Raw genomic sequence first — 57,671 nt, 5'->3', positions numbered from 1 at the left:
TCTGAAACGGCGACGACACCCGCCTTGGCAGCATTATAAGACCCCATTTCCGGTGAATGGATCAGACCCGCCATAGAGGAGATATTTACCACATGTCCTGACTTCTGTTTCTTGAACAAAGGCACAAAGGTCCGACAACCGCGCACAACGCCCATCAGATTAATGTTCAATACCCAGTCCCAGTCCTCCAGGGGTGCGGTATCGATCGCACCGTGTGTGGCGACGCCAGCATTATTAATCAACACATCCAGTCCGCCCCAGGTTTCCACAATTTTCTTTTTCCAGGCCTGGATATCACGCACCTTGGTGACATCCACACGCTGATAAAATGCCCGGTCTTTCGGTAATTGCAGAGATTTGACGATACTCTCGCCGGCTTCATCCTGAATGTCGGCCAGTGCTACACGCCATCCACGGCTCAGGAACAGTCGGGTCAGTGCCAGCCCAAGGCCACTGGCGGCCCCGGTGATGGCAACACGTTTTTCTGGGAATCGTTGCATAACAGTTATCCTGTGTCGGTGCAGTCCAACCGGTAAGCTGGAAATTATTTGTTATATTTTTTCAATTCGAATTTGGCGATAAGTGCCCGGTGTACTTCGTCGGGTCCATCTGCCAGTCGCAACACTCTGGCATAAGCAAACAGGCCGGTCAGGGGAAAATCATCGGACAGGCCACCACCACCATGCATCTGAATCGCCTGGTCCACTATACGCTGGCAGACATTAGGTGCGACCACTTTAATCTGTGATATATCGCTCATGGCGGCAAACACACCATGCTTGTCGATCTTATAAGCTGCCTGCAGGGTAAGAAGTCTGGCCATCTCGATATCAATACGAGCATTGGCGATGATGTCCGGATTCCCTCCCAATTTGGCGATAGGCTTACCAAAGGCCACACGTTTTGTTGCCCGTTCACACATCAGTTGCAAAGCTCTTTCTGCAGCCCCCAGGGCTCGCATACAGTGGTGAATTCGGCCCGGACCAAGACGTCCCTGGGCAATCTCAAAGCCACGGCCGAGGCCTGCGATGATGTTGTCTTTGGGCACCCTTACGTTATTGAAGTGGACTTCACCATGTCCATAAGGCTCATCCAATTGACCGAATACCGGCAACATACGCTTGATATCAACCCCCTCAGCGTCGCGAGGTACGATCACCATAGAATGCTGCTGATGTCGGCCTTGCTCCGGGTCGGTCAAACCCATGAAAATAAAAAACCGCGTATTCGGATGCCCGGCATTGGAGGTCCACCATTTCTTACCGTTAATAATAACGTCATCACCATCCGCGACAATCGTACCTTGCATATTGGTGGCATCCGAGGAGGCAACCTCAGGTTCCGTCATGGCAAATGCAGAACGAATTTCTCCCTCCAGCAACGGCTTCAACCAACGCTCCTGCTGCTCACTGGACCCATAGCGCGCAAGAACTTCCATATTTCCGGTATCCGGCGCACTGCAATTGAAAACCTCCGGGGCAATAAACGAATACCCCATTTCCTCGGCCAACGGTGCATATTCCAGTGTTGTCAGACCAGGGCCATATTCTTCCTCAGGTAGAAAAAGATTCCACAGACCTTCCTTTTTCGCTTCAGCTTTCAGTTCCTCCATAACAGGAGGTTGAGTCCAGGTCTGACCCGGCGCGGATAGGTGCGCGTAATAGGCTTCCTCCGCAGGAACAATCCGCTCTCTCACAAACGCCCGAACACGTTTAATGTAGGACTGGGCTCGTGCCGAATGTTCAAAATCCATAATCCACCTCTTGTCCGTCAATCCGCGCCCTGCAGATCAATTCCGGATAGTTAGTCTAAAGCTGATGTAGGGTAAAAACTGTTTGTTGGGTTAAAGCTAAGCCACGGCATATAATTAAACAAATGAATAATAGAAATATATAGATATTAATATCATGCATGTCAGTCGAATCGACCTGAATCTGTTTATTGTCTTTGAAGCCATATACAGTGAGGGAAGCATTACCCGGGCAGCCGAGGTCCTCCACCTGACCCAGCCGGCCATCAGTCATGCCCTTGCCCGGTTGCGGGACGTTCTATCCGATGATTTATTTATACGAACCGCCAGAGGAATGCGGCCGACGCCTTACGCAGATCAATTGATTGGCACTGTCAGGCAATCCTTAAATCATCTACAACGAGGGCTGCAGCAAAGCGTGGAGTTTACTCCCGGACGCCTGAATACCCAGTTCAGATTAAGTATCCGGGACATGTTTGAGGCTTTGCTGTTACCCGAACTGATTCGACGTTGTCGTCATGATGCCCCAGAAGTGACCTTCAGTTGTGTGCGTGTCCCCAGGGAGCAACTGGTGCACGATCTCGCCAGCGGCAGGGTAGATGTGGCCGCGGATATATTACTCAGCCATGATGATAGTATCGTCCATGAAAAACTGTCTGAGGATCATCTCGTCTGCCTGCTGAGAAAAGGGCATCCGGCATCAGAACGGGAATGGACGCTGGGCGAAATGCTTAAGTGGCCGCACGCACTGGTATCCTCCAGAGAACACGGCCCCGGTTATGAAGATGTACAGCTCTCCCGGCATGGTTTACAACGTAAAATTGGACTGCGCACCCCCCACTTCTTTGGAGCGGCTCTGGTCGTTGCTCAGAGCGATCTTGTGCTCTGTGCCCCACAACGGTTTGCAGAAATACTGCGTCGTCGCCTGGGGCTCGAGGTCAGGCCTTTTCCCATGACGCTGGGGGCCTTGGAACTCTACCTTTACTGGCATCACTCCATGGATCAGGAGCCCGCTCATCGCTGGCTAAGAGAGCAGGTTAAACAAGCCATGGGCAACATCAGTGGACAGAACAGTCCAGACTTGGTGGTAAAAGACTAATGGATAGCGATAAAGGAATAATGGGTTGAGCGCAGAAAGCTCTCAGTGATCAAAAAATAGACTTTCGGTATTCCACTACAGCCGGATGACACTTTGTAGCGCATACTCAATATCGCCTTGATTAAGTGGTTCCGCGACCCCCTAACGGACGCTCCGAATTGCTTGATAAGCACTAAGTGCTCTCCTATGCGGGACCAGATCATTTATCTTGTCCCGTTTTTTTATACCCGCCAGAAAGCACAACCTGATTTATTCAGCAGATCATCCCCATAAGACAGCCGTCTCATCGAGCGTCAGAATTACAAAGAGATTTTATGCCAGGTTTGATAGAGAATCTGGGTATCGTTGGCTGCACGGTGGGTATCAACACCCAATTCATCGATGACAGACCGACGAACGTCAACCCAGTTATTCATTTGCTGGGGGGTCAGAATCTGGGAAATGGATTCCAGACGGAATTGGCATTCGAGTTTGGCGGCTTTATAAAGTCGGTGCAGCCAGAACGAATCAAACGCCAGTGCATCACAGTAGGTGGTCTCGGGAATCAATTCATTCAGGGCATGAGCAACGTCAATAACGTTACACCCTTCCGCATCCAATTGCTCGCGACTGATACCGTGAACTTTTTCAGCATCGGGAGACCAGTCTCTCCAGAGGGGGGCAGGCTTCAGTAACCAGCTATGAATAGTACCGTTGGGCAGGCAGATACCAACTTCGATGGGATAACTGCAAATCAGATCAAGGCTGGATGCTTCAAAATCAATGAAACAGGGTGCCTCCTTAACCAAAGGGCCACTCACCGCTTCCAGTGTCTGACTTTGCTGTTCTTTCACCACTCTCTCTTTTATTTTGAATTTTGTTTTTTAGGGCGGAAATGATACCCCCTGCACGCTGAAATGTCTGGCTTCGCCGCACAGATTGCCTAAGTGATTTCCCTTACATCCTGCTTACATTTCGCCTGTCAGAGTCACTTAGGCAACAAGGATGACTCTATTGAGCTGACGTCAGAGGGACTTCAGTATTCCGCCGCGCAAACCCTGATAACGGCGTATAAATCACCTGCTCCCCGGACAATTCCGGCCAATAGACCAACATTAACTGATGTCCCTGTTGCTGACTATAATAAATGACCGACATGACTCCGGGACGCTGAGTGATCAGATATTTAATTGTCTCTTTTTCATGATGCTTGGATAAATCCACCAGCACTGGTGATGGAAACTGATCAAATTGCTCGGACCTCACCAATTGCCGAGTCAGGTAATTCCGTAGCTTCAGAAAATCCGGATGATTGGGCGCTGATAGAATTTCCTCTGCCGTACTGGCCGCAGAAGCTGTATCAACCGCCTGGAAGGACAATTTTACAACGGCCGGAGCTGACCAACCTGCAAATGCCTGAGTGTCCTGAGGGACCGCTCCCATCATAGCTCCGAGCATCACGGAAAAACCCAACGTCAAAAAGGGCCTGCCGACTCGCTCTTTTCCAGGTTGTCCCCGGTGATGTCGCACAAGAACTCTTTTCGCTTTTGCCTGCTGCCTGTATTGCACCAGTACAACACCCGCCGCCATTAACAACACACAGGCTAGGGCTAGGACTGTGACCGAAGCAAGACCAGAAGTACTCATTTCAAAACCTCCTTCCAGACAACAGCAGGAGATACTGTGCACGGCCGACCCGGGCGTGTACCCCAGTGCGATGTCCGGCTCTTCAGCAGATCACACCAAGCAGCCGAGGAAGGACTTTAAAGTGTACTTCGCATTCGCCACCTCTAAAGGTCTGATACCAGAGAAATTCCTTCTCTCCTGAAGCATCCGGCGCGGCCACTCACGTCACTTTGGCGCTCGAAAGACAAACCATCTCTCTGGACCTAAAGAGGCTCCTGCGTCATCAGGCCCTACTTATCGATATAGCAGAAAATCTATCAACTGTCGTTTTTTGGTCAAAAATTAATCGTATCGATATGTAATATTGGAAAAGCAAAAGCAGTAAAATCGGATATAAGCGTATCAACACAGGTGTCAGGAAAATTCGATAAAGGGCGAATTTTTGTGCAAACGCCTGTATACTTTGCGCCCTTTTTTTACACGAACAGAAATTTGTATTGAGAACATGAGCAGCACACAGTCTACCCCGGAAACAATGCCTCAGCCCGGCAAAGAAAAAGTCGTTACCATTTTCAGCGGCGGAATGGATTCTTTTACCCTGTTAAATCAGTTAGTGGCTGAAGGCAAAGAAGTATATGCGCTGTCCTTCAATTATGGTCAGCGCCACAGCAAAGAACTTCAGTGTGCGGAAAAAGTGTGTGCACAGCTCGGTGTATCCCACAAAACTGTCGATATCACCAGCATCAACAGCCTGTTAGCCGGATCATCGCTGACCGACGATATTGATGTCGCAGAAGGGCACTATGCAGAGGAAAACATGAAGTCCACTGTCGTGCCGAATCGAAACATGATCCTGCTATCGCTGGCCATCGGCTATGCCGTGTCGCTGAAGGCTGAAGCCGTGTACTACGGAGCTCATGGCGGAGATCACGCGATTTACCCTGACTGTCGTCCACCATTCGTGGAAAAAATGCATGAAGTTTCATTGCTGGCAAACTACGAACCCGTGGCAGTCAAAGCGCCCTATCTGCACATGACCAAGATTGACATTCTCCGTGAAGGACTCGCTCTTGGACTCAACTATGCCGACACCTGGACCTGTTACAACGGCAGAGAAAAAGCCTGCGGTAAGTGCGGTTCCTGCGTGGAGCGTCTGGAAGCCTTCGCAGAAAACGGTGTGACAGACCCGCTTCCCTACGAATCCGATCAGGCCTGAGCCTGATCATCCGGACAGGTATGCTGTATGTATCGCGTTAAAGAAATCTTCTATACCTTGCAGGGAGAGGGAGCACAACAGGGACGTGCAGCAGTGTTCTGCCGATTCAGTAAGTGCAATCTCTGGACCGGGCGAGAGAAAGACCGGGCCAATGCAGTATGCAATTTCTGCGATACAGACTTTATCGGCACAGATGGCCAGAACGGTGGACGTTTTACAACGGCAGAGGAACTGGCGGAGCGAATAAACAGCTTCTGGCCACCGGAGTCATCCCGCAAGTTTGTGGTCTGTACTGGCGGAGAGCCTCTATTACAACTGGACTCTGCCTTGATCGATGCGCTTCACAATGTGGGGTTTGAAGTGGCTGTGGAAACTAACGGCACCCTCCCCTCACCACCAGGCATAGATTGGCTATGTGTCAGCCCCAAGGGTACAGCGCCTGTGGTTATAGAATCCTGTGACGAACTCAAACTGGTTTATCCACAATCCGCCGCAATGCCGGAGCAGTTTTCCCATATACAGGCCGATCACTATTACCTTTCTCCGATGGCTGATCCCCTGGTCAAAAGCGGTGAAGACGATATCAAGCAATCCAACACCCAGGCCGCTCTGGCGTATTGCATGAGACATCCGAAATGGAAGCTGAGCGTGCAGCTGCATAAAATTCTTGGAATAGACTAGGAAGCGACCCCGTGCCCAAACAGAATCCAGCCATGACGTAGGTGCGAAGCGGATTCACCCTAATGCGGGCTAGTGCGTATTGCCCGGCATGTGAACTTCACTCAGCATTTTAACGAAAATTCATCGCCGCAACGGCAATGCTGGTAGTTTTAAGAGAAACCCCGGATGCAGATTACCCTCGCCCTGTTACCCATATTTATTCTGATCGTGATTGGAAATGCCATGCGCAGGCTGGATTTTCCCGGCGATCAATTCTGGGCTCCTGCGGAAAAATTTCTTTACTACTTCCTGTTTCCGGCAATGTTGGTGGACAAACTGACCTACGCCAACCGCGACGGTCTGCTGTTGGATCGCCTGTTTTACGCCATTTCTTTGGCATTCATAGTTGCCACCATCCTGCTCTGGCTGATGCAACGCTGGATAAAATGGTCCGGCCCGGCATTCACCTCGATATATCAGGGGGGCATTCGGTTCAACAGCTATGTCGGACTGGCTGCTGCTCATTCTTTGATGGGCGATCAGGGATTGGCAGTGGCCGCACTCTCCATGTCAATCATGATTCCTCTGCTGAATCTGCTGTGCATCGGTAACTTCGCTTTATATGCACAACAGATCCGGCCAGGATGGAAAAGCATTCTAAAAGCGATTGTGACCAATCCCCTGATAGTGGGCAGTCTGGCCGGTTTGATCTTCAATGTTCTTGGAGTGAGATTTCCGGATACAGTGAATCAGGTGCTGGACCTCGTAGGCAATATGGCGCTGCCAATGGGCCTGCTTTGTGTCGGTGCCGCGTTGAATCTTAGAGCCCTGAGCAATCAGGGCAGCAGCATGCTCAGCGCCACTTTATTCAAATTGGCGCTTTTCCCCGTTATCTTTGTCGGTGCGGGCATGCTGGTGGGACTTCCAGACTTCACCTTGGGAGTATTTGCCATACTTGGCAGCCTGCCAACAGCAACAGCCTCCTATATTCTGGCCCGCCAGTTGGGAGGAGATGCACCTCTTATGGCCGCCATGATCAGCGGTCAGACGCTGCTGGCCATGGCCAGCATGCCCCTGGTGATCCCCTTGTTACAATGGTGGATTACTCGCTAGAACGGCTGCCCGACTATTTGCCTTACGCGTTGAGACTTTCCCTGTACTGTTTTTGCGCTTACGAACGGCTGACTTTACCTTGACCGGTACGCCGTTCAAGGCGGCATTTCCTGACAACTGGTCGATAAACTGCTCGTCGGTAAGGTCATTGAGACTGACCCCGGCATGTTCGGCAGCCGTTTTCCAGTTCACACCTTTCCGCTTATGGCCCCATCCGTGGGGGATACTGACAACTCCCTCCATGATATCGTCTGTGACTTCGACTTCTATGCGAACCTTTCCGACTCTGGAAGCTATCTCCGCTTCAATGCCATTTTGCAGACCAAGCCGGCTGGCATCGCGGGGGTGAATCATCAGGGTGCAGCGGTTTTTTCCTTTCACCAGGCGATGGCTGTTATGCAGCCAGGAATTATTCGATCGAACATGACGGCGCCCGATCAACAGGAGATTGTCACTGCCAGCTTGCTTCAGCAGTTTTCTGACTCTGGTCAGGTCCTGGAGATATAACCTTGGCGCCAAGTGAATATGCTTGTTGCGAGTATACAGACGCTGCAAAAGTATCGGTCGCAGAGGCCCCAGATCCAGTCCGTGAGGATGCTCCTCAAGTTTGGCAAGACTCAGGCCTTTGGGCAGATCCTGATATTGTTCATTCATAGCCCCAGCCTGCCACAGTTGCCGTAATGGATGCTTGATATCCAACACTTGCAATACCTTCTCAACATGTTTTCCCCAGCGATCAGAGGCCGGCAGCTCGCGTCCATAGGGCCCCAGCTGCAGATAAATATCCGCCAGACCATCCGGACCCAGTGAAGTTAGAATGCGATGTCGGATTTCCGCCTGCACTGAAGTTTTCAGATCCCGGCTGCTCAGGCGGCGCGAAAGCTCCAGGAAAATTTCCCAGTCATGAAAACTCCCCGGTTGGGCCTGAAATACCGGGGGCGAATACTTCACGGTGTTCCTCACTGCCACGGAAGTGAATACCGCATCGATATAACTGTGCTCCAGAGGTCCTGTAGGCGGGAGGATAATATCCGCATGACGGGAGGTTTCCGTCACATACATATCCAGACTGACCATAAAGTCCAACTGCTCCAGAGCTTCATCGAGCTTGCCGCCATTTGGAGAAGACAAAACCGGATTACCCGCCACGACGACCATGGCACGTATTTTTTCCGGTCCGTCTGTCAGCATTTCCTCTGCCATCGTCGCGGCGGGTAACTCTCCACCGAATTCAGGCAATCCCCGCACACTACTCTTGTACTTACCAAAATGCCCGGTCAGTCCCGCCATTCCGGTAAAGGTCACCAGATCCAGTGCCGGTAGCGTGAACATTAGCCCGCCACGACGATCCATATGCCCGGTGAGTATGTTCAGGCAATAGATCAACCAGGTGGAGACCGCTCCAAATTCCTGTACGCTGGTCCCCATACGTCCATATAAAAGTGCCTGACGAGTTCCGGCCAGTTCACGCGCTAATTCACGAATACGCTCTGCTGGTATACCGGTGGCAGAGGCAACAGTCTCCGGCGCATAGGCATCACTGGCCAACTGCAGTAGTTCAATATCATCCAGGTGTCCTTCCAGATGACCTAGATGAACAAGGTTCTCTTCGAATAGGGTGTGCAACATCGCCAGCAGCATCAACACATCGGTTCCCGGCTTGATAAAAATATGCTCATCGGCGAGGCTGGCCGTTTCTGTCCTGCGGGGATCTATCGTTATCACCCTGCCACCGCGAGAGCGAACAGCCTTCAGACGCTTATCCACACCTGCCGCCGTCATCAGACTGCCGTTGGACGCGGCAGGATTCCCGCCGACACAGATAAACAGATCTGTTCGATCAATATCGGGCACAGGGAATAATCCCTGATGACCAAACATTTTAAGGTTGGCCAACATATGCGGCAGCTGGTCCAGGGAGGTGGCGGAGAATCGTTTCCGTGTCGCCAGTGAACGCAGGAAGGGCACCATCATCAGCATTTTGCCATGATCGTGCACATTGGGATTGCCAAGATAAACCCCCACAGCATTTTTACCGAATTCCTCCCGGACCTGAATAAGGCGTTGCGCGGTATAGTCAAGCGCTTCCTGCCAGGAAATTTCCTCCCAGCCGTCTGTGGTACGACGTATCGGTTGGCGCAATCGATCAGGATCATTCTGGATGTCCTGCAGCGCTACCGCTTTCGGACAAATAAACCCTTTACTGAAGGGATCCTCCGCATCACCCTTGATACTGATAATCTCTTCACCGCGGGTTTCAACTCTGATTCCGCACATTGCCTCACATAGCGTACAGTTACGAAAATGCACCTCAGGTGCAGCCTGCGTGGTTTGATCCATGACCCTATCCTCTTAATTATTATTGAACAGGCACGCCTCCGGGGATATCTGTCAGTGCTTGAGGCGTTGCTCCATTGTCCGCCGCCAATTGAGATGGCTTATCTGCGCTGTGACTTTCGTCATTAATTGGAGATGCCCACTCTGCCTTGGAGACACTGCCGAGTCATCTTGGCACTCAAAATTGTCATGACAGTCTATATGAAAAACCGGGGCACCAGCGGATGTTAAGACATCGTAGAAACTGATCGCACCGGATGCCAAGAGGCGAACGTGCCAGTTTCTGGGGTAAACAGGCCGGAGGAGCATCCCTTATCCTCCGATCATCGTCAGGACTGGCTCTAAATTCTATCCACCACACTTTGATGCCGGGACAGCAGACTTTCCAGACGGGTAAGTTGTGCCTCTTGCTCTGACCCAGCACGAATGCCCGAAAATTCAACACCACAACGGCACAGACTTCCAAGAAATTTTACGTGTTTTACTTCGCCCTGGACCTTTTCCAGTTTAATCTCGCCAATCTCCATCTTCAGATAGAAAGAGAGTGTGATGATCTGACCGACATTGAGAGGACGATCGCTGTCAATACAGACTCCAGAGTGAGTAAAGTCCATCGCTCGAACTTCTGACCAGGTTTCACCAAATAGCCCTTTTTTCTCACGGATATTGGTTTGCAGCTCGATGGCAGGTATGCGCCGCACCCGGCGTCTTTCCATTTGTGTAGCAGTTGAGGGAGTCACCTTATTCTCCTTTAAATGGTGTCACGACATAGAATATTGACGGTGTTGATTTGATCCCGGTTCAGGAGGTGAAATTGTCGGGGTTGCAGCATCCTGAGGGAATGACTTTTAAACTCCTTAATGCACCTGCAGTTGTCTATTCGACTTCCAAAAGCACAAAGACAGACTGACGTACCAAAATGGCAAATTAGATAAGCTGTCTTATAAAATTTATAGTTGTCGATAGTGGATGCATCCACTTGATATCAGGGTTAATTTTCAGTTTTGTTAATTGGCTCATTTCTTAACACCGTAAATAAAACGACAACAACGATGCTGATGACACCAGACCCAGGCTATTTAGGCACAGAAGAAATACTCAAACATCTGGACACACTTGCCTCTCTCTTGGGAGAAAGTTCTCTTCCATCTGAAGACACTGCCTGTAATCGGCGCAACTGGAATCTTTTGGCTGCGGAAATGACCATTCGTGACAAATTGCCACGCCCCTTCATCAAGGACTGGCTGGAACTTCCACTATCCACGAGACTCTCGTCTGGCGGGTTACAGCCTCCATTATCTGAGTCTGCTCGAATTCCTCGACCGACTTCAGGCCACCAGCTCTGGGCTCAGTACAAGTATTCAGTTATGGCCAGAAGTAATGCTCTCTATCGCAGGATCGGGCCGGACCTGGCCAGCGAGAAGCTGGATTTCGAGGCACTTCGAGAGCTCCTGGAATCAACCAGAAGACAGCCTCCGGAGTTAGGCGGACTACGCAATGCGGTCTACCATATGTGGGGTTACGTCAAATCGGCCAGCCAGTTAAAACCAGATGAAACACCATTACCAGTGTTGTTCCGTGAGATTCAGTCGCTGGCGGTCAGGCATCACAGTCAATATCTGTTACACTCCACCGCATTAGGGGAATTTGCCTATTGGTGCTGGCGCCTTGATCCTGATAATGGGGCGCTCCCTTCCACTCATTCAACGGATACTGCATGCTGAAACTCAATCATCGCATTCTGGGGAATGGCCCTCCCATGGTCATGCTCCATGGGTTGTTCGGTTCCATGGAGAATCTAGGGGGCATTGCCCGTTTGCTGACAGATCACTTTGAACTGCATATGCTTGATCTGAGAAATCACGGCCGCTCCCCTCATCACCCACAAATGAACTACGCCTGCATGGCAGAAGACGTGCATCACTATCTGCAATCTGCCGGCATTCAGCGTGCGCATGTTCTGGGGCACTCGATGGGCGGGAAAGCGGCCATGCAGCTGGCTTTGACTTATCCGGAGCAAATAGACCATGTTATTGTGGCAGACATCGCCCCGGTGCAATACCCACCTCATCATGATGGCATACTGAAAGGCCTTGCCCAGATTGACCCAGTCACATTGCAGTCCAGACTACAGGCAGATGAGATATTAAAGGCCTATGTTTCTGAAGTTCCTGTACGGCAGTTTCTTTTGAAAAACCTGGTCAAACAAGGAGCAGGTGGATTCCAGTGGCGCATGAACCTGGATGTGATCAATAGCCAATATCAGCAAATTATGGCTGGCCAAAGCAGCAGCAAGCCATTTACCGGGCCGCTATTGTTTATCAAGGGCGGAAATTCTGACTATATCCAACCACATCATCGGGAGCACACCGCGAACCTGTTTCCCCATGCCGAAGTCAAGATTATCCCCAATACCGGTCATTGGCTACATGCCGAAAAACCTGAGCTATTTGCCCGCGTGGTGAAGCGCTTTATGCAAGTGGAGGACTGAACCATGCATAAGAATATATTGATCATCTACACCGGCGGCACTATCGGCATGGTAAGGTCCCCCATGGGATATATTCCCGTCGGCGGGCTACAAAAACTTATTGATCTCAAGATTCCACCCCGCATCGCGGTAGACATGCCAGGTTATGACCTTTACGAATACCCGGATCCCATTGACAGCAGCAATATACAGCCAAAGGACTGGTTGCGAATCGCCAAAGACATCAGCGATCGCTACGATGATTATGACGGGTTTGTGGTCTTGCATGGCACTGACACCATGGCCTATACAGCCTCGGCACTCTCCTTTCTGCTACAGGGTCTGACCAAACCGGTGATTGTGACCGGGTCGCAGATTCCACTCAGCGAACTGCGTAACGACGCCCAAAGTAACCTGGTAACCTCCATTGAACTGGCTAGCAGTTATGTTATTCCGGAGGTGTGCCTTTACTTCAATGGGCACCTGCTCAGAGGTAACCGCAGCAGTAAACTGAAAGCAACAGGCTTTGAAGCATTTGAAAGCCCCAATTATCCAGAACTGGCAAACGTGGGCATTTATATCGAGCTAAATCACTCCGCGCTTCTCCCCGTGCCTGACACTACCCGGTTCCAGCTTCCTAACTATGATCTGAATCAGGTCAGAGTGCTTTCCCTGTACCCTGGATTTGAAGCAGAGGTCATCGATCTTCTGGCTCAAGCTCCGTGCCGGGCACTGATATTAAAAACCTACGGTGTCGGCAATGGTCCGAGTATGAACAAAGCCCTGATGAAAGCACTTGAAAATGCCCACAGCCGGGGAATTACTCTGGTCAACCTGACTCAGTGCACAACCGGCAGGGTCAAATCCGACAGCTATGCAGCAGGCTCTGCACTGGCTCGAACAGGATTGATTGCCGCTGCCGATATGACAGTAGAGGCGGCTTATACGAAATTACATCATCTGTGCGCAATGCAGCTTAGCGCGGAGGAAATACGCCAGCAGGTTGCAAGCCCACTGGCAGGTGAATTAACGCTCAAATCTGAATAACTGGCACCGTATCCCTGCCTTAACACGCCTCTGAAAAACAATATCAATTTATTGATACAAAAAGCATTTTCAGAGGCTTTCATCGCAATGACAAATGCCCCCGGTTGATCTGCATCAACAGGCTTCACAAAAGGGTTGCAGTCTTCATCATTTTGCCACATCCTTGATCCACAATTTGATCAACAAAACAGCATCGAATGATGTTCGTATACACAAAAAAATAATAATTAAATCAAGCACTAATGGTGTTATCATGGCAATCAATGAAAGCAAGAGTTGCTTACCTATTGTTATTGATGTTGAAGCGTCCGGATTCGGTCAGGGAAGCTATCCCATTGAGGTGGGATTTATCGGTAGTGACGGCGCTTCTTTCTGCAGTCTCATCAGGCCCCAGCAACATTGGACCGCATGGGACACGGAAGCCGCAAAAGTACATGGCCTGAACCGGGACGTACTCTCTGAAAGAGGCCGTGAAGTCAGGGATGTGGCCAACATGCTCAATCATCACCTGGCCGGCGAAACTGTCTATTCAGACGCCTGGGGTCAGGATTATGCATGGCTGTCCCTGCTGTTCGAGGAGGCTGGCGTCAGTATGGAGTTCAAGCTCGAACCTTTGAGTTCCGTGATGACGGAATCCCAGAAGAATGTCTGGCATCAAACCCGTAAAAGGGTCGAACAAATGCTGGGATTAAGACGGCACAGAGCCAGTTCCGATGCCCGCATTATTCAGATGACTTATCACTGGTCTGATGGTTCAGAGCTCTGCAAGTCACAACATGCCGCACTGGGTCCAACCAGCGGCTCATCCGGCCACAGAGCTGCCTGATCAACCGGTTCAATTTGCCAGCCCTCGCAATCAGGCAAGGCTGGCTATAACAGCCGCAATGGTAACGGATTGCCACGGCACTTCCGTTGCCTTCTTGTGAAGGCGTTACCGACCAGTCTTATTCCACACCCATTGCCCGGCCCGTTATACTATGATGCTTACCTTTATCGAATAAACAATATCACTTAATGAATTTGCTACCAGCCTCCTCCTTTCTTTCATCACTGATCTCCACTACTCAACGCGCACTATCAACCGGAGCACTGATTTCCATTCCAACAAGGGACGAGTACGTCAGAGACCAGAATCTGACTTTCTTACTGAGAGTCCTTGCACAGAGTCGGGAGCGTGAAGCGGCTGCGACACTTACCGATGACGGCTCAGCACCAGCGGGTAAAACCAATCCTTTCCTACCCTATGAACCCGATCTGTATGTTGGCCATTTCAACGACAGTTATGTTTGCCTGCTGAACAAATTCAATGTCCTGCCAAACCACTTCCTCGTGGTCACTTCGACATTTCAGGAGCAAGACAGTCAATTAACACTGCAGGATTTTGAGGTGGCACTGGAAGTATTGGCGCGGCAATCCGCTCTGGTGTTTTTTAATGGCGGAAAACTCGCAGGGGCAAGCCAGAGGCATAAGCATTTGCAGGCAATTCCGTACTCCGACGATTCCGAATCAGGCACTTACGGACTGGCGAACATCAATAAAGTCTGCCCACTTTATGAAATGCTTTGTCAATCCGGAGACGAAGATGGCCTGCCACAACGGTTCTCATTTCTGCACCGGTTAAACAATCATTACCCGACATCAGCCGGATATTTACACCAGATCTACAGGCAATGGATTCGTGAGTTAAAGCTGGCTGAAAACGACAGTGACAAACCCTCAGCCTATAATTTGCTGATGACACGGGAGTGGATAATGATAGTGCCGAGAAAGCAGGAGCACTTTGCAGGCATGTCAGTCAACGCTCTAGGATTTGCAGGTACTCTCTTAGCCAAAACGCCGAAACAGTTAATGCAAATCAGGGATACAAGCCCAATGAATCTCTTAAAAGCTGTGACCCTCCCTTCCGAATATATTTACTAGGAGGCCACCACTTGCCCCCGGTACATACGTACCTTACCACTACTACCTTCCCCGCTGGTGCGACGTGGTTTATCCTCCACCAGGATTTTCTGACCGCGATAGGTCCGATAGGCTGACTTTTCGTCCTGGTCTTCAAGAGAGTGTGATTCAGGAGGGTCAAGATCATGGCGAGAAAGCGACAAGTCTGCCAATTGGATTGCAGCGTAAGCCAGATCTTTGGTGATGTGACATGTGGATAACGTTGCCATAGTGACCATATCATCCAACACATTCGGATTACTTAGCTGTAAAATCCCTAGTTGTTCTTCTTTAAACCGCTTTCGGAGCAGTTGCAGAAGATCGATCATTTCTTTATTGAAGACCATTAGTGCTACCTTGCCTCACCTCAGATGTGCCATTACCTGATAACGATGTCCTTACCAGGCGAGGAATTTATTGGGTTGTTCACCTTAATGCACTATCCAGCAACCGCTATGCCAACTAATTGACTTATAACCCAGACCCGACTGACAATCTCTTGACAAGCGGCGTCGCATCTAGGCTTATAGGATTTTTTATTTAGTCCATTTGAAATAGGGAGAAACCCTAGGTCATTCATTTATCAATTACCCGCACCATTAGAACTCACCGGCCGCACCAACAAGGTGCGTGAGCGACTTATCTACCGGATAAACAACCAGCGTGAACCTTTTGGAGCATGGCACCCTTCAGGCCCGCGGGTTACACTTCTGAGGTTTTGATGTGCACGAGGATTTCATGAGCCGGATACTCAGGTTTCTGCAACCACAGACAGTCTGGCAGTTGGTTGTTATGGCGCTGATGGTAGTGGTCACTCCACTGGCCTGGTTGCTTTACTCAACAGCGATTTCCTTGCAGACACTGACAATTGACAGTAGAGAAGTGACCCAGGAATCCGTCACGCTCGCAGAAAGTGGCCGAAGTGCACGAGCGGCGTTAATAGATATGGAACGGATCGCCCGACAATTTGTGGTGCTGGAGGACAAAGCACTGCTGGACCTCTACCACACTTCTGCCGAGTCTCTGTTGACACCATTGCACACGATTGAAGACCTGCTGCGCAGTCACCGCGCCGGTCAATTGATAAAGGATATTGAGAAAGCGGAAGCCACTCTCTCCCGGTCCCTCCAGAACGATAGCCCCAAAAGTAAAACTCTGGCAGAGAACCTTGCCAACCTGGGTACGATCCAAAACAAGCTTGACCAGTTAATTACCCTGACCCGACAGCATACAGAGTCCCTGCTCGGGGCTCTCGGCACAAAAGCTTCCGATGTGCGCCAGAATGTTTTCCAATCAGCGCTGTTTCTGGTTCCTATTACTTTGCTGTTAATTGCCTTGTTTACTGTTTTGATTGTCCGCCCGATCAGGCATTTGCGCCTGGCCATACGCCGGCTCGGCACTGGTCAACAAAGGCAAATCCAATTATTCGGTCCCAGCGAACTCGTACAACTGGCCGAAGAACTTAATTCGCTTCAACAGCGCCTGACTCAGGTTGAGGAGCAGAAGCAGCAGTTTTTGCGCCATGTGTCCCATGAGCTCAAGACCCCGCTGGCCAGCATCCGGGAGGGTACATCTTTACTTCAGGATGAACTGGTAGGCGAATTATCCTTACAGCAAAAAGAAGTGATCAGACTGGTAGACGAAAATGGTAAATACCTACAGAAATTGATCGAAAACCTGTTACAATTCAATCGTTTGAATTTTGATACCCAAAACCGGCAAAAATCTCCTGCAAACCAGGATGAAAACAGCCTTCCTGCAGATTTGCCGGCCTTTGATCTGAACGATCTGGTGACTCATACCACACAACAGCACTGGCTTGCGCTATCTCAAAGCGGACAGAAAATCTGTATTGGCGGACCACAGGTATCGCCAAACTGCCACAGGGAAAAACTACATGCCGCTCTGGATAATTTAATCTCCAATGCCATTGCTTACGGACGCCGACGTGGCAAGATATGGGTGGTCTGGTCAATAAATAATGACCACCTGGTGATAGACGTACGTAACGAAGGATCACCAATACCGCCCTCAGAAGCGGAATATATTTTCGAGCCGTTTTTTCAGGGATCTGCTAAAAGGTCAGGGGCTGTAAAAGGGTCAGGGATAGGATTATCCGTGGCCAGGGAAAGTATCCAATCACTGGATGGGGAATTACGGTTAGCTGAGAACAAGCTGGATAGTATATGCTTCAGTATCTGCCTGCCCGGTTTAACCAAGGACGTGAATTTCGCCAATCGAACATCAGTTAAAGGAATTTCATGATATGTTGGCAACTCTGATATGAACCAACGAGCATTAATAAGATTTATCCTGTCACTCGGCTTTATCCATATACTGTCAGGCTGTGCCGGTATGCAGGATTTCCTGATGCTGGAAAAACCAAAACTGACAGGTGCTACTTCTCAGGAAAAGTCGCTTGAAGATCTTCCGCCACCGTCGGCCATTCCAGCAGAACACATGCCGTCACTTTCCTGGATGGATAAATACGGTATCGCCGCGTCATTTACCCCACAGGAACGCCAGGCACGACTGGTCACAATCAACGCCTTGATGCAGGAAGCGTCCACAACGCAGGATCATCTAAACCTGACCATGGAACAGGCCACCATTCTCAGTGTTAATGAAAAAGATCACAAACAATGGCTTAAAGCACTGGAGATCCTGGAAAATGTCGGCAGCGACAGCATGACGCCAGAGCTTAGCCGCTATAAATCCTGGCTGACGACAGAATTAGACAGACGGCTGGAAAATTTCAAAACGCTGGCCCAATTAAATAAACGACTACACAAAATAGAAAACTCCAACAAGGTGCTGGAAACAGAAGTCTCTCAGTTAAAAGAGCAGATTGACGCGCTAACCAATATCGAACAGAACCTGACTGAGAAAAAAGCGACCCAAACGGAACCTTGATAGATGTCTTCAAGCCCCCCTCATATTCTTCTCGTTGATGATGACACCAGCCTGCTGAGGCTGCTGACTATTCGCCTCGAATCGGCCAATTACCGGGTTTCCACAGCAACTTCCGGCACTGCCGCTCTGAAGCAGCTGCAAGGAGAACCGGTTCATCTATTAATCTCTGACCTGCGAATGGATGGCATGGACGGCATGGCTTTGTTCGCTGAAGTACAACAGAGATATCCTGGCCTGCCCGTCATCATTATGAGTGCCCACGGCACTATTCCCGAAGCCGTGTCTGCAGCTCAGCAGGGAGTATTCGGGTTTCTCACCAAGCCCATCGAAAAACACCAACTGATTGACTCCATCGAAAATGCACTGACACATTCCCACCACCATCTCTCTGACAGTTGGCGGGCAGATATCATCACGAACAGCAAGTCCATGGAACAGTTGCTGGATCAGGCAAAAATGGCTGCTCAGTCAGACGTCAACATTCTGATCACCGGCCCCAGTGGAACAGGTAAAGAAGTACTGGCCAGAGCCGTGCATCGAGCCAGCCCCCGGTCGGACAAACCTTTTGTGGCAATTAATTGTGGCGCATTACCGGAACAACTTCTGGAGTCAGAACTCTTCGGCCATATCAAAGGAGCCTTTACCGGCGCTGTAAAAAACCATACCGGTTTATTCCGTTCTGCTGAGGGTGGCACTCTGTTTTTGGATGAAATCGGTGATATGCCCCTGGCATTACAGGTCAAACTGTTACGGGCATTGCAGGAACGTCAGGTACGCGCCCTCGGCTCCCTCGAATCGGTCCCCATCAATGTTCGCATTATCTCTGCAACCCACAGAGATCTTGATGAAGCCATGGAGTCTGGAGACTTTCGGGAGGATCTTTACTACCGGTTGAACGTCGTCAACTTCAGCCTTCCTCCCCTTGATGAGCGAAGTGAAGATATTCCAGCTCTGGTACAGCACATTCTGGCAAGCAAACGAGATCAAAGAAATGGATTCGTGAAAGGTATTGCACCTGAAGCACTCGCCCTACTTTGTGAAGCTCACTGGCCGGGAAATATTCGTCAACTCGTCAACGTCGTGGAACAGACTATTGCTCTGACCACCACACCAATCATTGGCGTAGCGCTGGTCAAACAAGCACTGGCAAATCGGGCACCGGAGTTCCCATCATTTAACGAGGCGAGGGCACATTTTGAGTCAGGCTATCTGCAGAAGGTGCTTGCCATTACCAATGGCAGCGTCAGTCAGGCCGCTAAACTGGCACAGCGCAACCGTACAGACTTTTACAAATTACTGGCAAAATATGAAATAGATCCGGCCATCTTCAAGAAGCAATAATCCACCGAACTGGAATTACTGCTGAAGAGGCCGGCAACTCAAGAAAAGAGTTCAATAAACGACATCAACAGGGCTAGAAAGACAAGTCTTTCCAAGACGCTAAATCGGTTGGTACTGAAGCTTAATCAACACCAACCAAGAACTGATTACTATCAGTTCCCTGCAGCGGTAGCGTCACCGCTATACAGTACAAATTCCTGTTTGCTGATCTGACCATCCTGGTCGGCATCGGCAGAAGCAAAGGCTTCAGCCAAAGCGCTGTCGGCAGCAGCCTCGTCTTGAGACAACGTACCGCTCTTATCAGCATCCAGAGAAACAAATTTGGCTTCAGATTCCAGCATTTGAGCTTCCATGGAATCATCTGCAAGTGCGTTACCTGCACCAGCAGTCAGTGCAACAAAAGAAAATACGGCAACATTTTTAATTAAAGAGTTCTTCATCGAACTAACCTCATCTCGAAAATTTCAGACGGCGACCGGAAGTCCCAGAGCCGCCACCTCCATTTATTGGCGATGTAAAAAGGGTCCCCTTGGAATACTCACTGGCTAATCGCTGCGGTAGACTTTATGCACTGGCCACAATCCGAAGAATGAGATTTCACAATCCCTGCGAAATCTTGTCCGATTCCCTATGGACACCAGCTTACCAGTGGGCACCTCATCGGCTTCCCTTATGCCAGATACATATCAATATGGATGCCAATATTTATTTTTTATTTAAAATCAATAAGATAGAATTATATCGATACTGATTACTGCTGAGGACACCCGGAAAACTGTCGCAAATCTGCGACAACTTCAAGATAGCAATAAATTTCGCTTTATTTTTCAATAGGTTACATGTCGCAAAAATGCGACAGAGTGCTATATAGGATACAAATCGAGCAAGATAGTAAGTCAGCAGACCCTATTCTGGAAGCACTCTCCAGAGCTGGGCGTCATTGCCATCGGTAAGAACGTATAACGCGCCGTCGGCCCCTACATCGACATCACGGATGCGTTCATTACGGCTGCCCAGATAACGCTCTTCACCCAACGCTATGTCTCCCGACATCTGTACCCGGGTAACCAATTGATATTTGAGCGCCCCCACGATCAGATCCCCCTCCCAATCAGAGAACAGGTTGCCGCGATAAATGGTCAATCCAGAAGGTGCTATAGAAGGATCCCAATAAAATACGGGGGACTCCACTCCTGGCATTTCCGTTTTATCAGTAATGGAAAATCCGGAATATTCCCTGCCATATGTCACCACCGGCCAGCCATAGTTGGCACCGGATTTCAGCAGGTTGAGCTCATCACCACCTCTGGGGCCATGTTCATGCAGCCACATACGACCACTCCTCTCATCAAATACCAGCCCCTGAGGATTTCGATGTCCATAGGTGTATATTTCCTGCAGGGCATCCAATCGCCCCACGTAAGGATTATCTTCAGGAATGCGGCCATCATCATGAAAACGAAGCACCTTACCGTTATGGTGCAGTAAATCCTGGGCAAACTCTCTTTCCCCCCGATCGCCGACAGTCATATAAAGATATCCCTGATTGTCGAATGCCAACCTGGAGCCAAAGTGGCGTCCGCCAGTATTCACCGCATTGGCCGTAAACAGCACCACCACTTTATCCAGACTGTTGCTCTTGAGCACCCCCCGCGCAAGCGCGGTGGTATATCCGCCAGAAACCTTGCGGGTAAAGGTGAGGTAGATCCAGTGATTGGTTTCAAAGTTTGGATGTAACGCAACATCAAGCATGCCTCCCTGCCCCTTCACCGATGAATCAGGCAAACCCTCGATCCAACGGGGGTTCTTGTTCTGCAGATCTGTTCTCAGCAACGCCCCCTCTTTCATCGTAATCAAGACTTCGCCATCAGGCAGAAACGCCATGCCCCATGGAGAATCAAGTGATCGCAGCAACGGTTGAACCTTCAGGTCTGCATAAGAAACACTGGCCGTCTGCAGGGCAAAGCACAAGAAAATGGCAACAAAGTACCGAATACTGGTTTGATTCATAAAGACATCTCCGAGAAATTCACAGCAAGTGAAGCTTTCGGTTGATACGTCAGTCAATGGCGTTTGACTCAGTTCTGCTTGCAGCTCATCCGCAGGATGCTAACTTTTATATACCCCTATGAATATCGAGCGATGCCCGGTCTGTCCGCCAAAGAGGTCACCAGCGCTAATGTCAGAGCCCAGCATTCATCAGCTTTCACTTCCGTCTCCGAGAGTAATGTTATTCGACTGGCATGGTACGCTTGTGGACACTCTGGATGCCATGTACAAGACAATGGAGGAGATGCTTCCCCAGCTTGAGGAACTGGATCTGGTGGGGGAGCTGATACCAGAGGAGTTCTGTAAATCACCAGACGATATCAAACTGGTTCGCTACATTCGCATATTCCGGAAATTACACCCGAAGATACTTGCGGAAAGAAGGGTTTCCAGAACCGAAATATTCAACGCCGTCTTCGGCAACAATACAGAAGCCAAACGTCGGGCACATAACGCCTACAACCAGTGCTATCGCCGACACTATGGTGACGTTAAACCTTTCCAGGAAGGGATTTACGAGTATCTCTCCACACTCCACCAAATGGGGATCAAGTTGGCGATTGCCACCAATCGTAGCCGTGAGTTTCTGGATCACGAACTGAGCCTGGTGGAAGGGGGGCGCTGGAAACCGTTATTTGATACCAGTGTCTGTGCCGACGATGTTACAGAGTACAAACCTGCTCCGGATGTCATTCATCAGGCACTGAGTAACCTTGGCGAACCCATATCTCCCCATGTCTGGTATGTCGGCGATAGCCATACAGACATGCAAACCGCTTACATAGCGGGCATTACACCGGTGTTTTATAACGGCGCTCATTGGGAAGAAAGATGGATCGACAGGATCATAGATAACATAGAGCAGAATCCCGAAGCACCACGACTGGTGATTGACAGTTTCGAACAACTGATGGATGCACTGGAGTTCCTGCAGGAACAAAAGCTGGCGTCTTTTGACATACGCCTTCATGATCACCGCCCCCCGGCGTGGCCGCCAAGGCCTCCACCACCACCAAGAATTGAACCGGACTGGCATCCCAACGCCTATCGCTTGACCCCACCCTCCCTGGTCTTGTTCGACTGGCACGCCACACTGGTAGATACCCTGGACGCTATGTACCACGCCGTAGACGACATGCTTCCCTTACTCGAAGAACTGAAACTGATCGACCGGCTGATTAAACCAGAGCAGAGCAAAACACCAGAGGATGCCAAGCTGGTGGAACATGTTCGCCATTACCAGCAACTACACCCCAAAGTAAAAGCCGACCGCAAGATATCACGGACAGATATTTTCGAGGTGCTATTCGGTGAAGATCAGGAAGCCAAGCTTATTGCACACCAGGCATTTAACCAGCATTACCGTAATCACTACGGTACCGTTTTGCCTTTCGAACCGCAGGTACAAATGATGCTGGAAGGCCTGAGAAGCATCCACCTGAAAGTGGGCGTGATCACCAACAGGGACAGGGAATTTTTCGTTCACGAACTGGCGGCTGTTGAGGGTAACGGTTGGGCTCACCTGTTTGACGTAGAAGTTTGCGGTGATGACGCCCCCAGAAGAAAGCCTCATCCGGATCAAATCTACCTGGCAGCCAAAAAGCTGGAGTGTAAATTAGATAAGTCGATCTGGTATGTCGGAGAAAGTACAACCGACACAATCTCCGCCAATATAGCGGGAATTACGAGTGTCTTTTTTAATGGAGCGCAATGGGATCTGAATTGGCTGCAGAAGATATTTCCCGGCTCAGAACGTTTTCCTCATAAACCGGATGTCGTGGTCAACGATTTTTCGGAGTTCTGGGCCCTGATACTGGCATGCTACAGGGCCTGAACTTTACTACACGGGTTGCGCACGAGTCTGGGTAGCCAGCAGCACACCCATACTGACGAACAGACCGCCAGTTACCCGTTTGAACCAGCGCAGCCGAATTGGCTCAAATAACCACTTCTGGGCCTTACTGCCAATCAGGGCATATCCACTCAACACGGTAAAGGATATTCCCATAAATATCGCCGTAAGCACCACCAATTGGGATACAACGGCGATTTCGGTATTCACGAATTGAGGAAACAAGGCGGTAAAAAACAGAATTGCTTTGGGGTTGGTTACCGCAATCAGGAAAGCTCTGCGAAACAAATCCAGACCTTTGACCTGATCATTAATCGCCTGCCCACTATCATCAACTCTAAGGAAGTTTTTGTCCTTCCAGGACTTAATTCCCAGGTAGATCAGATATGCCGCACCGACGAACTTCAATACCATAAATGCCATCCCTGATGCAGCCAGTACAGCCCCAAGCCCTATCGCCGAAAGTAAGGACACGAGAGCAAGACCCACAACATTTCCAGCAATGGCAAACCAGGTTTTTCTGAGGCCTACCTGTGTACCGAGCGTAATCGCCAGGAGTACCGCCGGCCCTGGAGATAGCACTGCCCCAAATGCAACCAGGGTATAAAGGGATAATGTAGCAACATCCATTGGCCGATTCCTTAAAAAGTTAGGATACGGATAGATTTATCAGGTCAGAACAAGATTGGCAATCAGCATTTATTCCAGAGTATAGGCAGTTTTTTCCAACGTACCGGAAAGGCTTTCGATGAACTTGAACTGGTTCCATGCAATACGAACAATATCGTTGTTATTCAGACGTCGACGACTGTTAACCGGCTCATCGTTGATGAAGGTTCCGTTAGTACTTCCAAGGTCACTGATAAAAACATCAAACACACCATCCAGATACTTGTTCACTTCCACTTCAATCAGGGCGTGATTTCCACTAACGGCGATATCGTTAATCTGGATATCAGAATCCGGATGACGACCGACCTTGAGCTCCCCGGGTTCAAGGTTGAACTTATTGACCACCACATCGTCGACCAGTTGAGCTAATACAGGCATGAAACATCCTCCGCGAAAAAGATAAAAAAGTTATCAGGCGACCTCGCGACCGAAGTCGCTGACCAATGCTTCACGAATCGCTGCGGCCATTTCTCCAGCGTTTTGAAAACGTTTGGAGGGCTCTTTCTGCAATCCTTTATTGATAATCCGGACAGCACTGGCTGGAAGGTCCTCACGCAACTCCCGCACACTTTTGTGCTTTTTATTGAGAATCTGAATGGAAAGCTCCGGCAAGGTATCCGCTTTGAAAGGTGTGGCTCCCGTCAGCAGCTGATAAAAGGTCACCGACAAACTGTACAGGTCGGCTGTGGCCTTGATGGCCTTCCCCTTCAACTGCTCAGGAGACATGTAAAGAGGGCTGCCTAACATCAGCCCTGTTCGGGTTTTTGAATCATCCGATATTCTGGCAATGCCAAAATCAGATACTTTCACCTGGCCGGTTTCAGGGTTATACAACAGATTGGAAGGCTTGATATCCCGGTGAATGACGTTGCGCTCATGAGCATACTGCAAGGCATCGGCGACCTGAGCCATCAGCTCATAGACTTTTGCCACCGGCAATAATTCATCCGCACGGCAGTATCGATCCAGCGCACAGCCCTGTACATAATCCATGGCAATATAGGCCAGATCGACTTCTTCACCCACATCATAAACGGCCACAATATTCGGATGACTCAAACGTCCGGCGGCCTCAGCCTCCCGGAAAAAACGTTCGCGCAGTTCATCCAGCTCCTGACTATCGAACTGCTGATAGTTCAACGTTTTTATTGCGACAAGCCTGGCAATCTTGGGATCCTTGCCCAGGTAAACAATGCCCATTGCACCGCGGCCAAGCTCCTGCTGAATCTCATAACGTCCCAATACAGGCTTAACCGAGGCTTCAGGTATCGCCAGTGTACTGGCCATTTCCAAACCTGTGGCGTGCTGTGTCAGAACACTGTTGGCCGCTCTCAGGCTTTGCAGCCTTTCTTTGACATCTCGAAATGACCCGGTTTGTTCGAGGATTGCCTCATAGGTATTGATGGCGGCGGTATACTGACGCTTTTTCTCCTGCTCAATGGCAATGCTGTAACAAAGTTCAAGAGCCTCATCAGTGGCATAACAGAACTCCAATGCCTCCATGGCCTGGTCCAGCCGCTGCTGCTGATAAAACTGACCAGCCAGCTTCAGGCCCAAATCATGCTGGTTCGTCTGCAACACCTGGATCTCCTGGTGAGGACGCAACCAGAACAGCATCAGAAGATAACCCACTGCCAAAAACTGAATCGCACTACCCAGAGGCCACCATTTCCCCTGTAAGGCCAGCATTCCCAGTTCCGTCGTTGTGATGCCGGCAAGTATCAGAAACGTCAGCCAAAAGCCGGCGGCCAACCCCATACGGGAAAGTCCCAGCAGCAAATAAACAGCCATCAGTAGAATAGCGACTCGTTCTGCCAGGGGAAGCCAGTAAGGTACCGAAAGATCCTGCGGAATCGCTTCAGTTCCCGACCGATAACCCTCGATGACACCGGTCCACCATGGGGATTGATCGGGGGAAATATGTTTGGAGGTACGAACCGCGGCTATCGGAGTAAGAGACTGGGCTGTCTCAAATAATTGTATGTCCAATGCTTGCAGAGAGGGTGGTCTGGTTGGCAGAAATACCAACAAACAGGCGCACAAAAGTACCAGCGTACGGATGCTATACCAACGCCAAAGTCTGCCCAACAGGACAGATAGTCCCGTTTTCCTACTATCAGCCAAGGAGTAACCCTATGAATTTCATACAGATCTGCCCTCTAACTTTAGTACTAGTCCTTATCGGCGAACAGAATGCTTTTGCAGCTTTGTGTTACGAAGTGTGTCAGGCCAGGATACTCTTTCCACTTCAGAGCAATCAATAAGGTTTTTTTGAGAGATCTGGCGACAGTGTGGCTATTAGTGGTACGAAGGGGTGAGGCACCTGTAATCTGAACTAAGAAGCCAGGAGGGTATGGATTGCGATCAAGTGAGCCTCATTCCGACGATCCAGTAGGATGGAGAGTCCAGCAGGACTCTCCACAACGTGACTCTAATCCCGATTGAGGTTTTGCTTTCCAGCCAGGATTTTCCAGGAATCAGTAACTTCCCTAAAGTCGTCAATTGAGTCTATGCGGGTATCTCCAATCTGACTCTTCCAACCCCAGCTCAAGGAATGGGAATCTCCTTCAATCAGGATCGATAACAGTCGACTTTTCCCTGGAAGCGCCCTTTGAATGTACCAATCGAAAAAAGCATCCTTATCCAAGTTCTCCAGAGAGTTGACAATTTCCTCTCTGACAGTGAAGTTATAACCCGCATTATTCATTGCATCCCACACCCGGTCGGCCTGCTCTTCCTGGTCATCTGCCTCTGACTTCAATTCCGTTACAGTCGCACTGACATAGGATTGAAATTCCTCTGGAGGTAACGCTTTAAGGTTGGAGGCAAACTTCTCAACAAATTCCAGGATACTGTCTTCCAAGACATTTGCTGCCGCGACGGGTGAAAGTACAGAAAAGGTGATTCCCGGGTAACCAACGAAACTTTCATACCGGGAATCAACGACATATCCCAATTGCTCTTCAGTTCTGAGATCTGAATAAAATCGAGAGGCCAACAACCGCTCTAGAAGCAGGAACTTAGCCCTCTCTTCTGGTCCGGTCGATTCACCCTGAAGATACACCAGTACCGCAGAGTCAGAAAACGCGGTCTCATCCAGAAGCCTGTTGATACCATAGGGAAGCTTCATCACAGCCTCAACCACTTCGACCTTTCCTTCCTTTTTGATCAACGAATTCGCGATCTTCTTATTCCAATCGATTGCCTGAGTTTCACTGACATTTCCATATACCAGAGAAGTAACCCACATGGCGCTTTTCCAGTCTTCCATGAGGTTTACCAGTCTTGCCCAAGAACTGCCACGCATCCCGGCAGCAATATCATCGTCACTGAAATCCGGGGCATACAGTAACTTTGTCTGCAACAGATTAGCGATGCTAAGGGGGGGCTGCTCGTCTCTTCGTTTTAGGTACCCCATCCAGCCGTATCGATAGCCGGCAAAGGTATCCTCATCAACCTTTAGATTTCTTAATTGCTTGAGAACCTCATCCAGCAAAAGCTCTATACTGTCCCGATATCCAACAAAGTACAGACCGATACCGTTGGCCTCTCGTGTGATATCCAGATAGGTATCCACATCTGTTGCGGCAGAAATCGATTCCTGAAGATTTTCCTCAAGAAAGCTTTTCATCAGATAAACCAGTGCTGCATTCTGCGAATTACTGTCTGCTACCGGAGACCGAAGCAAAACATAGAACATACTTGTAGGACTGTTAAAGCTTCGATCATTGCCGTACCACGCATCAACATTAGGGTGAATATCAAGTGCTTTAGGGCTTTTCTGGTCCACCAAGCTGGATTTGGTCAGATGCTTGGGAATAAAAGGATTCTTTTTAGGTAGCGTTAACGAATAATCCTCTACTTTTTCCACCATTTTCTTCGAATGAGGATTACGAGTGGTTTCTCTCACTTTTCGCTCGACCTTGGGCATGTAGTGCACAAGGTTATTTTCTTCGATTGGCTCATAATCGAATGCTGTGCCAAACCATCGCGAGTACTGACTCGTCATAAAATCCGGGTTGCTGACTAATACCAGCATATTGTCCACTCTGATAAAGCTCAGGAGTTTTTTAACAGTCTCGGGGTCATAGCTCTCAGCAGCATATCCTTTCGAAATCGAATACTTGAAGCCATAACGCTGAAAGTTGTATGCCATCTCACTGGCATCCCAGTTGGTTGAGTAGCACCATTGCATTGCTTTAATTTGCAAAAACTCATCAAATCGCCATTCCTCCAGCGTCGAACTTTGCAACAGATCTACATAGGCCATCAAGCGCCGAATGACCTCCCAATATTGCTGGGAACCGTCATAGTAAATATCTATATACATCTCGATTCTGGGGGAGTTCGGATCATCCAGATTAAACTCAACACTGACTCCGTCACCTAATTCATCTACCAGCAGACGATTTGCGAAAGTGCCCTCCACCTGCTGCTCCAGTAAAAAGCTAACGAACTCTTCCGCTGCATACTGGTGAATATCAGATAAATCTCCCGTTAAAGGAAAATGAAGCACCATATACCGCTTTGCTTTACCCAAATCCAACTTGGCGACACCGGGAAGGTTCTGATATTCCAGCGGTGTTGGAAAACGAATATACGAATCGTCAGACTTTTTAATTTCCGAAAAATACTTGTTTGCTATATCAATTAACTCGGACATTGGCTGCGAGGAGCGAATGACAAGAGCCATTTTGTCCGCGCTGTATTGATTTTCCCACCAGGCCCGAACCCTTTTGGTCAAATTACCAGCAGACACCCGGTTTAACGTACTGCTATTCCCCATGCCAAACCTAGCCCGCGGATGGCGTGCTCCATACACTTCATTAGCAACATCTCTCATACGCCAATAAAGTCTATTTTTCCTGTATTCATACTCCGCGTTCACCGCATTACTCTCCCGTTCAATGTAATACGGATCCAGTGTCGGACTGACAAACTGGTCAGCAAATATGGCGAGCGCTCCCTCCAGGTACTCTGTATTTATCTGGAAGTAATAGTTTGTGTTTGCATAATCAGTCGTCGCGTTGGCATATCCACCGTGTTGCTCAATATAACGGCTATAGACATCGGCATCGGAATACTTTTCAGATCCCAGGAAAAGCATATGCTCCAGAAAATGAGCCATCCCCGGCATATCACTGGGATCATCCTTAGTTCCGACCGCCACATCCATAGAGACTCCGGCCTGCGTTTCCTCCGGGTCTGAAATCAGGAGTACCTTTAACCCGTTTTCGAGTGAGAGTTGATGGTAGTCATAATCAAATGAACAATGCTTCGGCATCAACGGCACATCTGACTGCGCCAGAGCCAATCCCGAAAAACACACACAAAACGACAACAGAAATCGAACTAACAAGAAAATCTCCGAAAATATGAGCTATATCTGATGGGTTAATAGAGAGGGTTACATCCGTGCTATGGCTAAATCCATTACCAGAGGAATTCCCAAGAACAAAAAAAGGAAGATAGTGTCACTTTTAATCAATCTTAAATATCTCTTACCCGTGAAAAACGGTTAAATACAGAGAAGGAAGACAGCTTTTCTTCCCAATAAAACGGAGGGGATCACTAGTCCGACTTTCGGTACTCACCAATCACTTCAATTTCCCCCACAATGTTATCGTTGAGACTTTCCAGCTCCTCAGCAGGAACCCACCATTCTGCATGGTGAGCCGCCCCTACTTGCTCAATCTTATATTTGGGCATGAATGAGGCCTTCACGAAAAACCGAGTAACATAACCCACGCCACTGTCTTTGATATTCCATTGAGTCGCGATTTCCCGCGCATACTGTTCATTCGTAACCGGATAAAAGATTGGTTGTTCGGGCAAACGAGGCGGCCAACACTTATAACCAGATGCTTTTACTAGTTCTAACTCATTAGGGCCTGTAGGCCGAAACATCTCAACTAATTCGTCAGTCATGAATACTCCTCTCTCCTTTACAATTAGCAAGTCATCGATTCATTTACCTGATCACACAACAGGTATCAGCGCATTTTCCCCGCTGCATTGGCAGATTCAAGGATAGACAACTAACACCCGGGATTAACCACCGAACCGGGAGGTAAATGTATTCAACTCTTCCGCCAAATGCGACAATTTTTCAGCGCTTGCGGCAATCTGAGTGGCGCTATCAGAAGACTGGTGCGATAACTCATTGATGGACGCAATATTCTGGTTAATTTCCTCCACTACCTGATGCTGTTCACGGGCTGCTGAGGCAATTTGAGCGTTCATTTCATTAGCAGTATTGACAGCATTGAATACTTCTTCCATTGATTGAGAAGTCTTTTGCGAAAAATCAACGGACTGCGCGGTTTTATCAGAGGCTTTTTCAATCACTGACACCATTGCCTGAGTACCTGAGTGCAGTTTCTCAATCATTTGGTGGATTTCCTCGGTTGACGCTTGTGTTTTCTGGGCAAGACTGCGAACTTCATCCGCGACCACCGCAAAACCTCGGCCCTGCTCACCCGCTCTGGCGGCTTCAATCGCCGCATTCAGAGCCAAAAGATTTGTTTGTTCTGCAATTCCTCGAATAACATCCAATACCGCCCCTATCCCTCGACTGTCTTCAGAAAGCTGATCGACGACATCTTTTGCATCCTGCATACTTTCAGACACCTGACCAATCGCAGCCGCAGCGGAGCGGGTGACATTCTGGCTTTCCTTTGAGGCGACATCAGCCCGTGAAGAAGCTTGAGAAGCCTGGCTGGCACTTTCAGCTACACCATCCACTGTGGCAGTCATCTCATTAACCGAAGTCGCCGTTGATTCGGTCTTGGCCTGCTGTAGCTGGATATCCTGACTGGTCTGTTCAGTTATCAGGGACAGAGATTTGGATGACTGTGCAACCTCTCTGGAAAGTCCGGCAATCTGACTGAAGGTCGTACTTAATTCCTCAACGAATCGATTAAAGGCCATTGCAATCCGACTGACCTCATCTTCCCCATCAACTTCCAGACGGTGAGACAGATCTCCACCTTCACCAGATATCCCTTCCAGTGCCAGAGCAACACGATGCACCCTGCGATGGACCAATACTCTGTACAGACCAATAATGACCAAAAGAACAGCAACCAGAACAAGGATCATGACCGCAACAACTTTAATTCCCAAGGTCTGGCCATTCGCGATGAGTTCGTCAATATTGATATCAACTTCCAGGACACCCCGGACATCTCCCAGTTTCCAATCATTTTTAGGAGTGTCCGGACGAGAGTTGTGGCATGCAACACAGCCTGCAGCGACCATTCTATCGGCGACAGCGACTCTCACAATAGAGTTGCCGCCGGGCGTCTTCTCCACCATTGAAAATGTTTTATCCGGCTCTCTGTTGAGACTCTTCCATGCCTCCTGACCAAATCCATCCAATTTTCGCCCGGCTCTGTTGGGAAAAGGAAAAGCACTGTATAGCTTAAGTGTCATTCCCTCCTGAGAAAACTCCGAACTAAGGTCATGAATCATCGTGGCTGGTAAAGGAATGGCATTCACGTTTTGACGATGATCAAAGGATGCCTTCATTGAGGAGTTACCCAGAACCTTCTGAACCACATTTTTCGTGTAGTAGCCACGCAATGTTTTGAACTGCTGAACCATTTGTTCCGCCGAAACTGTTGCCTCTTTTACGGCATTAGTTTCCATTGCGCTCGGAACGTAAAAATAGATGGCAATAACAGACAAGAGGAATACAGCAACAACAGGCAGGGTGATCTTCCAGATCAGAGAGTGTGTTTTCATGACGATCACTCCTGATTTTCTAGGGGGTATACTTAAGTGTAGCGTCTATGGCTGAGAAGAAGATAAATAATCGCTATAGGTTTATGACAAATCACTACAACATGCAGTATCTTTGCGGAAATATGGCCCGGCTTATATGTCATCGCCACGCCGTTAATCATCAGGACCTGACGTCCTGTTAAGCGCCTGCGGCTGAACTTTCTGAGGTTTTATTTGACCGGAAAGCCACTATTTCCCATTAGGGCAGGCAAATAAAATCTCAGAAAGTTCGTCTTTAAAAAACTTAAGAGCTTCTAAAAAACTGAAGATGAAAGAATATTCCAAGCTTTGGGGAAATTCACGTATTGACGGCATTGAGTTGCTGTCAGCGTCGTTCAAAAACTTTGCATTTACCAGGCATTGGCATGATCAATTAGCCATCGGGATCATCCAGCAGGGTGCCGAAGGACTGGATTACCAGGGCAGCAAAATCGTTGTACCTCAAGGGAAAATCGTTGCGATCAATCCGTCGGAGACTCATACCGGATTTTCTGCCAGCAATGGAGGCTGGCGGTATCGCATGTTTTATTTTGAGGAGTCTTTACTGAAAAGAACTTTGGAGGACAACTTTAGCAATGTCGAGGTATTCATCCGAGGCCCCATCATTGATGACCCCGCATTGTTCAACCTGCTGTTGGAGCTACATCTGGCAATGGAAGTTGAAAGTTTCTTGCTAGCGCAGGATTCCCTGCTGGAAACCATGCTCTATCAGTTATTTCTCAGACACAGTTATCAGCAGCATCGACCACATAAAGAGGGGCATGATGTACCAGGAAACAAGCGAATCAGGGATTATCTTTACGAGAACTGGCAGCGCAACGTCACTCTGGATGAGCTATCAGATTTGACAGGGCAAAGCCGGTTCAAGCTTATAAGAACGTTTAAACAGCAGTATTCCCTTACACCACATCAATTTTTGATCCTGCTGAAGACTCGTCAGGCAAAGCGCATGCTGGACCGGGGCGTAGAACCGTCACTTGCGGCACTTGAGTGTGGGTTCTTCGACCAAAGCCACCTTCACCGTAACTTCAAGCGTGTATACGGTATTACTCCAGGCCGCCTGGGTAAATGCAATTTTGTACAAGAATCCCATTAACACGCTGACATAGATTTACTGACGCAACTTAACTTGAGAGGCTCTTAGCAGGGGCTCTCAACCTAATATCGTCTTCAGGAAGTAAATCAATGTCATTGAGCTTTATTCTGGCCTGGTTGGCCGTTATGTTCCCTCTGGTGTTCAGCCCTGGACCAGCAAATATTGTATTTGCCGCATGTGGTGCTCACATGGGCGTAAAACGCTCATTACCGCTGATGGTGGGTATTGACCTGATGTTTCTTATCAAGTCCCTCATTATTGGTTTCGGCCTGGGGGCCATTTTGCAGGAATATCCGCAATTCTATGCTCTGATACGAAGCGTTGGGGCCTGCTATCTTTTCTATTTGGCATTTAATTTTTTTCGCCCCTTATTCAACCCTGATTTATCTGCACCTAAGCCTTTAGGATTCAAAGATGGCCTGATAATCCAATTACTTAACGCCAAGGGCTGGATTATGGTATTTCTAATGTTTTCCCTGTTTGGAAGTCAGAGCGAGGACACTACCGGCAGAGTGTTGTGGCTGGTCGTCATGCTGGCAGTGCTGAACATCAGCACCCATATCACCTGGATCGCCGGAGGCGCACTCCTGCTGAAACGACTGACGGGGGAAATGGGACAAAAAATGCAGGCGGTCCTGTTTGGCGGAAGTCTAATAGTTGTAGCTATCTGGTTGTTATTAGGATAAGGGAAATGGCCTGAAACTCTCAGGCCATTTCCCTGGCGATGATTAAGCCTCAGCTGTCGCTGTCTGGCCAAAGAGTATTTTTTTGCCTTCTTCTGTCACAGCCGGCCTGTTAGTCCACGGCTTGGCTTTTTCATATGCGGCTTTTACAGCAGGTCGTTCTGCCATCTCATAAAACCAGCGTTTTAAATGCGGAAAATCATCCAGATCCTGCTGTTGGTTTTTATGCGGGACCACCCAGGGATAAATCGCCATATCTGCGATTGAATATTCATCCGCGACCCATTCCCGATGTGAAAGTCGTTGATCGAGCACACCGTAAAGTCGATTGGTCTCATTCACATAGCGCTCCATGGCATAGGCAATTCTTTCAGGGGCATACTGAACAAAATGATGGTTCTGCCCTGCCATGGGGCCAAGCCCACCTATTTGCCAGGTCAGCCATTCCAACACGGATTTCCGGCCTCGGATGTCTTCTGGTAAAAAGCGACGGGTTTTTTCTGCCAGATATATCAGAATAGCCCCCGATTCAAACACCGATATTGGGTCACCGCCATCAGAAGGAGCATGATCAACAATAGCCGGCATTCTATTATTGGGAGAGATTCTCAGGAACTCCGGCCTAAATTGGTCCCCTGCACTGATGTCCACAGGCGTGATCTGGTAATCAAGACCAGCCTCTTCAAGAAAGATTGTAATTTTGTGCCCGTTGGGCGTGGGCCAAAAATATAAGTCAATCATACTATTATCCATTTATTTCCTCGGGATAGTTCTGCGGGAACAAAGCTCTCATAGCTGCCTCATCCCGTTCTTTTTTGAAGTCAATGTTCTTGCCTGTTTCTTTCACTCTGGCCACCGCCGGGCGGCTATTGATCCTCTCAAACCAACGCTTTAGATTTGGGAAAGAAGCCAGAACCTCCTCACCCAAAACGATGGAAGCCCGATCAATCCAACCCCAGGCTGAAATGTCGGCAATGGAGTATTGATCACCGACGATATAGTCGCGTTCTACAAGATGCTGATCCAAAACCTGATAATGACGCTGAGTTTCACGCTGATATCGGTTAATGGCATAGGGCAGATTTTCCGGGGCCATATGTTTGAAATGGACTGCCTGGCCAGAATATGGACCAACACCGGTACCAATAAACATGAGCCACGATAGTAACTCAGCCCGATGTTCTAGATCTCCAGCCAGTTTTCCTGTCTTCTCAGACAGATAAAGTAAAATAGCAGTTGAATCAAATACCCGCACACCTTCGTCCTCGATCGCCGGCGTCTTTCCATTGGGGTTGATCGCCCGAAACTCTGCCGTGTGTTGCTCCCCTTTCAAGGTATCTACAGGAATAACCTCATAAGGTAATCCTGTTTCTTCCAGAAACAATGCAATCTTCATGGGGTTGGGGCTGGGATGATAATAGAGCTTGATCATATTCATTTCCTGTCGGTAATAGCGGGCCGTCAACTCATTTTGAACGATCATTCAAACACTGCTTGAACGATTATTCAAGTTCATTTTGAACATTTATTCAAAATGGCGTTATACTTTCACCGTCGATATGCGCTATCTCTCTTGATAAGAGCGCCCCTGAAGGTATGAGACGTAAAGTTGTATGGCCAGAGCCCAGTTTGACCGAGAACAGGTAATACAGGATTCCACCCGGTTGTTTTGGCAACAGGGGTTTAACGGTGCCTCTATGCAGCAAGTCTTCAAGGCCACAGGCCTAAAACCAGGCAGCCTTTATCTGGCGTTTGGAAGCAAGGAAGGTTTGTATGAGGCAGCATTGGAGCATTATTCCCGTCAATCCCGGGATATGGTGCGTCAAACGCTGGAAAGTGCTCCCACGGTATCCGAAGGTATTTGCCAGCTCCTGATCCAAATGGTGGATGAATCAGAAGACGCGGAATATTGCAGTTGTTTCCTGATTAAAAGCCAACTGGAGCTTGCCGCATCAGGCTGCAGCCTATTGACTAAAGTAAGCACCTACCTGGGTGCAATGGAAGACCTCTACGCCGAATGTTTAAGCCAGGAGTATCCCCGGGAACAGGCAGAAACCTATGCTGCCAGTCTGATGATTCATGTCTATGGCATTCGGGTATATGGATACCTGGATCGTCCAAGAGAATCGATGATTCAGGCGCTACAGGCAGGCCTCACCTGGCTTCCCTGGCAGGCTTGTGATTCCGCACATCGCTCACATGCCTAGGACAGTCCAAGCACCCAATCCCTAACGGCTTTGATTACTGGATCATTTTTCCTTTTATCCGGATAGATCAGATGAAATGGATCAGCTTTCAGTTCCGGACCGAAAGGCTGCACCAAACGACCATGAATCAGATCCTCCATGATCAAAGCCTTGCTCATTAAAGCCACTCCCTCACCATTCATCACCGCCGATATCGCATGGGTCTCATCAGAGAACACCGGACCGGCCAATGTATCCAAACCAGCAACTTGAGCGCATTGCTGCCAGGCAGGCCAGTCCATGGGAAGGCTTTTGGCATGTTCCGGCGCAAAGTGAATCAAGGGAAAATGACATAGGTCTGCCGGCTTTCGAATAGCAAGCTTCGGACTGCATACAGGCACAAACCTGTTATCAAACAGTTTTTCAGCGACCAGTCCGGGCCAGTGCCCTTTCCCATAACGTATCGCCAGATCGGCGGTGATTCCATCCAGCGCAACAACTTCGTGTGTTGCATGAATTCTTAAATCCAGATTGGGATGAGTTTTTCTTAAACGAGAAATCCCGGGCAGTAGCCATTTCACCGCAATGGCTGGAGTAGTCGACAGAGTCACCCCCTGGCGCGCAGGCGTTGATTTAAGACGCTGAAGAACCATGCGTATATTATCAAATGACTCCGTCAGCACAGCCTGCAGCTCTTTGCCCTGGCTTGTCAAAACGAGCTGCCTTGGTTTTCGAACAAACAGCGCTAGGCCGAGGCTCTCTTCCAACTGGCGAATCTGGTGGCTAATGGCTGTCGGCGTCACTGACAGCTCTTCCGCCGCCCGTTTGGCACTCTGGTGGCGTGCCGCCACTTCAAACGCCCGCAAAGCAGAAAGTGAAGGTATTCGGGTCGTTGCTATAGATGAATTATTCTCAACCATAACTCAAATTTTTATCATTTGTGAAGTGAATGAGTATCTGGCTTTATTTAAGTTTCTGTCAATCAATAGATGAATTTTATTCATCTTTTATGGAGGCTTTATGACCTGTCTACTCCACCTGGATGCGAGCGGCCGTCCCGGTCGCTCTGGAACCCATGCCCACGGATCATTGACCCGGCGTCTGACTCATCATTTCGTATCCCGCTGGAATGAATTATCGGAAAACAATAATGAGTTATGCGAGAACAGCCGCGATCTGTCCGAACACCACCGCACAATCTATCGCGATGTGGGTGCCCATCCACCACAACCAGTAAACGGCGAATGGATTCAAGCCGCCTTTTCTTCTGCTGACAGCATTGAACCCTGGATGGAAATGACTCTGTCAGAGAGTGACCAACTAATCGACGAAGTCTCTCAATCAGACATCATTGTGCTTGAAATTCCCATGTATAACTTCAGTGTACCTTCTGCCTTTAAGGCCTGGATCGACAACATCGTGCGCATAGGAAGAACTTTCGACTTCGACCCAAATCAAACAGACCATCCGTACACACCACTACTGTCAGACAGACCACGAAAAGTCGTCCTGCTATCATCTCGGGGAGGTTATGGAATGAACCCGGGAGGTGAGTTCGCGTATATGAACCACCTGGAACCCAGTGTCAAAACCGCCCTCGAATTCATTGGTCTGACAGATATGGAATGCATTGCCGTTGAATACCAGGAGGTCGGTGGTGATGCCCTGATTAATTCACTGGCAAAAGCCGAAAAACAAATTGACCAACTGGTTGAACGTCTGCTGCGGGAAATAAAACCTGACTTTGTTCAGAAGGCGGGCTAAGCTGGCACGATCACTTTCCGTTCCTAAAAAACGATTCAGAATAGCATCATGCGACGACCCTCCCGCTTGAAAAGGACTGCCCTGGTACTGTTATTACTGGCGGCTTCGGGCGGTGTCGTCTCCTCATGGATAGCCGGGACCGTTTTAACAGCTCCCGCCCGGACAACTATCGCTAACCCGCCAGATGATTTTGCAGTAGAGTCTATCGTGTACGGGCAAGTGCATGGCTGGTTTTCTCCTGTGACAGGCGCCAGCTCTTGCGCTTTGCTTATGCATGGCATCAGATCAAACAGGTCTGCGATGATAGACCGAGCCCGCTTTCTTCGTAATCAAGGTTACTCTGTCTTTCTTATCGATTTGCAGGCTCATGGTGAAAGCCCGGGAAGCGAAATCACTTTCGGCTTCAGAGAAGCCCAAAGTGCCTCTGATGCACTCAAATTTCTGAGAATCATACAAGGTTGTGAGAAAGTAGTGTCCTTAGGATACTCCTTGGGAGGCGCAGCAAGCTTACTCGGTAGAAAGCCTCTGGAAGTCGATGCGTTTATTCTGGAAGCCGTTTATCCGTCAATTCAGAGCGCGGTTTACCATCGACTGGAAATGCGGATGGGACCCGTGGCTAACTTGTTAGCCCCATTGCTTTATCTTCAGATCCCTCTACGACTGGATATTCCCCTGGCATCGCTGCAACCGATCCATGCCGTTCAACAGATCAAAGCACCTGTACTGATTATTGCGGGGATGAAAGATCAACATACACCGCTTGCCGAATCAAGACGCCTTTATGAAGCGGTCGCAGCCCCTAAACAATTTTGGGCAGTGGAAGGCGCCGTACACACTGACTTTTATCGCTATGCACCAACACATTACCGACAAAAGGTAGGAGATTTTCTGTCGACACATCTTGAATAATCATCAAACCCTTGGGTGAAAGTCTTCCAAACAAGGCTGTCTGCATTCTCCCTTTACGTCTGGACTTGAAATTTCCGACACCGCCCATACTTCCCTCAGTGAGATATCAATATCTGCTAATCAATTTTCAACGTTTCCATCTGTACACTAGCCGGACAAGCACCATAATGGAGGTATTGAAGATGAATCTACAGAAACTCAATCCCTGGAACTGGTTCAAACACGAAGACTCCCAAGAAACCACCGATCAAGTACCAGTATCCCGCGAGGACGCTGATTCAATTCCTGCATATAGCCCGGGCGCGAGCTCCCTGCTCCGTCTTCACCGGGAAATGGACCAGCTTTTTGATGATGTCTTCAGTGCTTTTTGTGTTCCTACATTACAGCCGAGGATCTCTGATCAACGCTTTGCAGGCAGATCTCCTGCAATGAAGGACTATCGCCCACGAATTGATGTTGCAGGTGATAATGACCAATATGACATTACTCTGGATGTCCCAGGCATGACCGCGAATGACCTCACTATAGAAGTGAAGGGGGAAATACTGACGATCAAGGGTCAAAAGGAAGAAAACCACGAGCACAAAGACAAGCACTACTATCGTATGGAGCGCCATTACGGCAGCTTTCAGAGAACGTTGTCTCTTCCACTCGACGCCAATGCAGACAATATCAAAGCGACGTTAAAAGATGGTCTCCTTAAACTGGAAATTCCCAGAAAGCCATCTGACAACGATGACATTAAACGGATTTCAATCTCCTCGTGACATTTAGCTTGGAGGTGAATCATGCAAACCAATCAAAAGCAAACTTGGCTCAGTCTTGCACTTGCGATATGCATAGGAGTGATAGCAGTCCTCGGTTACTACACCTGGAGCCTGCATCAGAAAATTGAAGACCTGCAAAACAGGCCCTATTCAGGCCTGCCGTATCCTTCGTTTAACAATCCGCATACTTGGCCCGGAGACTGGGACCCATGGTCTGATAACTGGGACCCGACAGGTAAATTCTCTGAACTGCAGAATTACATGGACAACCTTATGAATAATATGATGCCCGGTAATTCGATATTTAGTCAGCAAGGTTTCGGTCTATCTCCTTCCTCACCCAAAATCGACATGGAGAACCTGTCAGATAAGTATGTTGTCACTGTGACGGTACCTGATAGCCAGGATATGGAGCTCAATACAGAGCTTGCAGACAAGGTTCTGACCGTATCGGGTAAAATCAAATCGAGCGAAGAGGATTCCAGCGACAGTCTGCGAAAAAAATCGATCTCTACCAGTCGATTCTCGCAATCAATCAAGCTGACTGATCCTATTGATGAATCCAGGATGGAAATCAGCCACCAAGGCAAAGACATCTTGATCACAATCCCGAAAAAAACAGGGTAATATTTCGATGACCGAAATTAATTCAACCGTGGCACTCTCAACTGTGTCACGGTTGACATTCTTCAACTTAAATTAAAGCCTAATAGGTAATTGCTCTTCTCTGCGCACCCAATTATCCCAGTTTGTCTGCATCACACTAAGCCCGCCGATGTATTCCTTTTCAACCAGTGCAAAGGTCAGGACTCTGCTTCCGCGTTTGAAGCCATGTATCAATTGCGTGATAAAACTTCTCTGACTGGGGGAGGACAGGAGCATGCGGGTAAGCTCGCCGGCCTGGGAGTGAAGTATGTAATCTGAATTTCTATCTTCAGCCTGCCAGTCACCACTGGTAAGAGATAAAAACTCTCGTATCCCCATCAATGAGCCTTTCTCAAACTGCATTCTTACACGCTTGTAGTTATGACTATGGTGCTGAATAATGAGTTCACCATCCCGGCTGATCAAGGTTTCCATATTTTCTGCCAGCCCTTCATTCAACCAACTTGGCAAATAATCCGTCAGGATGTGTACAACCGCGTGACTCGTCTCATGCTTGAGGGTTCGGTAGAATTGCTCCATGTTCTCGCGTAAATAGATGGCGATCAGGTTGTCCCTTCTGAAGAACATCCCTGAAGTACGACCGTGCTCCATATTTGATTTGGAACGAACAAAAGTGTTGTAGCTATTGAAATCCGAATAAACGACTACTTTCACCGGCACAGTTTTATATATATCAAAATAGAGCTTTTGATCGTAAAACCGATAAACATTGTTCACATCCTGTTGAATTCTGGAAGTATCGCTCTCAGTTAACTTTCCACCTTTGCCGTCGACATCAATTTCAAGCTTCTTCCAATACAGTTTTTCTGTCTTCAGCTTAACTTCGATTTGCCCGGGTTTGTTCTGGCTGGTGTCACTGAAGTGGACTCTGCCACTTTCATCCACCCAACGATAAATTTCCGCTGAGGCAGATAAAGGTAATGAGCATAGAATTAATATTTTGAAGAGGGTTCGAAGACTTCCCGGCACTTTTCGGCTTCCGCACAGCTTAATTGATTCACCAAGTTATAATCTTACGCCAATCTATACCGGTCTTTCTCATGATTTTAGTGAGATTGGATATCGTTGTGTAACACCCACCAGATGTCGGAACGATATACTTTCCCTAATCACCATAAAACTTCTGATATACCTTGTTCCATTCTTCTAACTCAACTGGATTGTGCAGACACACAATCAATCTCTGAAACCTCTCCGTTGCAGGTATCAGAATCTCGAGCGCTTCATGGGCAACTATAGAATGTGGAGTACGATTTGTGCCAGCACCCAGTGCAGGAAAAGCGATGGTGTTGACGTTATTCTCTTCAGCAAGCCTGACGGCGTTTCTAAAACAATCACCCAGTACAGATAACGTGGAACCGCCCCATTGATCTCCGCCAGTCCAAAGCGGCGTTACTGAGTGGATAATAAATTTGCAGGGGAGATTAAATCCCGGTGTGATGACCGCATTGCCGGCAGTGCAATCACTTCCGAGTGTTTCGCACACCCGATCCAGTTCCGGCCCAGCTTTTTCATGGATGACAGCAGATAAGCCACGACCTTTACTGAGATATTTATGAGCCGGACAAACAATGGCATCAACCTCCAGAAGGGTAATATCTCCCTGAAGCAGTTCAATCATGAAGCAATCTCCTTATCCTGAGTTAGAAACTTTCCGGTAATAGACTGCACATCAGACAACCGATAATATCCAATGCTTGTTTAAGTATTGCACAGCAATCCGGTTTGCGCAGGCCATTGGGTAGCGGAACCCTCGCCTTCAGGTCTCAATTAGACCCAAAAGGCAGAGGCACCAAACAAAAAGTTCTGGTCGCGATAGCCACATTTTGCCGTTCAAAGGTAAGCATGCTGGAGCAGGGTTGATATACTGTAGCTAAACCAAATAGGGGGTATCAGGGAATCACAGTGGAACAAATAGAAATAGACACGGTCAGTGGACGCGACATTACCCCCTGGCTTGAGGATATTGCCAAACTGCGTCTTCAGGTTTTTCGTGAGTTTCCCTACTTATATGAAGGAAGCCTCGACTATGAATCAGACTATCTGAAGAAATATGCAAGCTCCGATAAAAGCGTGTTTATCCTGGCAAAGGTCAACAGAAAAGTCGTTGGTGCCGCCACTGGCCTGCCATTGATCGATGCAGATGAAGAATTTCAAGCCCCCTTTAAAGAACATGGTCTGAATATCAGCCAGTACTTCTATTTCGGGGAGTCTGTCTTGGATAAAAACTTTCGGGGTAGAGGCATCGGCCACATGTTTTTCGACGCCAGAGAAGCTTTCGCCTGGCACAATTGCTTCAGATGGACAACATTCTGCGCCGTCGAACGTCCGGAAAACCACCCGCAACGTCCGCCAAATTACAGACCTCTGAATCAATTCTGGGAAGCTCGAGGATATCAACAACGTCCTGAACTCAACACCTGTTACAGCTGGCAGGATATCGGTGAGCCAGAGGAAACCTCCAAACCAATGATTTTCTGGATCAAGAGTCCGGTATAAAAATCATTACAACCGGCCTCTGTCAGTCCTCACGGTATTCCTGACGATTGATACCATACTTTTTCAGCTTGTCGTAAAGCGTTTTACGAGGCAGCCCCAGAGACAGCATGGTATTTTTAATACTTCCGTGATTTGTCGCCAGAGATTCCCTGATCAGGGTTTCCTCGTAAAATTCCACTTTTTCCGACAAAGTCTGCCGACTCTGGATTTCCTGATCGGTCAACATCTGCTCCATTTCAAAAGAGCATTCCTCCCCCATGATGACATAACGCTCCGCCAGGTTTCTCAACTCCCGTACATTACCCGGCCAGTCATGGGTCAACAACTTATGGCGGTGCTCGACACTGATGGGCACCGTCTCACGCTGGTAACGGGCAGCCGCAATCAGGGCAAAGTGTTCAAATAATAAGGGGACATCGTCCAGACGTTCTCTCAACGGCGGAATTTCCACTGCAACTGTATTCAACCGGTAATAGAGATCTGAGCGAAATTCACTATGATCAGACATATCCTTCAGACTGACCTTGGTAGCTGCAATGACGCGGATATCCAAAGGAATCAGTTGATTTGATCCCAGGCGTTCGACCTTACGCTCTTCCAACACCCGAAGAATCTTGACCTGTAGGGTCAGCGGCATACTTTCTATTTCATCCAGAAACAATGTACCGCCGTTAGCATGTTCAAACTTGCCAATACGTTTTTTGTCGGCACCCGTAAAAGCGCCGGCTTCATGACCGAATAACTCACTTTCAATCAGATTCTCCGGCACCGCACCGCAGTTGATGGCCACAAAGTTACCGTTTCGACGATTACTGTGTTCGTGGAGGTATCGGGCGACCAGTTCCTTACCGACTCCGGTTTCTCCAATCAACAGAATATCAGCAGGAGTATTCATGATCTGAGTAAGCACACGTCTGAGTCTTTGGACAGACTGGGTGCGACCGAGAATTCTGGGTCCGGGGAGGTTCTGTTCCTGTAATTCCCGCTTCAGGTCCCGGTTCTCCATGGTCAGTGCCCTTTTCTCAAGACCCCGCTTGACCGTATCCAGTAATCGTTCGTTACTGAAGGGCTTCTCGATAAAGTCATATGCACCGGTCCGCATAGCGGAAACTGCCATGGAAATATCACCATGCCCGGTTATCAGAATGACCGGTATATCCCGGTCCACCTGATGCACCCGCTCCATCAATTCCAGACCGTTGATCCCCGGCATATTGATATCGGACACAATGATGCCATTCCAGTCATTGGTCATTTGCTCCAGAGCGCTCCTGGCATTATAGAATCCTCTGGCCTGGATCGATTCCAGCTCCAGGGTCTGACACAGTGAATTGGCAACATGACGGTCGTCGTCAATCACCAACACCTGCATATTGCTCAGCAGGTCTGAATAATCATTCTGGCTTTCAGTTTCTGGCAATGGAGTTCACCACTTTCTCATTCTTGATTAAAAACGTGTTTCTATGCTGTTCACGCAACATATAATCTACTTGTCTATCGATAGACCAGACGCTGACTCTGCCGGCATTTCAGGTTCATTCTGGACCTCCGCCTTGCGCAGGGAAATGATAAACACCGCGCCCCCCCCAACGGCGTTGCGGGCTGTCAGGCTTCCTCCCATCGACTCAGCAATCCTGTGTGATATTGACAGGCCAAGACCCAGCCCCTGAGACTGGGTCTTGGTGGTAAAAAAGGGTTCAAACAAATGTGACAGCGCTTCTTCCGATATCCCCGGGCCACTGTCCTGAACCTGTATACGAACATGGTCCCGGTGCTCCGTCACGTCGACATTCAGACGTCGCTCAGAATTATCCGCTGACGCTTCTGCAATAGCCTGGACACCGTTAGTGATCAGATTAATAAGTACTTGCTCCAGTCTTACCATATCTGCCAAGACAAACACATCCTGGTCTTCCGTATTCATCACTAGATCTATTTGATGACGCCGAATTTCTGACTCTGTAATTTTCAGGGCGGCAGATATGCAGGCGCCAACATGAATAGCTCCCACGGACTCCGCTTCCTTACGGGAAAATACTTTCAACTGCCCGATGATGCTGGCCATATGGTCAATCAGTTGCACAATTTCCTGCAAATTCATCTGGGCTTTATCGTGCAATTGCCGATCAATAAACGCTTGGGCGTTCTGTGCGTAGCTGCGCAGTGCCGTTAGTGGCTGGTTCAGCTCGTGATTGATACTCGCCGACAACTGCCCCAACAATGCCAGTTTAGCCGCTTGCACTAACTCTTCCTGGGTCTGCTTGAGGGCTGACTCGGTTCTTTTGCGTTCGGCCACTTCATTCTGAAGGCGAATATTGGCTTCAGAAAGATCTTTGGTACGGTGCTCAACTCTGGCTTCCAGTTGCTCCTGAGCATGTCGCATCGCTCTTTCCCGACGATAGCGCTCCATAAGCAGCATTGCCAGCAACACAATGACCAGGAACATGGACAAACTCATCAGAAGCACGTTACTGACTTCCTGCTTTACCCTGTCCAGTGGCATTAGCAATTTCACCTGCCACCCAGCCTCCGGCATATCGGCTTCACGCTCAAGATAAACCTTTGTTGCATTTGGATCAGTTCCCACAGTGACAAACTTGGCTCCAGTTGCCAGCAGTTTGGTCGGATTTTCCGCTTCTTCATACTGAATCGGCTGCAGCGCTGTATCGGAATAGCGGCGCTCAACGTTCAATATTATCTGCTCATTCTGCGAAATTGGCCTGGTGTAGCGAAATCGCCATTCAGCTCGTGTTGAAATAAATACCACACCAAACTGGTCGGTCACCATGACTTCAAAGGTATTCTGTCCCCAAGGGCTTGCCCATTGCTGCTCGACATCCGACAGACTGATTTTCACAACCACAACACCTACAATGACGTCATCGTCCGAGACAGGGAAAGAAAAATAAAAGCCCCGGATATCGGAGGTGGTACCCAATGCGAAATAACGACCGGGACGCCCTTCCATGGCATCACGAAAGTAGGGCCTATATCGGAAATTGTTCCCGACAAATGATTTCACACTGCGCCAGTTATTGGCGGCAATAGTGGTGCCCTCGGAATTCATCAGGTAAACATCGGAAGATTTTCCGATCTGATTGATAGATTCCAGGTAGCGATTGGTTTCATCGATAATTTGCGGATTAGTGGGATCCTGCAATGCCTGCTGCAGGCGAGGATCAATTGCCAGAATATGTGGCAGCGAATCATATTCCGCCAGTATCGCCTGTAAACCGGCAACCGCTCGACGCAACTCATAGCCTGCATCCCGATCCAGGTCCGCCACGGCAGATCTGTGCGCCCAGTCCCTGGCCAGGATACTGATAACGACCGCCAATCCCATGACAATCAGCATCAAAATAATATTATGTCGATATCGGGTGACTGACAAAACAGCGGTACCTCGGTTTATTATTATGGCGGGCAGTAGGGGACTACTTGGCAAACCTCTTACGGCCTTGCCGTGTATTATGCCACCGATATTCAAAAGCTGCCTGTTTATCCTCGGATGAAGCGAAATACCGGAGTATTTTACTCTGATATTTTCCGGTCAACTCACGGCAGACCGCGTAGATTGATCGTGACAACAGGTTCGGTAAATTATCTTTTCTTGCGCTTCAACCCCTATTACACTGGCACAACACAGTGACGCCGTCGTGTAAGCCATCTAAACTGGCAATGATAAAAAGAACGGCACTCGGCTGTTGAAACCGGATTGAATTAAGCTGTTTCACCGGTGGTCATCAACAAGAGGCTCCAATACTACGACTTGAACAAATTAATCCACACTTAAGGGGATACAAATGAAGAAAATCTTAGTTTTAGGATCTGTCATTGCACTGGCCTCCGGTTGTGCCAGCATGTCTGAGCAAGATCGCCAGGCTCTGGATGACGCCACCCGTACTGCCAACCAGGCAGAACAAGCTGTCTCCAACGCACAAAACACTGCCGACACAGCCCTGAGCACAGCCAACTCTGCACAGTCTCGTGCAGATGCTGCATACGCAAAAGCAGAAGAAGCTTTGGCCGCTGCACTGGCGGCGCAAAAAGCAGCAGAGGAAGCAAACGAACGTGCTCGCAGAATGCTGCAGAAAGCCAGCAGCAAATAATTTTTGTGACAAATCTGATTCGGATAATTGTGTAACCGGCGCGCCTACCGCGCCGACTATTGCGCAGCCGCCAGGGATGGTGACTTCTGAATCATGACGCCAACAACGGAAGGGATTCCGGTGTTCTGCCGGATCATTCTTTCAATAGCTTCAGCGTCCAGATCATAACGTGATGCGGGTATATTCAGCCGTGTCAGTGCGTTGATGAAATACCGCTTTCGCTGCGTAATGCTGTCGCCTTCTTCTGCATGAATCTCTGCCCACATCTGATCCCCATTGATCGCCAGCTTGACCGGCTGCTTGATTATTCTGACAGGGGTATTCTTAGCCGTGATGGAAACCAGTTCCTCGATGTCCCAGTTATAAAGTCGAATACATCCGTGACTGACTCTCATTCCTATGCCAACACCTTTGTTAGTCCCGTGAATCAGATAACCGTTAGAGTCCAGCAACAGAGCAAAAGGGCCCAGAGGATTATCGGGACCGGCAGGGATAGAAGCCGGCAACACTTCTCCATACTCCTTTAACCGTTGTTTGCGCACAGACTCCGGCGGATACCAGGTGGGCTTCTCCAACCCCATTTTCACAGTGGTATCCATCTCGGGTGTCGGGAAATCGACCGTTCCGATTCCAATAGGATAGGAAATCACCTTTTTCTTTTCTGGCGAAAAATAGTAAAGGCGATATTCGGGAAGGTTAATGACAATACCTTCTGGGGGAGTATCCGGCAGCAAAAACTTTCCTGGCAGGACAATTTTGTCTCCAGCGACAGGCAACCATGCATCAACCTCTGGATTAGCCTGGATCAATTCATTGAATCCGAAGTTATATTCCTCACCAAGATCGACAAAAGTATATTCCCGTTTGGCAATCAGGACCTTTTCCTCACCGATAATGGACTGCCCTTTTTGCCAAGGATACTCTGCTGCATCGGCAATAGTCACAAAGGACATGGACACCGCCAGGAGGAGGCTCAATCTCCTGATAACAATGTTTTTCATCGCATTTAACATATTGAATGTACTTTCTACTGAGCTTTCTTTCACCTTAGGTACCGGGTTCCCTGTCAGGATGGGGCTCCGGTTGGCTAATTCATAATCTTTCTGCATTTTCAGGCAGGACGCCGCATAGTGCAATCCTTTCTGTCCCCCACGTAATACGCGACATTGACTCGCCATGGAGAGCTTAATCCGAAAAGGTTATACTTCGCCTCTTTCCATTTTAATTCACCTTGCGGGTTATTTACCGGGCGGCAATACCGGAAAGGGCCTGGCAGGCAATCAATAAAAATTACAGACTAAGACAGGTACGCCATGAAACAGATCCAGATAACCGAATTCGGAGCCCCTGACGTACTTCAGAGTATCGAGGCCGAGATTCCCGAACCGCAATCTCATCAGGTGGTTATCAAGGTCGACGCCATCGGCATTAATCCCATCGATTATAAAACCCGCCGCGGCCTTGGATTTGTCGCAGAGAAAGCCAAATCCAGACTACCCTGGACACCCGGTTACGATGTTTCAGGTGAAATCTACAGTAAAGGTTCAGCCGTCACCGGCTGGGAAGTCGGACAGCGTGTTTGCGGCATGGTGAATTTTCCACTGCCCGCAGGTGCCTACAGTGAATACGTTGTGGCTATACCCGAGATACTGGCTTCCGTACCCGATTCAGTTAACAGTGAAATGGCAGCGGCACTGCCTCTGGCCGGTTTAACTGCCTGGCAAGGGCTTTATGAAACCGGCAACCTGTGTTCTGGGCAAAGAGTCGCCGTACTCGCAGCGGCCGGAGGCGTCGGACATATTGCAGCACAGCTGGCTCGCCATAACGGTGCCCAGGTTTGGGGTACCGCTTCAACTTCACACCATGATTTTCTTGAAGAGCTGGGAATCAAACCCGTGGATTATCACAATGAGAAATCGCTTTCTCAGCTCAAAGATATGGATCTGGTGTTTGATGCTGTGGGTGGCGAGACGGGCCTGCAGGCACTGGATTTTCTCGCCACTGGAGGCACGTTGGTTACTTTGCCGACGATTACCGCAGAACAAATCGTCCAGGCGGCCAAGGAGCAGGGTAAACACGCGAGGGGTTACACGGTCCACCCTGACGCCAAGCAATTACAAACGCTTCTTGATTACGTGGCCGACAAACAACTGATCATCAATATCCAGAAACGCTACCCTCTGGCTGATGCTGCACAGGCTCATGCTCAACTGGAAAAAGGTCACACCCGTGGCAAGATTATTCTGACAGTCTAATCCTGGCCCATTCTGCCAATACCATCTCGCCTGACTTCTGTCGGTAGCCCAATACACGGGCTGCCGCAGCCCTCTCCTCAATAATACTTTTTATCACCTTGTAAACTGAAAAAAATCAGATATCTACTATAGTTACTCCATCGGAAACCTTTCCTTATTTTAATAATTATTTCTGTATCGATGGATCATACGAATGTTGGCAGTGTATAAAAGGTGCTTAACGGTCGCTATTGGCGGCTTATTGTTTGGAATGACAACTGGTTGCGAGGATACTCAAGGATCAATACCTTCTCCACCTGATACGTCCATGATCACCCTGGAGCAGGGGTGGAGCCAACAAACCCGCGACACTATGCATTATCTGGGATTCGGCTCGAAAATGATTCCCTATGACTGGTTTCTTCACCTTGAGCAGGCCGAAAGCTCTGCCCTGATAAGAAATGATGCGTTCATGACCGGGCTTGGATTTATCCCGTCGAAGTCAACACCTCAGAATCCCGATGCCCTTCCTGTAGGCTTCAGTAAAGCAATTGATGAACATGGGACAGCCTGGGTTGGGTTAACCTGCACGGCATGTCACACCAGCAGTTTCTCTTACCAAAACCAAGAGGTTATTATTGACGGCGGTGCCGCGATGATTGACTTCCCCACCTTTGAAAGCAATGTTATTAATGCGTTGGAAGCTGTCGTTAAACAACCTGAAAAGCTGAAGAGCTTTACGGCTAAGGTAATGGGCGGCCCTTCAGATGGCAAAGCGCAAGAGAAGACGCTGAAAAGTGTTCAAGAGAGACTCAGCTTTCTGAAAAAACGCCAGAAAATGAACCACTCAGATACCCCCTATGGACATGGCAGACTGGACGCGTTTGGCCAGATATTCAATACCGTGGCGGTACAATTACTCGGTATTCCTGAGAATGCACGCCCCGCTGACGCCCCGGTAAGCTACCCGTTTTTATGGAACGCGCCTCATCTGGACCTGGTGCAATGGAACGGTTCCGCTCCAAACACCGCTCCTGGGCCACTCATACAAAACGTGACAACGGCGTTAGCCGTATTTGGCAGTGCCGACGTTAAAAACCACTCCGGCATCGCCGGTTACCCAAGCTCTGTGGATTTCCACGCATTAGGAACTTTGCAGGAAAAGTTCTACGAACTTAAACCACCTGAATGGCCAACAGGGATATTAGGCAAGCTTGATGACAGTAAAGTTTCCCAGGGGGAAAAGTTATACCAGGAAAACTGCCAGTCTTGCCATCGACTCAGCCAGCGCGATGCGAAGGATCAACAGCTCAAGGTGACTCTGGTCCCGCTGACTGAAATTGGTACGGACCCTAGAATGGCAGAGAACTTTATCAATGCGACAGCCAAAACGGGGGCCTTTGAAGGACGTAAGCAACTTATCTTTGTCGGTCCTACCTTTGGTACCAATGCCAGCACGATCGATCTGGTCATCAACACCGCGATAGGCGCCTCGCTTCGCCATCCGATTGATTCTGCCGTTGACTCCATCAAGGATTATCACAAGGTGTTCAGTGCCAACGCCAATCCGAAGCCGGATTACTACAAAGCCCGGCCACTCAGTGGCATCTGGGCCACTGCGCCTTACCTTCACAATGGCTCCGTTCCCACTTTGTACGATCTGTTACTACCGCCGGCACAACGCCCGACGAGCTTCCACGTCGGAAACCGGGAGCTGGACATCAACAAGGTTGGATTCAAAACCTCACCCAGCGAAAACAGCAGCCTGTTTGACACCACGCTGGCAGGTAATCACAACCATGGACACATTTACGGTACCGATCTGACCGAACCCCAGCGCTATGCCCTGATCGAGTATCTGAAGAGTATTTAATAACAATATCAAACCGAGGTTATCTATGAACTCCCGAGGAATTGGAGGCCAACTCTGGTCCTGGATCGGAAAAGGACTGAAGTGGCTGCTCATTCTGACACTGGTCCTGCTCCTGGCTGCCTGCATCACTTTTGCCTGGTATGTGTTATGGCCGATTTCCACTATTCCCCCACAAGAAAATTATGACGAACTGGTTTATCTGGACCAGGGCTGGGGCGAAACCAGGGAATCCGAATCCCGCCAGACCTATTACTACACCCCACAGGGTACATCAATGCCTCAAGGTGCATCAGAAGGGGCAATTCGCTACGCCTGATTCATCAATCTGAGACTACCCTTTTCCGATCTGCGTTTTGCAGACCCGGACCATATGCGGCGATACCGTTTCCTGGTTGACAGTGCTCCGACCCAAAGCAATCCGGACCAATTGCCTGTCGGCTTTACCAAACACTATGATCCCAATACCGGGGACAACGTCCTGGATGTGACCTGTGCGGCCTGCCATAACGGTCAGTTGAGTTACACCAAAGACGGTAAGACCTATGCAATACGCATAGACGGCGGCCAGGCCATGCATGCCATCAGCGATACCACCCGAGGTGCTTTTGCCCCGATGCTGATTGCCTCGCTGGTTTACACGGCGGTCAACCCGTTCAAGTTTGATGAATTTGCCAAAGGGGTGTTGGGTGGCCGCTATCCGGACGGTAAATCCAATCTGCGCAGCCAGTTATGGACCTCCATCAAACAGTTTGTCACCAGTCCCCAGAATAACCCGTTGAAACACCTGTATCCGGTGGTAGAGGGTTACGGGCGGACTGATGCTCTGGGACGTATCGGCAATACTGTCTTTGGCGACCACTTGGTGTCATCCAACTATCAGGTTGGAGCCGCACCGGTTAGCTACCCCTATGTCTGGAATATCTGGAAGTTCGACTGGGTTCAGTACAACGGTTCAGTGGCACAGCCTTTGGCACGTAACATCGGTGAAGCACTGGGAGTAGGGGCCAGAATTCCACTGTTAAATGACACCGGAGGTCCATTACCTCCAGAGGAACGCTTCCGCAGCTCTGTCAGGATTGCGGATTTACAGAAAATTGAACATACCCTGCAGACCTTGCAGGCTCCCAAATGGCCTGAAGATCTTTTTGGAAAAGTTGACCAGTCTCTGGCCACACAAGGCGAACAACTGTTCATGAAGAACTGCCGGGGCTGTCACGGCCCTCACCCGGCCAACGCTGCACAACAAAAATCACTTGCACCATTGAAGCCCGGTCCAGAGGTGGAGTGGAAAATCGAAGTGATCCCCGTTTCACATATTGGTACGGATGAATCTACGGCCAAGGGATTCCTTGAACGTCGCTATGACCTCTCACGTACCGGTGTCACCAATGAAGATATTGGTAATACTTTGCGTCCCTTGCTTTATCGCCAGTTAATCCGAGAGGTGCGTTATCGCCTGACAGAAGTGATCGACATTCGGCAGGCCCAGGGGCTGAATACCGGCGATCTGGCAAACCTGCTGGATCAGTATCCTGAACAATCTCCAGTCGTGGAATTGCCAACAGCACTCTTTACCTCAATCAAAAGCGAGCTATCGCAGTTAGTTTCTCCTTTACCGAATATTCCAGATGCGCGAACCGCTCCATCAGATTCCTATCGCTGCAATTTAACCTGCCAGACGATCGCACTGCTTTGGAACATCGAGCATGGGCAGGAGTATGCAGAAATTCAGATGGACGCTCTCAACGTGAAACAACTGACTGAAGGGGAAGCGCTGAATATAGTCGGTCTTATGATCAAAAACCGGTTTTATGCAGACTTCAACGTCGATTTTGACGAACAGCAGTGCCTGGAGGGGTTCGGAACGCTGGATCTGCCACAGCAGGTTCTGGGCTATAAACCACGCCCTCTGGAAGGAGGGTGGTCCACACCACCGTTTCTGCATAACGGATCCGTCCCCTCTATTTACCAATTACTGTCACCGCCCGAAACCCGAAGCTCGATGTTTCTCCTGGGACAACGCGACTATGATCCGGTCAATCTGGGCTATACGTTAATTACCCGGGAGACCGAGGGAGTCAGTAAGGAAGGCTTCTGGATGGATACCAGTATCGAAGGGAACCTCAATACCGGGCATGCCTTTGCGGCAGATCCAGATATCTGGGCTCAGCACAAGCAATCTCCGAAGGAACACCCTTTGCCCCAAGGCGTTATCGGACCGGTTCTGACCCACGATGAAAGAATGGCGATCCTGGAATATCTGAAAGTTCACCAGGACACACCCGCGACACCCGCAGATTATCAGCCACCGGAGTGCCAACTACTGGGGAAAACACTATGAGCAATGCCAACAGGGACCAGGCAACAGATCATGATGAACCGCTGTACACCACCAATTTTGAAGATGTCCAGAAACAGGAACTGAAGTGGATATCCAAAAGACGGGCTGCTGCCGGGGTTGATCAACCTGATGCCCCCCTGGTTGGCCTGGGCTTTTCAGGCGGCGGTATTCGTTCCGCCACCTTTAACCTGGGAATTTTGCAGGCACTTTCGCGCCGGGAACTGCTGACTCAGGTGGATTACCTGTCTTCTGTCTCCGGAGGCGGATATATCTCATCTTGCTACACCTGGCTACGATCCCAGATTCCAGTCAGTCGACATAAGGACCTGGGATCAACCCCCCTTAAAAATGGCCATGGTAATGTTCTGGACTGGCTGCGTGCTCACGGCAGCTATCTGATCAACGGTACTGGCTACTCCGGCTGGACGCTGGGAGCCGCCATACTGGCCGGGACACTATTGAATCTGTTTGTGCTACTGCCGATCATACTCGGTGTGTTGGCCGTCGCCAGCGAAGACTGGATTACCATGAACTGGCCTCTCTGGCTTCACCTGCCTGGCGCTCACGCCATAGAGGGCCATGATGGCTTTATGTTATTGCTGATTGCGGGACAGATTGGACTGATTCTCTTTGTCCTCAGTCTGTTTCTGTTTGCTCTCACCACCACCTCTCAGCTACGCAGTATGGTGCCGGAAAACACAGTTCGAATCTGGATGGGGAGACTGCTGGCAAGCGGTGTGATTGCCACAGCTCTGGGACTGCTACCCGTATTCACCGGCGCCGAGGAGATGGTCTTGCACTATTTTGACCATCAGGGAATGGCACTGATTACCAAGCACAGCACTTATCTGATCCCTCTTATCAGCGGTCTTATTTCGATCAGACTGGCACGCAAAAGAGCCGGTTCCAATACCGGAAATACTCTGGCGGTTCTTGGATTATCACTGCTGTGCTATGGGATGCTGACCGCGCTCTATCATATTTGCGCCAATACCGAGTGGATGGAGAGCAAAGCTTTTTTCACCTGGTTCAGCCTGTCCATCATACTGGCGCTAATCTGCAATATTAATGGCCTGTCTCTGCATAGCTACTATCGGGGCAGACTGACGGACGCCTATATGCCGGAAATATCAGTGCCTGAAATGAGTTCCCCCGAAACCAGCACGCCAATTCCGGCAAAGTTTCTATTGACCGATATCAGGCCGGAGAATGGCGGTCCTCTCCATATAGTGAACACAACGTTAAATACCACCAGTTCAAAACATGAGAAATTACGCACCCGCAACGGAGCCTCCCTGTTTCTCAGTCCACTTTACTGCGGCTCAACGGCCACCGGATACAGGCATACCAGTGATTACCTTGAGGGTAGAATGACGCTGTCCAATGCATTTTCCATTTCCGGTGCAGCAATTGATCCAAATACTTATGTCACCAACTCCCGAGCGATCAGCATACTGATGGTGCTGATCAACGCCCGTCTCGGATTCTGGACTCGTAATCCCAAAGCACTCCAACAACGTCGCTGGCTGCCGGAATGGTACCGGTTCATGTTTCGTGAAATGCTTGGGATTGGACTTTCAGAAACCGAAGCTGATATTCATCTTTCCGACGGCGGGCATTTTGACAATTTGGGCCTTTATGAGCTGATCAGACGTCGTTGCCAATACATCATCATTTCAGATGCCAGTGCCGATCCGGACACGACCCTGAGCGACTTGGGGCGCACGATACAGCGTGTCCAGGCAGACTTCGGCGCCGACGTGAAACTGGACATACGTCCGATCACCGAAGTGGACGACAAAGGACGGCACAAAAAACCTTTTGCGCTAGGGGAAGTCACTTATCAGGACAAAACCAAAGCGCAGCTTTTGTACATCAAGGCAGTAATCAGTGATTACCCCAGCGCGAATGTGTATTCATACTGGCGAGCCAATCCCAGCTTCCCGGATCAATCCACCGTTGATCAGTTTTTTGACGAAATGCAGTTTGACAGTTATCGCAGACTGGGACTGGACATACTGACCTCCTTGACGCCTTCAGACACTCATTCAATTGCCGAACTGTTTTCACATCTATCCGGATATGGCCAGAATGAAGAACATAAAGAGGATTTATTGACTGACATCGTAAAAGAGACCGTCTAAACTTAGACCAATAGGTCTAGAAGGATAAGCCTTGAATAGCTGAGTCAGCTCGGTGGAGCAGGATTTCCATAACTGTCAGCGAACATCCATGCCTGAATCCGAATAATTAGCCCGGCACCTAACATGATCGATGTTGTGACATTCAAGACTTCCCCCTGTCTCTCCCGATCTGGAATACTAAAAGCCCTGTTTCAAGTACTGGTGTTCCTTTGCCTAGGCGTTCAGGGGGCAGTCGCCGCCAATCCGGATCAACAGGCAGCACCTCACCCTGTTTTACTTACCTCAGAACTGACAGAAATATCACTGGCCAGCCATCTCAGTCTATTGGAAGACACAACGGGAGAGCTGACGATAGAGGATGTTCTCGAGCCAGCCAATGATCAGCGCTTCATTGCCAGTGGCGACGAGTCACCTAACTTCGGTTTCACAACCTCAGCATTCTGGATCAAGCTGAAGGTCATTAATCCCTATCCAGAGACCGTCGACATTATCCTGAGGCAGGACTACCCCCTTATCGACTATCTGGATTTCTGGTCTCAAGACAAAGAGGGCAACTGGAATCAGATAGCCACCGGAGACCGTGTTGAGTTCGATCAGCGCCCGGTTGATCACCGGGTTTTCCTGTTTCCTGTCGAAGTCCCTCCAGACAGCCAGCAAACCTACTATTTTAGATACCAGACTCAAGGCTCTTTGAACATCGGGTTATTTGCCCATTCACCACTGGATCTGATGAACCTGATTGCCGGAGAATATCTGGCCTTGGGAATTTATTATGGTGGCTTCATCGTTCTGACCATCTACAACCTCATCATGTTCCTGACGGTGAGGGAACGCACTTTCGCCCACTATCTGCTGTATGTGGTGAGCTACGGGCTCTATATGGCCGTCCACAATGGTCTGAGTTTCCAGTATCTGTGGCCTGATAATACCTGGATGGCCAATCATAGCCTGTTGATACTCCTCTCCCTTTCCCTGATGGGCGGGCTCCAATTCACCCGATCGATACTGATTTCAAGGGTCGCTTCCCCCAGGCTGGATCGTATTGCCTACTATTTACAAATTCTCAGTCTGGTTTGCATGGTGGCTTCCCCAATTGTCAGCTATCACACCATGATCGTTCCTTTGGCGGTGCTGACACTAGTCATCGCCATCCATATATTTGCCATGGCCGTCATCGCGTTAATGAAGGGATCAGGAGCCTCCCGTTATTATATGGTGGCCTTCTCATCTCTGCTGATTGGTGTGGTGATATATATGCTGAAAACCTTTGGCATACTTCCCCACAACGCTTTTACTCAGAATGCCTTCCAACTTGGGTCATTGATTGAAATGGTGTTGCTGAGCCTGGCCGTCGCCAGCCGCCTGAATGAGTTCAAGCGCAAAACCTACAAAGATGCGCTCACCCAACTCTACAACCGGCGTTACTTCGACGATCAGATCAATATCGAGTTCGACCGCGCACGACAGCACGAACAACCCCTCTCCATGGTGGTGATCGATATTGATCACTTTAAACGCTTTAATGATACCTACGGTCATGCCCAGGGAGACAGTGCTCTGAAGACAGTGGCAGGAATACTTAACGCCACGGTTCGCAAGCCTAATATCCCCTGTCGGTATGGTGGCGAAGAATTTGTGTTGATACTCCCGCAAACCTCCCAACATGAAGTATCAGTCCTGGCTGAAAGGATTCGCCGCAGGGTGGAAAGAAACACGCATGGCAGCCTGAATCTGACAGTCAGCCTGGGTTACGCAACTCTGGAAAATGATAATTTCAATAGTGCCAATGACCTGTTTGTCGCCGCCGATTTTGCCTTGTATACCGCCAAGGAAAGCGGCAGAAACTGTGTTATGGATTTCAATCAGTGCGAATCCAAACGATCAAGTGAATGCCAGCATCATCAACAACCGGAAAAACCTGTTCAGGCGGCCCCCTGAGATTCTTTTTAGAATGCACCAGAATACCTGATGACAAGAGCACCAGATTGTAATACGAAGAAGCACATTCAGGATGGTTCAGCGGAGAATCGCCGCAAAACATTGCGGACTTGGGATAAATAGCCACCACCGAAGAGGTTAAGGTGGTTTAACAGATGATACAGGTTATAAAGCGGTAGCCTCTCCTGCCACCCCGACTCCAGAGGCCAGGCTTCTTCATAGGCCTGATAGAATCTCTCAGGAAATCCACCAAACAGTGCCGTCATACCCAGCTCTGCCTCACGCCATCCATAATACAAGGCAGGATCAATCAACACTGGTTCGCCCCCCGGGCCTATATGCGTAAGCGTCCGGTAACCCCATCTTGAGCGCGCTACCAACTGACTGGATAGTGTCCACTTATTTTTTAGTGGACACTTGTTATGATTGTCATAAGCGCACCTCGCTCCTCCAGAAAACGTCGCCAATATTCCGCAGAATTTAAAGCTAAGATTATTGCTGCCTGCCAACAGCCGGGGGTCTCTGTTTCTGCCATCGCTCTGGATAACGGGCTCAATGCCAATCTGGTTCGACGCTGGATCAGCGACGCGAAGAAACTCGGCTCTACCACGTCGG

General features: G+C 49.1%; 53 protein-coding genes (1 of these 53 running past the window's edge). 29 read left to right on the top strand and 24 right to left on the bottom strand.

The window, feature by feature from the left end; all coding sequences use genetic code 11:
* Positions 1-500, bottom strand: the 5' portion of a protein-coding gene (locus tag F566_RS0112725; RefSeq protein ID WP_020407373.1) for an SDR family oxidoreductase. The gene continues 394 nt to the left of window position 1, outside the view; only the first 500 of its 894 coding nucleotides appear in the window; the start codon lies at positions 498-500; its stop codon lies off the left edge, out of view.
* 44 nt (positions 501-544) lie between these two features.
* Positions 545-1,753, bottom strand: a complete 1,209-nt coding sequence (locus F566_RS0112720; protein WP_020407372.1) for an acyl-CoA dehydrogenase family protein — start codon at positions 1,751-1,753, stop codon at positions 545-547.
* Positions 1,754-1,907: 154 nt separating this feature from the next.
* Between F566_RS0112720 and F566_RS0112715 the strand changes: the two genes are divergently transcribed.
* The gene (locus F566_RS0112715; RefSeq protein WP_020407371.1) at positions 1,908-2,849 is read left to right on the top strand and encodes a LysR family transcriptional regulator; all 942 of its coding nucleotides are present in this window, start codon (positions 1,908-1,910) and stop codon (positions 2,847-2,849) included.
* 299 nt (positions 2,850-3,148) lie between these two features.
* Here F566_RS0112715 and F566_RS0112710 read toward each other — a convergent pair whose 3' ends face one another.
* Both F566_RS0112710 and F566_RS0112705 read right to left on the bottom strand, forming a co-directional pair.
* A complete protein-coding gene (locus F566_RS0112710) occupies positions 3,149-3,682 on the bottom strand; it encodes a 3'-5' exonuclease (protein ID WP_020407370.1) in 534 nt (177 codons plus the stop codon).
* A 157-nt stretch (positions 3,683-3,839) separates the two neighbouring features.
* On the bottom strand, positions 3,840-4,475 hold the full coding sequence (locus F566_RS0112705; RefSeq protein WP_020407369.1) for a hypothetical protein: 636 nt from the start codon (positions 4,473-4,475) through the stop codon (positions 3,840-3,842).
* Positions 4,476-4,959: 484 nt separating this feature from the next.
* On the opposite strand from F566_RS0112705, the gene queC reads away from it, so the two are divergent.
* From queC to F566_RS0112690, 3 genes are all read left to right on the top strand, one after another.
* Positions 4,960-5,670 carry a 7-cyano-7-deazaguanine synthase QueC gene (gene queC / locus F566_RS0112700; RefSeq protein WP_020407368.1) on the top strand — a complete coding sequence of 237 codons (711 nt, stop codon included), beginning with the start codon at positions 4,960-4,962 and terminating at the stop codon, positions 5,668-5,670.
* 27 nt (positions 5,671-5,697) lie between these two features.
* A complete protein-coding gene (gene queE, locus F566_RS0112695; protein WP_020407367.1) occupies positions 5,698-6,351 on the top strand; it encodes a 7-carboxy-7-deazaguanine synthase in 654 nt (217 codons plus the stop codon).
* Positions 6,352-6,516: 165 nt separating this feature from the next.
* Positions 6,517-7,443, top strand: a complete 927-nt coding sequence (locus tag F566_RS0112690) for an AEC family transporter (protein ID WP_020407366.1) — start codon at positions 6,517-6,519, stop codon at positions 7,441-7,443.
* On the opposite strand, the gene F566_RS0112685 is transcribed toward F566_RS0112690, so the two are convergent.
* Together F566_RS0112685 and F566_RS0112680 are read right to left on the bottom strand one after the other, a co-directional pair.
* Positions 7,420-9,783, bottom strand: coding sequence for a molybdopterin oxidoreductase family protein (locus F566_RS0112685; RefSeq protein WP_020407365.1), 2,364 nt, complete (start codon positions 9,781-9,783; stop codon positions 7,420-7,422). The two genes, F566_RS0112690 and F566_RS0112685, sit on opposite strands and share 24 nt — an antisense overlap.
* A 338-nt stretch (positions 9,784-10,121) precedes the next feature.
* Positions 10,122-10,520, bottom strand: coding sequence for a PilZ domain-containing protein (locus F566_RS0112680; protein WP_157496763.1), 399 nt, complete (start codon positions 10,518-10,520; stop codon positions 10,122-10,124).
* A 312-nt stretch (positions 10,521-10,832) separates the two neighbouring features.
* On the opposite strand from F566_RS0112680, the gene F566_RS35425 reads away from it, so the two are divergent.
* From F566_RS35425 to F566_RS0112655, 5 genes are all read left to right on the top strand, one after another.
* On the top strand, positions 10,833-11,504 hold the full coding sequence (locus tag F566_RS35425; RefSeq protein ID WP_020407363.1) for a DUF1722 domain-containing protein: 672 nt from the start codon (positions 10,833-10,835) through the stop codon (positions 11,502-11,504).
* Positions 11,498-12,271, top strand: coding sequence for an alpha/beta fold hydrolase (locus F566_RS0112670; RefSeq protein ID WP_020407362.1), 774 nt, complete (start codon positions 11,498-11,500; stop codon positions 12,269-12,271). The genes F566_RS35425 and F566_RS0112670 overlap by 7 nt, the downstream gene beginning before the upstream one ends.
* 3 nt (positions 12,272-12,274) lie before the next feature.
* Positions 12,275-13,297 (top strand): asparaginase, encoded by a 1,023-nt coding sequence (gene ansA / locus F566_RS0112665; RefSeq protein WP_020407361.1) that lies wholly within the window; start codon positions 12,275-12,277, stop codon positions 13,295-13,297.
* Positions 13,298-13,550: 253 nt separating this feature from the next.
* Positions 13,551-14,123: a hypothetical protein gene (locus F566_RS32750; protein WP_157496762.1), complete on the top strand. Its 573-nt coding sequence runs from the start codon at positions 13,551-13,553 to the stop codon at positions 14,121-14,123.
* Between the two features lie 188 nt (positions 14,124-14,311).
* Positions 14,312-15,217: an ATP adenylyltransferase family protein gene (locus tag F566_RS0112655; RefSeq protein WP_020407359.1), complete on the top strand. Its 906-nt coding sequence runs from the start codon at positions 14,312-14,314 to the stop codon at positions 15,215-15,217.
* Here F566_RS0112655 and F566_RS32745 read toward each other — a convergent pair.
* Positions 15,214-15,582, bottom strand: coding sequence for a hypothetical protein (locus F566_RS32745; protein WP_020407358.1), 369 nt, complete (start codon positions 15,580-15,582; stop codon positions 15,214-15,216). The two genes, F566_RS0112655 and F566_RS32745, sit on opposite strands and share 4 nt — an antisense overlap.
* 391 nt (positions 15,583-15,973) lie before the next feature.
* Here F566_RS32745 and F566_RS0112645 point away from each other — a divergent pair, with 391 nt between their 5' ends.
* From F566_RS0112645 to F566_RS0112635, 3 genes are read left to right on the top strand one after another with little or no spacing between them, the layout of a single operon-like run.
* The gene (locus F566_RS0112645; protein WP_020407357.1) at positions 15,974-17,500 is read left to right on the top strand and encodes a HAMP domain-containing sensor histidine kinase; all 1,527 of its coding nucleotides are present in this window, start codon (positions 15,974-15,976) and stop codon (positions 17,498-17,500) included.
* 18 nt (positions 17,501-17,518) lie between these two features.
* Positions 17,519-18,148, top strand: coding sequence for a hypothetical protein (locus F566_RS0112640; protein WP_020407356.1), 630 nt, complete (start codon positions 17,519-17,521; stop codon positions 18,146-18,148).
* Positions 18,149-18,151: 3 nt separating this feature from the next.
* Positions 18,152-19,489: a sigma 54-interacting transcriptional regulator gene (locus tag F566_RS0112635; RefSeq protein ID WP_020407355.1), complete on the top strand. Its 1,338-nt coding sequence runs from the start codon at positions 18,152-18,154 to the stop codon at positions 19,487-19,489.
* Between the two features lie 152 nt (positions 19,490-19,641).
* Here F566_RS0112635 and F566_RS0112630 read toward each other — a convergent pair whose 3' ends face one another.
* Together F566_RS0112630 and F566_RS0112625 are read right to left on the bottom strand one after the other, a co-directional pair.
* On the bottom strand, positions 19,642-19,929 hold the full coding sequence (locus tag F566_RS0112630; RefSeq protein ID WP_020407354.1) for an EF-hand domain-containing protein: 288 nt from the start codon (positions 19,927-19,929) through the stop codon (positions 19,642-19,644).
* A 466-nt stretch (positions 19,930-20,395) separates the two neighbouring features.
* Complete coding sequence (locus F566_RS0112625) at positions 20,396-21,499, bottom strand: PQQ-dependent sugar dehydrogenase (RefSeq protein WP_020407353.1); 1,104 nt, start codon at positions 21,497-21,499, stop codon at positions 20,396-20,398.
* Positions 21,500-21,668: 169 nt separating this feature from the next.
* On the opposite strand from F566_RS0112625, the gene F566_RS0112620 reads away from it, so the two are divergent.
* On the top strand, positions 21,669-23,372 hold the full coding sequence (locus F566_RS0112620; protein ID WP_020407352.1) for an HAD family hydrolase: 1,704 nt from the start codon (positions 21,669-21,671) through the stop codon (positions 23,370-23,372).
* Between the two features lie 6 nt (positions 23,373-23,378).
* Here F566_RS0112620 and F566_RS0112615 read toward each other — a convergent pair whose 3' ends face one another.
* The 6 genes from F566_RS0112615 to F566_RS0112585 form a co-directional block, all read right to left on the bottom strand.
* A complete protein-coding gene (locus F566_RS0112615) occupies positions 23,379-24,020 on the bottom strand; it encodes a LysE family translocator (RefSeq protein WP_020407351.1) in 642 nt (213 codons plus the stop codon).
* A 69-nt stretch (positions 24,021-24,089) separates the two neighbouring features.
* Entirely contained in the window at positions 24,090-24,440 is a 351-nt protein-coding gene (locus tag F566_RS0112610) for an FHA domain-containing protein (protein ID WP_020407350.1), read from the bottom strand.
* 33 nt (positions 24,441-24,473) lie between these two features.
* Positions 24,474-26,186: a serine/threonine-protein kinase gene (locus tag F566_RS0112605; RefSeq protein WP_026179965.1), complete on the bottom strand. Its 1,713-nt coding sequence runs from the start codon at positions 26,184-26,186 to the stop codon at positions 24,474-24,476.
* A gap of 307 nt (positions 26,187-26,493) precedes the next feature.
* Positions 26,494-29,421 carry an insulinase family protein gene (locus tag F566_RS0112595; RefSeq protein ID WP_026179964.1) on the bottom strand — a complete coding sequence of 976 codons (2,928 nt, stop codon included), beginning with the start codon at positions 29,419-29,421 and terminating at the stop codon, positions 26,494-26,496.
* A 212-nt stretch (positions 29,422-29,633) separates the two neighbouring features.
* A complete protein-coding gene (locus F566_RS0112590; protein WP_020407346.1) occupies positions 29,634-29,990 on the bottom strand; it encodes a hypothetical protein in 357 nt (118 codons plus the stop codon).
* A gap of 123 nt (positions 29,991-30,113) precedes the next feature.
* The gene (locus F566_RS0112585) at positions 30,114-31,808 is read right to left on the bottom strand and encodes a methyl-accepting chemotaxis protein (RefSeq protein ID WP_020407345.1); all 1,695 of its coding nucleotides are present in this window, start codon (positions 31,806-31,808) and stop codon (positions 30,114-30,116) included.
* Between the two features lie 307 nt (positions 31,809-32,115).
* On the opposite strand from F566_RS0112585, the gene F566_RS0112580 reads away from it, so the two are divergent.
* Both F566_RS0112580 and F566_RS0112575 read left to right on the top strand, forming a co-directional pair.
* Complete coding sequence (locus F566_RS0112580) at positions 32,116-32,943, top strand: AraC family transcriptional regulator (RefSeq protein WP_020407344.1); 828 nt, start codon at positions 32,116-32,118, stop codon at positions 32,941-32,943.
* Between the two features lie 89 nt (positions 32,944-33,032).
* Positions 33,033-33,629: a LysE family translocator gene (locus F566_RS0112575; RefSeq protein WP_020407343.1), complete on the top strand. Its 597-nt coding sequence runs from the start codon at positions 33,033-33,035 to the stop codon at positions 33,627-33,629.
* A gap of 42 nt (positions 33,630-33,671) precedes the next feature.
* Here the strand turns inward: F566_RS0112575 and F566_RS0112570 are convergent, their stop codons facing one another.
* Together F566_RS0112570 and F566_RS0112565 are read right to left on the bottom strand one after the other, a co-directional pair.
* Positions 33,672-34,367, bottom strand: a complete 696-nt coding sequence (locus F566_RS0112570) for a glutathione binding-like protein (protein ID WP_026179963.1) — start codon at positions 34,365-34,367, stop codon at positions 33,672-33,674.
* A 4-nt stretch (positions 34,368-34,371) separates the two neighbouring features.
* On the bottom strand, positions 34,372-35,109 hold the full coding sequence (locus F566_RS0112565; RefSeq protein ID WP_020407341.1) for a glutathione S-transferase family protein: 738 nt from the start codon (positions 35,107-35,109) through the stop codon (positions 34,372-34,374).
* A gap of 130 nt (positions 35,110-35,239) precedes the next feature.
* On the opposite strand from F566_RS0112565, the gene F566_RS0112560 reads away from it, so the two are divergent.
* Positions 35,240-35,833: a TetR/AcrR family transcriptional regulator gene (locus tag F566_RS0112560; RefSeq protein WP_020407340.1), complete on the top strand. Its 594-nt coding sequence runs from the start codon at positions 35,240-35,242 to the stop codon at positions 35,831-35,833.
* Here the strand turns inward: F566_RS0112560 and F566_RS0112555 are convergent.
* The gene (locus tag F566_RS0112555; protein ID WP_026179961.1) at positions 35,830-36,711 is read right to left on the bottom strand and encodes a LysR substrate-binding domain-containing protein; all 882 of its coding nucleotides are present in this window, start codon (positions 36,709-36,711) and stop codon (positions 35,830-35,832) included. The two genes, F566_RS0112560 and F566_RS0112555, sit on opposite strands and share 4 nt — an antisense overlap.
* A gap of 121 nt (positions 36,712-36,832) precedes the next feature.
* Between F566_RS0112555 and F566_RS0112550 the strand changes: the two genes are divergently transcribed.
* From F566_RS0112550 to F566_RS0112535, 4 genes are all read left to right on the top strand, one after another.
* A complete protein-coding gene (locus tag F566_RS0112550; RefSeq protein ID WP_020407337.1) occupies positions 36,833-37,576 on the top strand; it encodes an FMN-dependent NADH-azoreductase in 744 nt (247 codons plus the stop codon).
* A gap of 48 nt (positions 37,577-37,624) precedes the next feature.
* Positions 37,625-38,485, top strand: a complete 861-nt coding sequence (locus tag F566_RS0112545; protein ID WP_020407336.1) for an alpha/beta hydrolase — start codon at positions 37,625-37,627, stop codon at positions 38,483-38,485.
* 182 nt (positions 38,486-38,667) lie between these two features.
* A complete protein-coding gene (locus tag F566_RS0112540; RefSeq protein WP_020407335.1) occupies positions 38,668-39,252 on the top strand; it encodes an Hsp20/alpha crystallin family protein in 585 nt (194 codons plus the stop codon).
* Between the two features lie 21 nt (positions 39,253-39,273).
* Positions 39,274-39,879, top strand: a complete 606-nt coding sequence (locus F566_RS0112535) for an Hsp20/alpha crystallin family protein (RefSeq protein ID WP_020407334.1) — start codon at positions 39,274-39,276, stop codon at positions 39,877-39,879.
* Between the two features lie 72 nt (positions 39,880-39,951).
* Here the strand turns inward: F566_RS0112535 and F566_RS0112530 are convergent, their stop codons facing one another.
* Together F566_RS0112530 and F566_RS0112525 are read right to left on the bottom strand one after the other, a co-directional pair.
* The gene (locus tag F566_RS0112530) at positions 39,952-40,887 is read right to left on the bottom strand and encodes a DUF4124 domain-containing protein (RefSeq protein WP_157496761.1); all 936 of its coding nucleotides are present in this window, start codon (positions 40,885-40,887) and stop codon (positions 39,952-39,954) included.
* Positions 40,888-41,023: 136 nt separating this feature from the next.
* Positions 41,024-41,539, bottom strand: coding sequence for a macro domain-containing protein (locus F566_RS0112525; protein ID WP_020407332.1), 516 nt, complete (start codon positions 41,537-41,539; stop codon positions 41,024-41,026).
* 284 nt (positions 41,540-41,823) lie between these two features.
* On the opposite strand from F566_RS0112525, the gene F566_RS0112520 reads away from it, so the two are divergent.
* Positions 41,824-42,417, top strand: coding sequence for a GNAT family N-acetyltransferase (locus F566_RS0112520; protein WP_020407331.1), 594 nt, complete (start codon positions 41,824-41,826; stop codon positions 42,415-42,417).
* A gap of 22 nt (positions 42,418-42,439) precedes the next feature.
* On the opposite strand, the gene F566_RS0112515 is transcribed toward F566_RS0112520, so the two are convergent.
* Both F566_RS0112515 and F566_RS0112510 read right to left on the bottom strand, forming a co-directional pair.
* Complete coding sequence (locus F566_RS0112515) at positions 42,440-43,837, bottom strand: sigma-54-dependent transcriptional regulator (RefSeq protein ID WP_020407330.1); 1,398 nt, start codon at positions 43,835-43,837, stop codon at positions 42,440-42,442.
* Between the two features lie 66 nt (positions 43,838-43,903).
* Entirely contained in the window at positions 43,904-45,808 is a 1,905-nt protein-coding gene (locus F566_RS0112510) for a sensor histidine kinase (protein WP_020407329.1), read from the bottom strand.
* Between the two features lie 412 nt (positions 45,809-46,220).
* Between F566_RS0112510 and F566_RS0112505 the strand changes: the two genes are divergently transcribed.
* Complete coding sequence (locus tag F566_RS0112505) at positions 46,221-46,526, top strand: Lpp/OprI family alanine-zipper lipoprotein (RefSeq protein WP_020407328.1); 306 nt, start codon at positions 46,221-46,223, stop codon at positions 46,524-46,526.
* Between the two features lie 56 nt (positions 46,527-46,582).
* On the opposite strand, the gene F566_RS0112500 is transcribed toward F566_RS0112505, so the two are convergent.
* On the bottom strand, positions 46,583-47,704 hold the full coding sequence (locus F566_RS0112500) for a L,D-transpeptidase family protein (RefSeq protein ID WP_245555238.1): 1,122 nt from the start codon (positions 47,702-47,704) through the stop codon (positions 46,583-46,585).
* A 135-nt stretch (positions 47,705-47,839) separates the two neighbouring features.
* Between F566_RS0112500 and F566_RS0112495 the strand changes: the two genes are divergently transcribed.
* The 6 genes from F566_RS0112495 (at position 47,840) to F566_RS0112475 (ending at position 57,056) form a co-directional block, all read left to right on the top strand.
* On the top strand, positions 47,840-48,781 hold the full coding sequence (locus F566_RS0112495) for an NADP-dependent oxidoreductase (protein WP_020407326.1): 942 nt from the start codon (positions 47,840-47,842) through the stop codon (positions 48,779-48,781).
* A 250-nt stretch (positions 48,782-49,031) separates the two neighbouring features.
* On the top strand, positions 49,032-50,633 hold the full coding sequence (locus tag F566_RS0112490; RefSeq protein ID WP_157496760.1) for a di-heme-cytochrome C peroxidase: 1,602 nt from the start codon (positions 49,032-49,034) through the stop codon (positions 50,631-50,633).
* 25 nt (positions 50,634-50,658) lie between these two features.
* On the top strand, positions 50,659-50,949 hold the full coding sequence (locus F566_RS37720; RefSeq protein ID WP_020407324.1) for a hypothetical protein: 291 nt from the start codon (positions 50,659-50,661) through the stop codon (positions 50,947-50,949).
* 3 nt (positions 50,950-50,952) lie between these two features.
* Complete coding sequence (locus F566_RS34850) at positions 50,953-52,974, top strand: di-heme-cytochrome C peroxidase (RefSeq protein WP_342662545.1); 2,022 nt, start codon at positions 50,953-50,955, stop codon at positions 52,972-52,974.
* Positions 52,971-55,118 carry a hypothetical protein gene (locus F566_RS0112480; RefSeq protein WP_020407322.1) on the top strand — a complete coding sequence of 716 codons (2,148 nt, stop codon included), beginning with the start codon at positions 52,971-52,973 and terminating at the stop codon, positions 55,116-55,118. The genes F566_RS34850 and F566_RS0112480 overlap by 4 nt, the downstream gene beginning before the upstream one ends.
* Positions 55,119-55,241: 123 nt before the next feature.
* Positions 55,242-57,056, top strand: coding sequence for a sensor domain-containing diguanylate cyclase (locus tag F566_RS0112475; protein ID WP_020407321.1), 1,815 nt, complete (start codon positions 55,242-55,244; stop codon positions 57,054-57,056).
* Positions 57,057-57,124: 68 nt separating this feature from the next.
* On the opposite strand, the gene F566_RS37330 is transcribed toward F566_RS0112475, so the two are convergent.
* Complete coding sequence (locus F566_RS37330; protein WP_020407320.1) at positions 57,125-57,373, bottom strand: fructosamine kinase family protein; 249 nt, start codon at positions 57,371-57,373, stop codon at positions 57,125-57,127.
* Positions 57,374-57,478: 105 nt separating this feature from the next.
* On the opposite strand from F566_RS37330, the gene F566_RS37325 reads away from it, so the two are divergent.
* Positions 57,479-57,671: transposase (locus tag F566_RS37325; RefSeq protein WP_020407319.1), on the top strand; the 193-nt coding region annotated here is incomplete at its 3' end.

This window comes from Hahella ganghwensis DSM 17046 (assembly GCF_000376785.1).
Classification (GTDB): Bacteria; Pseudomonadota; Gammaproteobacteria; order Pseudomonadales; family Oleiphilaceae; genus Hahella; species Hahella ganghwensis.
The sequence above is the reverse complement of the archived record's forward strand: the minus strand, read 5'-3'. Positions and strand labels throughout refer to the sequence as shown.

Coding starts and splice junctions, on each gene's coding strand:
- F566_RS0112720 (WP_020407372.1), bottom strand. CDS start 1,753: ATGGATTTTGAACATTCGGCACGAGCCCAGTCCTACATTAAACGTGTT.
- F566_RS0112715 (WP_020407371.1), top strand. CDS start 1,908: ATGCATGTCAGTCGAATCGACCTGAATCTGTTTATTGTCTTTGAAGCC.
- F566_RS0112705 (WP_020407369.1), bottom strand. CDS start 4,475: ATGAGTACTTCTGGTCTTGCTTCGGTCACAGTCCTAGCCCTAGCCTGT.
- queC (WP_020407368.1), top strand. CDS start 4,960: ATGAGCAGCACACAGTCTACCCCGGAAACAATGCCTCAGCCCGGCAAA.
- queE (WP_020407367.1), top strand. CDS start 5,698: ATGTATCGCGTTAAAGAAATCTTCTATACCTTGCAGGGAGAGGGAGCA.
- F566_RS0112690 (WP_020407366.1), top strand. CDS start 6,517: ATGCAGATTACCCTCGCCCTGTTACCCATATTTATTCTGATCGTGATT.
- F566_RS0112685 (WP_020407365.1), bottom strand. CDS start 9,783: ATGGATCAAACCACGCAGGCTGCACCTGAGGTGCATTTTCGTAACTGT.
- F566_RS35425 (WP_020407363.1), top strand. CDS start 10,833: ATGCTGATGACACCAGACCCAGGCTATTTAGGCACAGAAGAAATACTC.
- F566_RS0112670 (WP_020407362.1), top strand. CDS start 11,498: ATGCTGAAACTCAATCATCGCATTCTGGGGAATGGCCCTCCCATGGTC.
- ansA (WP_020407361.1), top strand. CDS start 12,275: ATGCATAAGAATATATTGATCATCTACACCGGCGGCACTATCGGCATG.
- F566_RS32750 (WP_157496762.1), top strand. CDS start 13,551: ATGGCAATCAATGAAAGCAAGAGTTGCTTACCTATTGTTATTGATGTT.
- F566_RS0112655 (WP_020407359.1), top strand. CDS start 14,312: ATGAATTTGCTACCAGCCTCCTCCTTTCTTTCATCACTGATCTCCACT.
- F566_RS32745 (WP_020407358.1), bottom strand. CDS start 15,582: ATGGTCTTCAATAAAGAAATGATCGATCTTCTGCAACTGCTCCGAAAG.
- F566_RS0112645 (WP_020407357.1), top strand. CDS start 15,974: ATGAGCCGGATACTCAGGTTTCTGCAACCACAGACAGTCTGGCAGTTG.
- F566_RS0112640 (WP_020407356.1), top strand. CDS start 17,519: ATGAACCAACGAGCATTAATAAGATTTATCCTGTCACTCGGCTTTATC.
- F566_RS0112635 (WP_020407355.1), top strand. CDS start 18,152: ATGTCTTCAAGCCCCCCTCATATTCTTCTCGTTGATGATGACACCAGC.
- F566_RS0112630 (WP_020407354.1), bottom strand. CDS start 19,929: ATGAAGAACTCTTTAATTAAAAATGTTGCCGTATTTTCTTTTGTTGCA.
- F566_RS0112625 (WP_020407353.1), bottom strand. CDS start 21,499: ATGAATCAAACCAGTATTCGGTACTTTGTTGCCATTTTCTTGTGCTTT.
- F566_RS0112620 (WP_020407352.1), top strand. CDS start 21,669: ATGTCAGAGCCCAGCATTCATCAGCTTTCACTTCCGTCTCCGAGAGTA.
- F566_RS0112615 (WP_020407351.1), bottom strand. CDS start 24,020: ATGGATGTTGCTACATTATCCCTTTATACCCTGGTTGCATTTGGGGCA.
- F566_RS0112610 (WP_020407350.1), bottom strand. CDS start 24,440: ATGCCTGTATTAGCTCAACTGGTCGACGATGTGGTGGTCAATAAGTTC.
- F566_RS0112590 (WP_020407346.1), bottom strand. CDS start 29,990: ATGACTGACGAATTAGTTGAGATGTTTCGGCCTACAGGCCCTAATGAG.
- F566_RS0112585 (WP_020407345.1), bottom strand. CDS start 31,808: ATGAAAACACACTCTCTGATCTGGAAGATCACCCTGCCTGTTGTTGCT.
- F566_RS0112580 (WP_020407344.1), top strand. CDS start 32,116: ATGAAAGAATATTCCAAGCTTTGGGGAAATTCACGTATTGACGGCATT.
- F566_RS0112575 (WP_020407343.1), top strand. CDS start 33,033: ATGTCATTGAGCTTTATTCTGGCCTGGTTGGCCGTTATGTTCCCTCTG.
- F566_RS0112570 (WP_026179963.1), bottom strand. CDS start 34,367: ATGATTGACTTATATTTTTGGCCCACGCCCAACGGGCACAAAATTACA.
- F566_RS0112565 (WP_020407341.1), bottom strand. CDS start 35,109: ATGATCGTTCAAAATGAGTTGACGGCCCGCTATTACCGACAGGAAATG.
- F566_RS0112560 (WP_020407340.1), top strand. CDS start 35,240: ATGGCCAGAGCCCAGTTTGACCGAGAACAGGTAATACAGGATTCCACC.
- F566_RS0112550 (WP_020407337.1), top strand. CDS start 36,833: ATGACCTGTCTACTCCACCTGGATGCGAGCGGCCGTCCCGGTCGCTCT.
- F566_RS0112545 (WP_020407336.1), top strand. CDS start 37,625: ATGCGACGACCCTCCCGCTTGAAAAGGACTGCCCTGGTACTGTTATTA.
- F566_RS0112540 (WP_020407335.1), top strand. CDS start 38,668: ATGAATCTACAGAAACTCAATCCCTGGAACTGGTTCAAACACGAAGAC.
- F566_RS0112535 (WP_020407334.1), top strand. CDS start 39,274: ATGCAAACCAATCAAAAGCAAACTTGGCTCAGTCTTGCACTTGCGATA.
- F566_RS0112525 (WP_020407332.1), bottom strand. CDS start 41,539: ATGATTGAACTGCTTCAGGGAGATATTACCCTTCTGGAGGTTGATGCC.
- F566_RS0112505 (WP_020407328.1), top strand. CDS start 46,221: ATGAAGAAAATCTTAGTTTTAGGATCTGTCATTGCACTGGCCTCCGGT.
- F566_RS0112500 (WP_245555238.1), bottom strand. CDS start 47,704: ATGGCGAGTCAATGTCGCGTATTACGTGGGGGACAGAAAGGATTGCAC.
- F566_RS0112495 (WP_020407326.1), top strand. CDS start 47,840: ATGAAACAGATCCAGATAACCGAATTCGGAGCCCCTGACGTACTTCAG.
- F566_RS0112490 (WP_157496760.1), top strand. CDS start 49,032: ATGACAACTGGTTGCGAGGATACTCAAGGATCAATACCTTCTCCACCT.
- F566_RS37720 (WP_020407324.1), top strand. CDS start 50,659: ATGAACTCCCGAGGAATTGGAGGCCAACTCTGGTCCTGGATCGGAAAA.
- F566_RS0112480 (WP_020407322.1), top strand. CDS start 52,971: ATGAGCAATGCCAACAGGGACCAGGCAACAGATCATGATGAACCGCTG.
- F566_RS0112475 (WP_020407321.1), top strand. CDS start 55,242: ATGATCGATGTTGTGACATTCAAGACTTCCCCCTGTCTCTCCCGATCT.